59 protein-coding genes (2 of these 59 cut by a window edge) are annotated in these 55,036 nt (G+C 64.9%); 22 read left to right on the plus strand and 37 right to left on the minus strand.

The genetic code is table 11. The features are described 5' to 3' along the window. The 4 genes in view from trbE to trbB are tightly spaced (at most 4 nt apart) and all read right to left on the minus strand, a layout consistent with a single transcriptional unit that may run on beyond the window. On the minus strand, positions 1-71 hold the 5' portion of the coding sequence (gene trbE, locus ACT53M_RS04335) for a conjugal transfer protein TrbE (protein WP_476231719.1). Its footprint begins 2,395 nt before the window's first position; 71 of the gene's 2,466 nt are visible here — the first part of the coding sequence; it begins with the start codon at positions 69-71; its stop codon lies off the left edge, out of view. A 4-nt stretch (positions 72-75) separates the two neighbouring features. Further along, complete coding sequence (locus ACT53M_RS04340) at positions 76-339, minus strand: VirB3 family type IV secretion system protein (protein ID WP_476231720.1); 264 nt, start codon at positions 337-339, stop codon at positions 76-78. After that, entirely contained in the window at positions 339-653 is a 315-nt protein-coding gene (locus tag ACT53M_RS04345; protein WP_165322334.1) for a TrbC/VirB2 family type IV secretion system protein, read from the minus strand. Before ACT53M_RS04345 ends, ACT53M_RS04340 begins: the two co-directional genes overlap by 1 nt. After that, a complete protein-coding gene (gene trbB / locus ACT53M_RS04350; RefSeq protein WP_476232392.1) occupies positions 650-1,579 on the minus strand; it encodes a P-type conjugative transfer ATPase TrbB in 930 nt (309 codons plus the stop codon). The genes ACT53M_RS04345 and trbB overlap by 4 nt, the downstream gene beginning before the upstream one ends. 359 nt (positions 1,580-1,938) lie before the next feature. Between trbB and ACT53M_RS04355 the strand changes: the two genes are divergently transcribed. From ACT53M_RS04355 to xth, 3 genes are all read left to right on the plus strand, one after another. Continuing rightward, positions 1,939-2,121: a DUF3606 domain-containing protein gene (locus ACT53M_RS04355; protein WP_476231721.1), complete on the plus strand. Its 183-nt coding sequence runs from the start codon at positions 1,939-1,941 to the stop codon at positions 2,119-2,121. Between the two features lie 97 nt (positions 2,122-2,218). Next, complete coding sequence (gene ligD, locus ACT53M_RS04360; protein ID WP_476231722.1) at positions 2,219-4,111, plus strand: DNA ligase D; 1,893 nt, start codon at positions 2,219-2,221, stop codon at positions 4,109-4,111. Further along, a complete protein-coding gene (xth, locus tag ACT53M_RS04365; protein ID WP_476231723.1) occupies positions 4,108-4,926 on the plus strand; it encodes an exodeoxyribonuclease III in 819 nt (272 codons plus the stop codon). The genes ligD and xth overlap by 4 nt, the downstream gene beginning before the upstream one ends. Here the strand turns inward: xth and ACT53M_RS04370 are convergent. The 11 genes from ACT53M_RS04370 to ACT53M_RS04420 all read right to left on the minus strand — a co-directional run bounded on the left by ACT53M_RS04370 (position 4,896) and on the right by ACT53M_RS04420 (position 14,322). Beyond that, positions 4,896-5,249, minus strand: coding sequence for a hypothetical protein (locus ACT53M_RS04370; RefSeq protein WP_476231724.1), 354 nt, complete (start codon positions 5,247-5,249; stop codon positions 4,896-4,898). The two genes, xth and ACT53M_RS04370, sit on opposite strands and share 31 nt — an antisense overlap. Then, positions 5,246-5,710: an SRPBCC domain-containing protein gene (locus ACT53M_RS04375; protein ID WP_476231725.1), complete on the minus strand. Its 465-nt coding sequence runs from the start codon at positions 5,708-5,710 to the stop codon at positions 5,246-5,248. Before ACT53M_RS04375 ends, ACT53M_RS04370 begins: the two co-directional genes overlap by 4 nt. A gap of 234 nt (positions 5,711-5,944) precedes the next feature. Next, entirely contained in the window at positions 5,945-6,544 is a 600-nt protein-coding gene (locus tag ACT53M_RS04380; protein WP_476231727.1) for an alpha-ketoglutarate-dependent dioxygenase AlkB, read from the minus strand. Next, positions 6,541-6,957 (minus strand): thermonuclease family protein, encoded by a 417-nt coding sequence (locus ACT53M_RS04385; RefSeq protein ID WP_476231729.1) that lies wholly within the window; start codon positions 6,955-6,957, stop codon positions 6,541-6,543. Before ACT53M_RS04385 ends, ACT53M_RS04380 begins: the two co-directional genes overlap by 4 nt. 10 nt (positions 6,958-6,967) lie before the next feature. Further along, positions 6,968-7,231: a DksA/TraR family C4-type zinc finger protein gene (locus ACT53M_RS04390; protein WP_476231731.1), complete on the minus strand. Its 264-nt coding sequence runs from the start codon at positions 7,229-7,231 to the stop codon at positions 6,968-6,970. A 57-nt stretch (positions 7,232-7,288) separates the two neighbouring features. Further along, a complete protein-coding gene (locus tag ACT53M_RS04395; RefSeq protein ID WP_476231732.1) occupies positions 7,289-7,576 on the minus strand; it encodes a hypothetical protein in 288 nt (95 codons plus the stop codon). Next, complete coding sequence (locus tag ACT53M_RS04400; RefSeq protein WP_476231733.1) at positions 7,563-10,823, minus strand: error-prone DNA polymerase; 3,261 nt, start codon at positions 10,821-10,823, stop codon at positions 7,563-7,565. Before ACT53M_RS04400 ends, ACT53M_RS04395 begins: the two co-directional genes overlap by 14 nt. Continuing rightward, positions 10,823-12,370, minus strand: coding sequence for a DUF6504 family protein (locus tag ACT53M_RS04405; protein WP_476231734.1), 1,548 nt, complete (start codon positions 12,368-12,370; stop codon positions 10,823-10,825). Before ACT53M_RS04405 ends, ACT53M_RS04400 begins: the two co-directional genes overlap by 1 nt. Positions 12,371-12,545: 175 nt before the next feature. Beyond that, positions 12,546-13,322 (minus strand): ImuA family protein, encoded by a 777-nt coding sequence (locus ACT53M_RS04410; RefSeq protein WP_476231735.1) that lies wholly within the window; start codon positions 13,320-13,322, stop codon positions 12,546-12,548. Between the two features lie 88 nt (positions 13,323-13,410). Beyond that, positions 13,411-13,653 carry a DUF6582 domain-containing protein gene (locus ACT53M_RS04415; protein ID WP_171797977.1) on the minus strand — a complete coding sequence of 81 codons (243 nt, stop codon included), beginning with the start codon at positions 13,651-13,653 and terminating at the stop codon, positions 13,411-13,413. Between the two features lie 81 nt (positions 13,654-13,734). Next, complete coding sequence (locus ACT53M_RS04420; protein ID WP_476231736.1) at positions 13,735-14,322, minus strand: SOS response-associated peptidase; 588 nt, start codon at positions 14,320-14,322, stop codon at positions 13,735-13,737. Between the two features lie 59 nt (positions 14,323-14,381). Here ACT53M_RS04420 and ACT53M_RS04425 point away from each other — a divergent pair, with 59 nt between their 5' ends. Beyond that, positions 14,382-14,918, plus strand: a complete 537-nt coding sequence (locus ACT53M_RS04425) for an SOS response-associated peptidase family protein (protein ID WP_476231737.1) — start codon at positions 14,382-14,384, stop codon at positions 14,916-14,918. Positions 14,919-14,929: 11 nt separating this feature from the next. Here the strand turns inward: ACT53M_RS04425 and ACT53M_RS04430 are convergent, their stop codons facing one another. Next, on the minus strand, positions 14,930-15,865 hold the full coding sequence (locus ACT53M_RS04430) for a hypothetical protein (RefSeq protein ID WP_476231738.1): 936 nt from the start codon (positions 15,863-15,865) through the stop codon (positions 14,930-14,932). Between the two features lie 157 nt (positions 15,866-16,022). Here ACT53M_RS04430 and ACT53M_RS04435 point away from each other — a divergent pair, with 157 nt between their 5' ends. The 5 genes from ACT53M_RS04435 to ACT53M_RS04455 all read left to right on the plus strand — a co-directional run bounded on the left by ACT53M_RS04435 (position 16,023) and on the right by ACT53M_RS04455 (position 25,805). Further along, entirely contained in the window at positions 16,023-18,098 is a 2,076-nt protein-coding gene (locus tag ACT53M_RS04435) for an ATP-dependent nuclease (RefSeq protein WP_476231740.1), read from the plus strand. Continuing rightward, entirely contained in the window at positions 18,067-19,854 is a 1,788-nt protein-coding gene (locus tag ACT53M_RS04440) for a UvrD-helicase domain-containing protein (RefSeq protein WP_476231742.1), read from the plus strand. Before ACT53M_RS04435 ends, ACT53M_RS04440 begins: the two co-directional genes overlap by 32 nt. Positions 19,855-19,995: 141 nt before the next feature. Continuing rightward, positions 19,996-21,252 (plus strand): metallophosphoesterase family protein, encoded by a 1,257-nt coding sequence (locus tag ACT53M_RS04445; protein WP_476231744.1) that lies wholly within the window; start codon positions 19,996-19,998, stop codon positions 21,250-21,252. A gap of 2 nt (positions 21,253-21,254) precedes the next feature. Continuing rightward, a complete protein-coding gene (locus ACT53M_RS04450; RefSeq protein ID WP_476231745.1) occupies positions 21,255-24,695 on the plus strand; it encodes an ATP-binding protein in 3,441 nt (1,146 codons plus the stop codon). Between the two features lie 15 nt (positions 24,696-24,710). Then, entirely contained in the window at positions 24,711-25,805 is a 1,095-nt protein-coding gene (locus ACT53M_RS04455) for a hypothetical protein (protein WP_476231746.1), read from the plus strand. 67 nt (positions 25,806-25,872) lie between these two features. Here the strand turns inward: ACT53M_RS04455 and ACT53M_RS04460 are convergent, their stop codons facing one another. From ACT53M_RS04460 to ACT53M_RS04485, 6 genes are all read right to left on the minus strand, one after another. Then, positions 25,873-27,192, minus strand: a complete 1,320-nt coding sequence (locus ACT53M_RS04460; RefSeq protein ID WP_476231747.1) for a tyrosine-type recombinase/integrase — start codon at positions 27,190-27,192, stop codon at positions 25,873-25,875. A 305-nt stretch (positions 27,193-27,497) separates the two neighbouring features. Next, the gene (locus ACT53M_RS04465) at positions 27,498-27,707 is read right to left on the minus strand and encodes a hypothetical protein (protein ID WP_476231748.1); all 210 of its coding nucleotides are present in this window, start codon (positions 27,705-27,707) and stop codon (positions 27,498-27,500) included. 21 nt (positions 27,708-27,728) lie between these two features. Beyond that, entirely contained in the window at positions 27,729-28,382 is a 654-nt protein-coding gene (locus ACT53M_RS04470; RefSeq protein ID WP_476231750.1) for an NAD(P)H-dependent oxidoreductase, read from the minus strand. 76 nt (positions 28,383-28,458) lie between these two features. Beyond that, entirely contained in the window at positions 28,459-29,082 is a 624-nt protein-coding gene (locus tag ACT53M_RS04475; protein ID WP_476231751.1) for a response regulator transcription factor, read from the minus strand. After that, positions 29,079-30,704 carry a PAS domain-containing sensor histidine kinase gene (locus ACT53M_RS04480; protein ID WP_476231753.1) on the minus strand — a complete coding sequence of 542 codons (1,626 nt, stop codon included), beginning with the start codon at positions 30,702-30,704 and terminating at the stop codon, positions 29,079-29,081. Before ACT53M_RS04480 ends, ACT53M_RS04475 begins: the two co-directional genes overlap by 4 nt. Before the next feature lie 10 nt (positions 30,705-30,714). Then, positions 30,715-31,116, minus strand: a complete 402-nt coding sequence (locus ACT53M_RS04485) for a response regulator (RefSeq protein WP_476231755.1) — start codon at positions 31,114-31,116, stop codon at positions 30,715-30,717. A gap of 149 nt (positions 31,117-31,265) precedes the next feature. Between ACT53M_RS04485 and ACT53M_RS04490 the strand changes: the two genes are divergently transcribed. From ACT53M_RS04490 to ACT53M_RS04510, 5 genes are read left to right on the plus strand one after another with little or no spacing between them, the layout of a single operon-like run. Further along, the gene (locus ACT53M_RS04490) at positions 31,266-32,378 is read left to right on the plus strand and encodes an S-(hydroxymethyl)glutathione dehydrogenase/class III alcohol dehydrogenase (protein ID WP_476231757.1); all 1,113 of its coding nucleotides are present in this window, start codon (positions 31,266-31,268) and stop codon (positions 32,376-32,378) included. Between the two features lie 14 nt (positions 32,379-32,392). Then, the gene (locus ACT53M_RS04495; RefSeq protein ID WP_476226722.1) at positions 32,393-32,776 is read left to right on the plus strand and encodes a VOC family protein; all 384 of its coding nucleotides are present in this window, start codon (positions 32,393-32,395) and stop codon (positions 32,774-32,776) included. Then, positions 32,776-33,612, plus strand: coding sequence for an S-formylglutathione hydrolase (gene fghA, locus ACT53M_RS04500; RefSeq protein ID WP_476231759.1), 837 nt, complete (start codon positions 32,776-32,778; stop codon positions 33,610-33,612). The genes ACT53M_RS04495 and fghA overlap by 1 nt, the downstream gene beginning before the upstream one ends. 46 nt (positions 33,613-33,658) lie before the next feature. Continuing rightward, a complete protein-coding gene (locus ACT53M_RS04505) occupies positions 33,659-34,570 on the plus strand; it encodes a TraB/GumN family protein (protein WP_476231762.1) in 912 nt (303 codons plus the stop codon). Between the two features lie 29 nt (positions 34,571-34,599). Beyond that, entirely contained in the window at positions 34,600-35,082 is a 483-nt protein-coding gene (locus ACT53M_RS04510; RefSeq protein ID WP_476231764.1) for a DUF1440 domain-containing protein, read from the plus strand. A 9-nt stretch (positions 35,083-35,091) separates the two neighbouring features. Here ACT53M_RS04510 and ACT53M_RS04515 read toward each other — a convergent pair whose 3' ends face one another. The 4 genes from ACT53M_RS04515 to ACT53M_RS04530 all read right to left on the minus strand — a co-directional run bounded on the left by ACT53M_RS04515 (position 35,092) and on the right by ACT53M_RS04530 (position 38,467). Beyond that, positions 35,092-35,856 carry an exonuclease domain-containing protein gene (locus tag ACT53M_RS04515; RefSeq protein ID WP_476231765.1) on the minus strand — a complete coding sequence of 255 codons (765 nt, stop codon included), beginning with the start codon at positions 35,854-35,856 and terminating at the stop codon, positions 35,092-35,094. 98 nt (positions 35,857-35,954) lie between these two features. Further along, positions 35,955-37,343 (minus strand): phosphoglucomutase/phosphomannomutase PgmG, encoded by a 1,389-nt coding sequence (gene pgmG, locus ACT53M_RS04520; protein WP_476231766.1) that lies wholly within the window; start codon positions 37,341-37,343, stop codon positions 35,955-35,957. A 78-nt stretch (positions 37,344-37,421) separates the two neighbouring features. Next, positions 37,422-37,673: a J domain-containing protein gene (locus tag ACT53M_RS04525; RefSeq protein WP_476231767.1), complete on the minus strand. Its 252-nt coding sequence runs from the start codon at positions 37,671-37,673 to the stop codon at positions 37,422-37,424. Further along, positions 37,673-38,467, minus strand: coding sequence for a division plane positioning ATPase MipZ (locus ACT53M_RS04530; protein WP_476226714.1), 795 nt, complete (start codon positions 38,465-38,467; stop codon positions 37,673-37,675). The genes ACT53M_RS04525 and ACT53M_RS04530 overlap by 1 nt, the downstream gene beginning before the upstream one ends. Before the next feature lie 80 nt (positions 38,468-38,547). Here ACT53M_RS04530 and panC point away from each other — a divergent pair, with 80 nt between their 5' ends. Next, the gene (panC, locus tag ACT53M_RS04535) at positions 38,548-39,381 is read left to right on the plus strand and encodes a pantoate--beta-alanine ligase (protein WP_476231768.1); all 834 of its coding nucleotides are present in this window, start codon (positions 38,548-38,550) and stop codon (positions 39,379-39,381) included. A gap of 132 nt (positions 39,382-39,513) precedes the next feature. Then, entirely contained in the window at positions 39,514-39,810 is a 297-nt protein-coding gene (locus ACT53M_RS04540) for a hypothetical protein (protein WP_476231769.1), read from the plus strand. Positions 39,811-39,825: 15 nt separating this feature from the next. On the opposite strand, the gene topA is transcribed toward ACT53M_RS04540, so the two are convergent. After that, complete coding sequence (topA, locus tag ACT53M_RS04545) at positions 39,826-42,366, minus strand: type I DNA topoisomerase (RefSeq protein ID WP_476231770.1); 2,541 nt, start codon at positions 42,364-42,366, stop codon at positions 39,826-39,828. Between the two features lie 142 nt (positions 42,367-42,508). On the opposite strand from topA, the gene ACT53M_RS04550 reads away from it, so the two are divergent. Continuing rightward, positions 42,509-42,907, plus strand: coding sequence for a hypothetical protein (locus ACT53M_RS04550; protein WP_476231771.1), 399 nt, complete (start codon positions 42,509-42,511; stop codon positions 42,905-42,907). 44 nt (positions 42,908-42,951) lie between these two features. Here the strand turns inward: ACT53M_RS04550 and yghU are convergent, their stop codons facing one another. Further along, entirely contained in the window at positions 42,952-43,857 is a 906-nt protein-coding gene (gene yghU, locus ACT53M_RS04555) for a glutathione-dependent disulfide-bond oxidoreductase (RefSeq protein ID WP_476231772.1), read from the minus strand. A 100-nt stretch (positions 43,858-43,957) separates the two neighbouring features. Between yghU and ACT53M_RS04560 the strand changes: the two genes are divergently transcribed. Further along, positions 43,958-45,367, plus strand: a complete 1,410-nt coding sequence (locus ACT53M_RS04560; RefSeq protein ID WP_476231773.1) for a hypothetical protein — start codon at positions 43,958-43,960, stop codon at positions 45,365-45,367. Positions 45,368-45,426: 59 nt separating this feature from the next. Here ACT53M_RS04560 and ACT53M_RS04565 read toward each other — a convergent pair whose 3' ends face one another. The 3 genes from ACT53M_RS04565 to plsY form a co-directional block, all read right to left on the minus strand. Beyond that, entirely contained in the window at positions 45,427-46,041 is a 615-nt protein-coding gene (locus tag ACT53M_RS04565) for an outer membrane protein (protein ID WP_476231775.1), read from the minus strand. A 135-nt stretch (positions 46,042-46,176) separates the two neighbouring features. Then, positions 46,177-47,265, minus strand: coding sequence for a DNA-processing protein DprA (gene dprA / locus ACT53M_RS04570; RefSeq protein ID WP_476231776.1), 1,089 nt, complete (start codon positions 47,263-47,265; stop codon positions 46,177-46,179). Continuing rightward, complete coding sequence (gene plsY, locus ACT53M_RS04575) at positions 47,258-47,827, minus strand: glycerol-3-phosphate 1-O-acyltransferase PlsY (protein ID WP_476232393.1); 570 nt, start codon at positions 47,825-47,827, stop codon at positions 47,258-47,260. The genes dprA and plsY overlap by 8 nt, the downstream gene beginning before the upstream one ends. Positions 47,828-47,986: 159 nt before the next feature. Here plsY and murI point away from each other — a divergent pair, with 159 nt between their 5' ends. Further along, positions 47,987-48,784, plus strand: coding sequence for a glutamate racemase (gene murI, locus ACT53M_RS04580; protein WP_476231777.1), 798 nt, complete (start codon positions 47,987-47,989; stop codon positions 48,782-48,784). A 1-nt stretch (position 48,785) separates the two neighbouring features. Here the strand turns inward: murI and ACT53M_RS04585 are convergent, their stop codons facing one another. Continuing rightward, positions 48,786-48,950 carry a hypothetical protein gene (locus ACT53M_RS04585; RefSeq protein ID WP_476231778.1) on the minus strand — a complete coding sequence of 55 codons (165 nt, stop codon included), beginning with the start codon at positions 48,948-48,950 and terminating at the stop codon, positions 48,786-48,788. Between the two features lie 310 nt (positions 48,951-49,260). Here ACT53M_RS04585 and hemA point away from each other — a divergent pair, with 310 nt between their 5' ends. Continuing rightward, positions 49,261-50,505 (plus strand): 5-aminolevulinate synthase, encoded by a 1,245-nt coding sequence (gene hemA, locus ACT53M_RS04590; protein ID WP_476231779.1) that lies wholly within the window; start codon positions 49,261-49,263, stop codon positions 50,503-50,505. Here the strand turns inward: hemA and ACT53M_RS04595 are convergent, their stop codons facing one another. The 4 genes from ACT53M_RS04595 to ACT53M_RS04610 form a co-directional block, all read right to left on the minus strand. Beyond that, the gene (locus ACT53M_RS04595; protein ID WP_476231780.1) at positions 50,506-51,069 is read right to left on the minus strand and encodes a Uma2 family endonuclease; all 564 of its coding nucleotides are present in this window, start codon (positions 51,067-51,069) and stop codon (positions 50,506-50,508) included. It abuts the gene before it with no gap. A gap of 46 nt (positions 51,070-51,115) precedes the next feature. Beyond that, positions 51,116-51,790 carry a class I SAM-dependent methyltransferase gene (locus tag ACT53M_RS04600; RefSeq protein ID WP_476231782.1) on the minus strand — a complete coding sequence of 225 codons (675 nt, stop codon included), beginning with the start codon at positions 51,788-51,790 and terminating at the stop codon, positions 51,116-51,118. Beyond that, positions 51,787-53,031 (minus strand): BtaA family protein, encoded by a 1,245-nt coding sequence (locus ACT53M_RS04605; RefSeq protein WP_476231783.1) that lies wholly within the window; start codon positions 53,029-53,031, stop codon positions 51,787-51,789. Before ACT53M_RS04605 ends, ACT53M_RS04600 begins: the two co-directional genes overlap by 4 nt. Positions 53,032-53,135: 104 nt before the next feature. After that, positions 53,136-53,714, minus strand: coding sequence for a lipocalin/fatty acid-binding family protein (locus ACT53M_RS04610; RefSeq protein ID WP_476231785.1), 579 nt, complete (start codon positions 53,712-53,714; stop codon positions 53,136-53,138). A gap of 219 nt (positions 53,715-53,933) precedes the next feature. On the opposite strand from ACT53M_RS04610, the gene ACT53M_RS04615 reads away from it, so the two are divergent. Next, on the plus strand, positions 53,934-54,644 hold the full coding sequence (locus ACT53M_RS04615) for a LytTR family DNA-binding domain-containing protein (protein ID WP_476231786.1): 711 nt from the start codon (positions 53,934-53,936) through the stop codon (positions 54,642-54,644). Between the two features lie 6 nt (positions 54,645-54,650). On the opposite strand, the gene ACT53M_RS04620 is transcribed toward ACT53M_RS04615, so the two are convergent. Further along, on the minus strand, positions 54,651-54,914 hold the full coding sequence (locus ACT53M_RS04620) for a hypothetical protein (RefSeq protein WP_476231787.1): 264 nt from the start codon (positions 54,912-54,914) through the stop codon (positions 54,651-54,653). A gap of 54 nt (positions 54,915-54,968) precedes the next feature. Here ACT53M_RS04620 and rpiB point away from each other — a divergent pair, with 54 nt between their 5' ends. Next, positions 54,969-55,036: the beginning of a ribose 5-phosphate isomerase B gene (rpiB, locus tag ACT53M_RS04625; protein ID WP_476231788.1), read on the plus strand. It continues 385 nt past the right edge of the window; 68 of the gene's 453 nt are visible here — the first part of the coding sequence; the start codon lies at positions 54,969-54,971; the stop codon falls past the right edge of the window.

Raw genomic sequence — 55,036 nt, forward strand, 5'->3', positions numbered from 1 at the left:
ATCAGCGCCGCCCAGGGCAGGAAATCGGAGAGCCGCGACGCGCGGCGGGCATGTTCGCGCAGGAACATCATGGGGTCAGCTTTCGAAGAGAGTGGGAAGTGCCACGTGGCGGCGGGCGACGGGAAGGATCTGCGGGTCGCGCCGCGCGGCGAAAACGGCGAGACCGTGGCCCACTACCGCCATCACCAGGCCGGCGATCCAGAGCCTGAGCCCGATTCCGACGGCGGCCGCGAGCGTCCCGTTGACGATCGCGAGCGCGCGCGGGGCGCCGGCCAACAGGATCGGCTCGGCGAGTGCCCGGTGGACCGGCGCCGCGAACCCGGGCAGATCTTCCTGCATCAGACGAGTGCCCCGCCGCCAAAGCTGAAGAAGCTCAGGAAGAAGGATGAGGCGGCGAACGCCACGGACAGGCCGAAGACGATCTGGATCAGTTTGCGGAAGCCGCCGGACGTGTCGCCGAACGCGAGCGTCAGGCCGGTGATCACGATGATGATCACGCCAATTACCTTCGCGACCGGACCCTGCACCGAGTCGACGATCGACTGGAGTGGTGTCTCCCAGGGCATGCCGGAGCCTCCGGCCCAAGCCGGCGACGAGGTGAGTATTGCGGCCGCGACGAGGCTGGCGCGCTGAAGTTTCTGCAGGCGGGTCATAAAGCTGCTCCTGTGGCGAGGTGGATTGGGAGAAGGCGGTAGCTGCCATCGGGCTCGAGCCCTTCGACGCGGACGAGCTCGGACAGCCGGCGCTCCGGCCCGCGGCCGGTCAGCACGGCGATCACGTCGATCGTCTCGGCGATGAGCGGGCGGGGCACGTGCGCAATTGCTTCGAGGATCAGTTGCTCGAGTCGGTGCAGCGCAGTGCTGGCGGTGCCGGCATGGATCGTGCCGATCCCCCCGGGGTGGCCGGTGCCCCATGCCTTCAACAGGTCGAGCGCTTCGGGCCCGCGTACCTCGCCGACGGGGATGCGATCGGGCCGCAGCCGGAGGCTCGAGCGGACTAGATCCGTCATGGTGACGCCGGGCGCGGTGCGCAGAGCGACGACATTAGCAGCGTCGCAGCGCAGTTCCCGCGTGTCCTCGATCAGGACGATCCGGTCGCTTCCCCCCGAGGCCACCGCGAGGAGCGCGTTGGTGAGCGTCGTCTTGCCGGTCGACGTGCCGCCGGCAACGAGGATGTTGGCGCGCGTCTGGACGGCCTGGGCAAGATAGGCGGCGGCCGTCGCCGTCATCGTCCCGGCTGCCACATAGTCGGCAAGGGCCAGCGGCAGGCTTGCGGGCCGACGGATCGAGAAGACCGGTTCGGCCACGACGGGTGGCAACAGCCCTTCGAATCGCTCGCCGCCTTCCGGCAGTTCGGCGGAAACGCGCGGGGCGTCACGGTGGACCTCGGCGCCAACATGGTGCGCGACGAGCCGGATGATCCGTTCGGCTTGAAGCGGGCTCAGGCGCTCGGCCGTTTCCGCGATGCCGCTGTCGAGATGATCGACCCACAGTCGGCCATCGGCGTTGAGCATGATCTCGGAGACGTTAGCGTCATCCAGCCATGCCGCGATGGCCGGACCGAGCGCGCTCCGCAACATGGCGGTGCCGCGTGCGTGAACGATGGCCGATGGCTGGGTCACTTGAGGTCTGTCTCCGTTGGTCGAGGCCGCACCGGCGGCGTCGGAGACAGGTAAAGAATGCGATTTTCGACGCCGGACAACAGCTATCATCGGCCGTCGTAGCCACGGCTATGTCTGGCTATATTAGGGCAAATCGAACGACGCCCGTTCGTCGGCTGATCGCCCCGAAAGCAGCTCCCAGACCTTAGGAGCCTAGGCAGCCTCGCTGCTTATTCGGGGTCGATTCGCTTGGGATGGCTCGGGTCGAGCACTAGGTTACTCCGTCCGGGGAACCGTAAGATTCCTCAACGATTCTACGGAGGAGGAGGAGAGTTGAAATGGCAGACAACAAATCGAAGCGCGGCGCGGCGGACAGGCGTCAGGTCGCTGGCGGCGAGGGCTATGAAGTCAACTATTTCGCCCGCAAGCACGGCATCACGAAGGATCAAGCCGAAGGTCTTATCAAAAAGATCGGAAACGATCGGGAAAAGCTGAACGCTGCGGCCGCCAAGCTGAAATAGACTGACGAATCCGCCCCGCTCGACAATTCAATAGCTGCCTGGGAACGACTCTCCGCCAGCGGGAGTCTAACGGGGATGAGACAGGGCGTTTGATCCTGTGGCGCGCGCCGCCACCGTCACCACCGCGTCGCGCGCCGGCAAGAAACCAGCGCGCCGCGCCGCTACGCCCGCAATGAAGCCACCACCGTTTCGCGCCGTACAGCTGGCCACGCTTGTCGATACGGTTCCGACAGGATCGCGCTGGCTGCACGAAATGAAATATGACGGCTACCGCCTGCTGGTCGCAGTCGGCGGCGGCGAGGCACGAGCCTATACCCGTTCAGGCCTCGACTGGTCCGAGAAATTCGACGCGATCGTACAGGCGGCCGCGAAGCTCGATGTGGGTTCGGCACTGCTCGATGGCGAAGCGGTGGTGCTCGACGCCGACGGGCGATCCAGCTTCCAGGCGCTGCAGGGCGCGCTCAAGGGCGCGCCTGCCACGATCGACTATTATGCGTTCGATCTGCTCGAACTGAACGGCGAGGATCTCACCGGCCTGCCTCTGACCGGCCGCAAGGCCAAGCTGCGCGAGATTTTGCCCGATGGCGATCCCCGCATCCGCTACTCGGAGCACATCGTTGGCAATGGCGAGAAGCTGCTGCACAACTTTTGCGATGCAGGGCTTGAAGGGGTCATCTCCAAGCTTGCCAACGCCAAGTATGTCGGGTCGCGGGCGGGCAGCTGGGTCAAGACCAAGTGCATCAAGCGCCAGGAGTTCATTATCGTGGGGTGGACGCCCTCGGAAAAGTCGCGCTCATTTCGATCGCTCATCCTCGGCGTCCATGACAAAGGCGAGCTCCGGTACGCGGGGAAAGTCGGTACCGGCTTCAACACGGATGAGCTGTTCCGCCTGATGGAGATCATGCAGCCGATCGAACAGGCAGCGCCGACGGTGAAAGCGCCGCGCGCCGAGGTTCGCGGCGCGCATTGGCTGAAGCCCAGGCTTGTCGCTGAGATCGCCTATACCGAGATGACCAATGAGGGGACGCTCCGCCACCCCAGCTATCTCGGGTTGCGCGAGGACAAGAAACCTGAAGCGGTAGTGCTTGAGACCGAGGCGCCCATCGCCGAGATCGCAGCGCCCGCCACCAGCTCCATCAAGATCAGTAACCGTGAGCGCGTCATCGATCCGGACACCGGCATCACCAAAGGGCAACTCGCCGATCATTACGCCGCGGTGGCCGCGGTGATGCTGCCGTGGGTCGGCAGCCGTCCGATCAGCCTGGTCCGCTGTCCGCAAGGCCGCGCCAAGAAATGCTTCTTCCAGAAGCATGACGCCGGCAGCTTCGGCGACGCCGTCAAGCATGTCGGGATCACGGAGAAGGACGGTCACGAGGAACCCTACCTCTATATCGACACCGCCGACGGTCTGCTTACCTGCGTGCAGATGGGGACGATCGAGTTCCATGGTTGGGGCGCGCGGATCGAAGATGTCGAGAAAGCGGACCGGCTCGTGTTCGACCTCGATCCTGACGAGGGGTTGGACTTCGAGGCAGTGCGCAAGGCGGCTTTCCACTTCCGCGAGATCCTGCAGCAGATCGGGCTGGAGACGTTCCCGATGGTGACGGGCGGAAAGGGCATCCATGTCATCGCGCCCCTCGTGCCGAAAGCCGAGTGGCCAGAGGTGAAGGACTTCGCCCATCGCCTGGCGCAGGCCGTGGCGCAGAGCGACCCGGATAATTTCACCGCGGCCCTGCCCAAGGCACAGCGCAAGGGCCGTATCTTCGTCGATTATCTGCGCAATCAGCGCGGGGCCACGGCCGTGATGCCATATAGCGTGCGGGCTCGCTCGGGCGCGCCGGTCGCGGCGCCGATCACCTGGAAAGAGATGGAGACGATCGACACGCCGGCACATTGGCATGTCGGTGATGCCGCCGAACTGGTGAAGCGCGCAGCCTCCAAGGCGCTGGCCGGCTGGGGCCGCGCCGATCAGGTCCTCCCCGATCTATGAAGGTCGCCACTTATAACGTGAACGGCGTCAACGGACGCCTCCCCGTGTTGCTGCGCTGGCTGCAGGAAGACCAGCCGGACATCGTCTGCCTGCAGGAATTGAAGGCCCCCCAGGAGAAGTTCCCGGAAAAGTCGATCCGCGACCTGGGATATGATGCAATCTGGCACGGCCAGAAGAGCTGGAACGGCGTAGCGATATTGAGCCGCGTCGGCGAAATCCACGAGACGCGCCGAGGTCTGCCCGGTGATCCGGACGACAGTCACAGCCGCTATATCGAGGCGGCCGTCAACGGCATCCTCATCGGTGGTCTCTACCTGCCCAACGGGAATCCGCGCCCCGGCCCCAAGTTCGATTACAAATTGAAATGGTTCGAGCGGCTGATCGAACATGCGGCCGGCCTGCTCGCGTCAGGGGCCCCGGTCATGCTCGCCGGCGACTTCAACGTCATGCCGACCGACCTGGACGTCTATAAGCCCGAGCGCTGGCTCGACGATGCTCTGTTCGCGCCCGAGGTCAGGGCTGCCTACTTCCGGCTGCTCGATCAGGGTTGGACCGACGCCCTGCGGACCATTCATCCCGGCGAGGTCATCTACACCTTCTTCGATTATTTCCGGAACGCCTATGCGCGCAACGCCGGCCTGCGGATCGATCATCTGTTGCTGAGCCCCGCGCTCGCCGACCGACTGGTCGACGCTCAGGTGGACCGGCATGTTCGCGGTTGGGAAAAGACCAGCGACCATGCTCCGGTGTGGGTCGAGCTGGCCGACAAACCCAAGCGGCGCCGTCAGGTTAAGGTCGCGAACCAGTCCGCGTAAGGCGTGTTGCGCGCCATGTGCCGATTATAGTCGGGGGCACCGTCTTCCCACCAGACCGGTCCGCGCTCGCCGAGCGCCCGCTTTGTTCGGTCAACGGCAGCGTGAGCATCGACCTCCGCTCCGTCATCCTGCATTCGCTTCGCTGTCGCCACCGCGCGTCGCGCTGCCATCAACTCCTTCACCAGTTTCTGGCGCTCGATCGGGCCGAGCGCCGGGTTCGACATGCGCCACAGCCGTCCTCGGACAACGAAATAGCGCCCATCCGGCGTCACGGGGTGGCGCGGTCCCCGCGACCGATCGCCGTGCTGGCTATCAGCCGTCATTCGAGCAGGTTTGCGAGGTTCTTGAGCGTCGATTCCATTCCGGTCTTGTGATCAGCCGCGCTGATCCCGGCCGGCACATTCTCGGCAGTGAAGGTCACCTTGGTCCCATCACGGACTGGCGTCAGCGTCGTCGTGATTGTCATCGTGCCGGCGAACGCGGGGTCGGCACTTTCGAAATCGATGGCCTCGACGATCTTCTCGTCGGGAATAAGTTCGATGAAACGCCCTTCGAAGATGTCCGCATTGTCGGCCGTCTTCCCGCGTCCGACCAAAGCGTCGTCATAGGTGAAAGCCATGCGATATCCGCCGCCGACACGCGGATCGAAGCGGTAGATCGTCGCCGTCATGCCCCTCGGCGGCCGCCAGGAAGCGACCGTCTCCGGATCGAGGAAGGCACGGTAGATCGCGCGCGGTGCCGCCAATATTGTTCGTGCCGCGCTATGGATAACGGAGTCGCTCATCCGGTCCAGAGTTGAAGGAGGCGCGCTGCTCAAGCAAACCAAAATGAGAAGGGCCGCCCCTTCCGGGGCGGCCCTTCCATTGTCTTCGCCTTCGCGGACAGCTTAGAGCCGAACCCCCGCGGTGGAGGCCATGCTCACTTCGGCCGCTGCGAGCGGCGTGGGACAATGAGACATTCGACCACCTCCTTTCCGTTGTTGAACGATAGTCAGGATGTGGGATCGCTGCCGCGAAATTCAATCCGCCAAGTGGCTGCGACGCAATGGTTTTGGAGGCTCGTCGGCGCGCAGGCTGCGGAACGTGATCGACCAGCGTGGCACCTCCATCGGCGCGATGCTGTGCTCCCATTGATGGCGAACCTCGCCGGCCAGATGGTAGACGGACCGCGGCGCAATCTCGGCCTTGGCGCGAATGAAGCTTCCGCCATCCCGCCGGCGCAGGCGCAGCGTGGCCGGGTGGCCGAGCGAGATGCCGACGACATGCTCGAACACCGGCCGATCTTTATGCCAGCCAATACCAGCGCCAGGATCGTAGCGAATCAGGAGCGCCTGGACGAGCTCATCGGGCGCGAGGCCGGCAAAGGCGGCCGCCCGGTCTCTTACCGGCAGCAGCCAGTCCGATAGCGGGTCGGTGGGCGCGAAGCGGCCGCTTTCGAAATCATAGCTCCAGCCGAACGATCGGGTCAGGCGCTTGCCGGTCCATTGCTGGAACCGGAAGGGGCTGAGGCCTTCGCCGTCGATTCTCGCGATAAGCACGGCTTCTTCTTCGGCAGAGATGATGTCGGGCCGCGTCGCTAGCCCCGGAACGACCGGCACGTCGAACAGGTCGGCCATCATGGTCGTGGCCGCCACGCCCGTCCGCCTTCCACGCCTCCAGCCGCACGGAGCAGCGTGCCGAGCGGGCGCCCGTTAAGCGTGCAGGAAGCGACCACGCGGTCATAGCTGCGCCGCCCGGCGCGGCAGACCAGTGGTTTCCGCATGACGAGACGTTCGAGGCGGAGCTTGGCGTCGCGGCCGCCGGCATCGTGCAACTCCGGGGCATAGAAATCGGCAAGGCGGACCTCGATCCAGCGATCGGGGCGACCCGCGGGGCCGACGCACAGGCCGTCGCCGTCGCCAACATAGCGAACAATCCCGGTGAAGGTCGTGCCCTTTGCCGGCAGCGCGCCCTCGCAGGGATCTGCAAGCGCGGGGGCAGACCAGGCGCAGGCGAAGAGACCAACCACAGCGGAGAGGAAAAGATGGTTCATCGACGTGCGATCAACGCAGCTGGCTGTCCTTGCTGCCGCGACGGTTGATGCCCGAATAGCTCGGACGCCTGTCGCGGAGAGACTGACAGGCGACGCATGTGCGCGCGCCCGGCAGGGCGCGGCGGCGCGCTTCCGGGATCGCCTCGCCGCATTCTTCGCACTCGGCCAGGCCAGCGCCCGAGGGCATGCGCGCGAGGGCGCTGGCCAGCGCGTCCTTCACGCTGTCTTCGATCTGCTCCTGAACGGCACCATCGGGCGCCCAGCCGTTGGCCATGCGTACTCATTCCTGCGGAAGTGTCTGTTAAGGCTCCAATATAGGTAGGCGGGAGCATCATTTCATCCTCGTGGGGTCGGCCAGCGCGCCGCTGCAACGGAGTTGGCGCACGATGCCGTTATAGGCAGCGTGCAAGCCCTGACTTCGGCCGATCTCGTGGTCCGACCCGGCCGCCTCCCAGAACGCGACCAGCCATTCGTCGGGACAGCGTCCCCGCAGCACCCAGAGCGCGAGCCCGACGCCGCGTGTTTGGACTTTACCCTTGATGGCCGTGGCCTCGCGCAGGACGTTGACGGCGCGTTCGATCGTCCCGGTCGCACGGGCGCTCGCCTCAATGGAAGTCATGGCTACGGATGCGAAGGATCTCTTCTTGCTCCTGAACGGTACCGAACGGAGGCGACGCCAGCGTGCGTCCGCGTGGGAAGCTCGGATCGCGTGGGTCGGGTCCGCCACCATTGTGGGCGCCATCGCCGCGACCCGGCGCGACCGCGAAGTTTGTGCGGCCGATCGAGCGCAGCATGTCGTCATGATCTGTGATGCGATCGCAGATGATGTGGATGACCTCGCCTTCCTTCTGCAGCCGCCCGCGCATGGCGATCATCGAGGCGGACATCACCTGGCGCCGGTAGATCTCGAACCTGTCGGGCCAGAGGATGCCGTTGGCGATGCCGGTCTCATCCTCGATCGTGATGAAAAGGACGCCCTTCGCCGAGCCGGGGCGCTGGCGAACAAGGATGACGCCTGCGACCTCGACATTGCGCCCGTCGCGGATGGTGGCGAGGTCGGCGCACCTGACAATACGCATCGTGTCGAGCTCGCCGCGCAGGAAGCTCATCGGATGGCCGCGCAGCGACAGCTGCAGCGAGCGATAGTCCTCGACGACCTCACGTCCGGCGGTCAGCCGCGCCAGCGTCACCTCAGGTTCCAGCCCCTCCGGTGAGAAGCTCGCCTCACGCGCGTCGGCAGCTGCGAACAGCGGCAGCGGCGCCTCGCCCAAACCCTTCACCTTCCACAGGCCCTGCCGCCGGTCTTCCGCGATTGAGTGAAACGCGTCAGCTTCGGCAAGGCGTTCGATCGCGGCGCGGGGCACGTCCGCGCGCCGCCACACTTCCTCGACACTGGCATATGGGGTGTCACCCCGCGCCACCGCGATCTGGGCACCATGGATATTGGCGAGACCGCGCACCTGCCGGAACCCGAGACGGACGGCCATCAACCGGTCCTTGGTTCGCTCCAGCGTGCAATCCCAATGGCTGTGGTTGATCGAGACCGGCCGCACCTCGACGCAGTGCTTGCGGGCGTCCTGCACGATTTGCGCGGGAGCGTAGAAGCCCATCGGCTGGGCGTTGAGGAGCGCCGCGCAGAACACGTCCGGGTGATGATGCTTCACCCAGCAGCTCGCATAAGCGATCTTGGCGAAGCTCGCGGCGTGGCTCTCCGGGAAGCCATAGCTCCCAAAGCCCTCGATCTGCTTGAAGGTCCGCTCGGCGAAATCCTTCGGGTAGCCGCGGTCAATCATGCCGTTGACCAGCTTGTCGTAGAAATGGCTGACACCGCCGGTGAGCTTGAACGTCGCCATGGCCCGGCGCAGCTGATCCGCCTCGACGGCCGTGAAGCCGGCGCCGACGATCGCGACCTTCATCGCCTGCTCCTGGAAGAGCGGGACGCCCAGTGTCTTCTCCAGCACAGCGCGCAGTTCGGGCTTGGGGTATTCGGGCTTTTCCTTGCCCTCCCGCCGCCGGAGGTAAGGGTGGACCATGTCGCCCTGGATCGGGCCGGGACGGACGATCGCCACCTCGATCACCAGATCGTAGAATTCCTTCGGCTTCATGCGCGGGAGCATAGACATCTGCGCCCGGCTCTCGATCTGGAAGACGCCGAGCGTGTCGGCACGCTGGATCATCTTGTAGACCTCGGGATCATCGTCCTGCAGGTCCGCCATGCTGATCTTGATACCCTTGTCCTGCTCCAGCAGGTTGAAGGCGCGGTTCATGCAGCCGAGCATGCCCAGGCCCAGCACGTCGACCTTCATGAACTTGAGCGCGTCGATATCGTCCTTATCCCACTCGATGATCTGCCGATCCTCCATCCGCGCCGGCTCGATCGGCACGAGATCGTCGAGCCGATCCTGGGTCAGCACGAACCCGCCCGGGTGCTGGGACAGATGTCGGGGGGTGCCGATCAGTTGCCGCGCAAGCCGGAGCGTCAGCTTGAGCCGATGATCCTGGGCATTAAGGTTGAGGCTCTCGATCTGCTCATCGCTGATCCCGTCCATCGACCAGCCCCAGACGAGACCCGTCAGCATCTTGGTGAGATCGCGCGGCAGCCCCAGCGCCTTGCCGACTTCCGCCACGGCGCCACGCGTGCGGTAGCGCGTGACGACGGCGGTCAGCGCCGACCGGTCACGACCATAGGTCTCGTAGATCCACTGGATGATCTCCTCGCGCCGCTCATGCTCGAAATCGACGTCGATATCGGGCGGCTCCTTGCGCTCGCCCGAGACGAAGCGCTCGAACAGCAGCTCATGCTTGATCGGATCGATCGACGTGATGCCCAGCAAATAGCAGACGCAGCTATTGGCGGCCGAGCCGCGGCCCTGGCAAAGGATGCCGCGCCGGCGGCTCTCCGCGACGATCGAATTGACCGTCAGAAAATAGGGGGCGTAACCGAGCTGCTCGATCAGCTGCAGTTCGTGGCTGATCTGGTGGCGATAGCGCCGTGGCACCCCATCCGGGAACATCGCCGCGGCGGCGCGCTCCGTCATCTCCGCCAGTGCTTCCTGCGCCGTGCGGCCGGCGATCACCTGCTCATAGGGATATTGGTACTGGATCTCCCCCAGGTCGAAGGCGCAGGTGCGGGCAATGTCGGCGCTGGCCCGGATGGCGTCAGGAAAGGCCCTGAATCGGCGCTCCATTTCCTCGGGCGTCTTCAAATGGCGATCCATGAAGCGTTCGCGTCGGTAGCCGAGCGCGTCGACCGTCGTCCTCTCCCGGATCGCCGTCACCACGTCCTGCAGCGGCCGCACCTCCGGGCTATGGTAGAGCACATCACCGGTCGCGACGGGCCGGACGCGATGCCGGCCCGCCAAGGCGGCCAGTTCGTGCAGTCGGATCGCGTCGTCCGGCCGGCGGCGGAACGACAGCGCGCAATAGCCGCGGTGCCCGAACGTCGCTGCTACATCGCTGAGCTGGCGCGCGGTCGTTACGTCCGGGAGATCGGGCAGCAGGATGGCCACCAGCCCTTTGGCGTGATGGACGATGTCAGCCCAATCGAGGATGCAAAACCCCTTGCCGCCGCGTGCCTTGCCGATCGACAGCAGGCGGGTCAGCCGGCTCCAGGCGGCACGATCCTCCGGGTAGAGCAGAAGGTCGTGACCCTCGGTCGCATGGACGCGAGCGCCGGGAATCATGCGCACGCCGGTGGTTTTCTGGCCGTCCCATCCGCGCACCACGCCGGCAACACTGCCCCAGTCGGCGAGCCCGAGCGCCGTATGGCCCTGGAGCGCCGCCGCCGCGAACAGCTCTTCCGGCGAACTCGCTCCGCGCAGGAACGAGAAGTGGCTCATGACCTGAAGTTCGACATAGGCCGTCATCAGCCGAACAGCCCATGGATGTACCAGCTGAGATCGCCGGTCTCCGGCTCGACGCCATCGCCGCGCCGGAACAGCCAGAAGCGCTCGCCGCTTTCGACCTCGACGCGGAAATAGTCCCGCACCGCCCACAGCTCGGTGTCGGTCCGCCACCATTCGCCATGGATGCGCTCGGGACCGTCACCAGCGGTAACGCGGTAGGCTTGCCCGCGCCAGGTGAAGCGCCGCGGTGGATGGTCGGGGAGCAGCGCCACCACATGCGTCAGATGCTCGGGTCGGCGCAGCATGCGAACCGGGCGCTTCCATCTCGGCCAGCAACCCGGTTCGTCCAACGGACTTACGCGGCGGATGGCACGCTCGGGAACGTCGCTTTCGTTCGGAGCCACGCGAAACACGGCTTCCTCGCCGGCACGGCCGACAAGCTGATCGATCGCGGGCGCCAGGTCCGTCACGGCTGCATCGGAGTTGATGAGCGAGCCTGCCGCGCTCGCGCCGAGCGGCTCGCTGTGAGGCACGAGCAGGCGCATGGCCTCGATCCCGAGGCCGGGCTCTATCCGATCGAGTTTCAGCCCGAACATGCGCTTGAGATGCTTGGCATCCCGCGTCGCGCGAGATGCGCCGATCCCGATTCGCTGTGCCTCGCCATCGACTCTGTCCGCCACCAGCATCGCAGTGCGGACGCCGAGGCCGCGCTGCCGAAGCACACCGATTAGGTAGTCGACGAGATCGCCGATGACCTGCGTGATGCTCTCGGGCGTTCCGATCGGCTCCAGCAGGCGAAGCGACACCTCCGGTGCCTCGAATGGGACCACGGGGGTTATTGGCTCGGCAACATGTCCGAGCGCCTGATCGAGGCGCGTGACCGCCGCGAGGCCAAGCCGCTTCGCCATCGGACCACGCGGGAGCCGGATGAGATCCGCCACCCGTTCCAACCCGAAGCGCACTGCGGCCGCCAGCGCCGCTGCCTCGAGCCGGAGCGCAGCAACCGGCAACTCGGCAAGCGCCGCTGCCTCGGTTCCGGCCTCGAGAATGAGGATGTCTCTGCCGCTGTAACGGGCAAGCGCATGCGCCGCGCCGGGTGTGCCGGCGATCGCGATGCGTGCCGTGAAGCCCAGCCGCCGCAGGAAGCGGAGCAGCCGGCGGCAAAAGCGCTCCTCGCCGCCGAACAGGTGGGTCGTTCCGGACAGATCGAGCCATAGACCATCGCCCTCCGACACGCTCGCGGTCGGCGTCCAATGCGTCACGCCATGCAGCGCCAACCGATCGAGCCAGGCCTTGTCACCATCCGGATCGGCATCCCGAACGTCGAGATCAGCGACAAGTGCCCGAGCGTGCGCCGCCACCATCCCCGGGGTCAGGCCGAGCGACAGCGCGACGGGGCACGCCGAGCGGATCAGGTCACGCTGCCCGACACGCTCGATCAGAATCGTTGGCGGATCATACGGCAAGCCAACAATGGGCTTCGGCGCCGCGCCGCGTGCGCCTTCGTCAGGCGGCATAGCCTTGAACGGATGCTCGACGGGCTCCGAACGCCGTCCGAGCAAACGCATCGGCGGACGCTGATGGGCCGGCAGCTGCGCCATTTGGCCAATGACCTGCGCCTTGGTCAGCCCACCGTCGCTTGCCCACCGCGCGCCGGGTCGCCAGCCGCCGCCACGCGGAACCGAGCAAGCGCCGGGGTCATCGTTGACAGGCGATGGGAGCGGCGCCGCAGGAGCGCTAGGTTCAAGCGGCCTGGCTGGCCGCTCCGACCGCCGCAGCCGCTCGATGGCGAGTTGGGGCAGGTAGAGCGAGGCGACCCGTGTCATCGCAAGCCTCGACCACAAGAGAGAATGGATTGCCGTTGCGTTGCCGCACCAGCTCGACCGACCAACAGGCGCGTCCGACGCCGGGTGCAGGCACCGGGACGGAAGGCGCGCAGCCGATCCGCCAGCGGGTCATCGCCGCCGACGGGCGTTCGAGTGGATCGCGGCTGGACCTCGCCCAACGCCGGAGCAGCAGCATCGGCGTCCGGCCGTCGGCCGCCGCCAGCTGCAGCCGCCTGGTGGCGGTCTGGTCCGCGACCTTCACCTCGGCGACCACGGCGGCGAAACTCCCGTCGCGAAGCGAGTCCTCGGCCAGCGCGAGCGCCATCGTCTCGTTCTTGCCCTGAAGGTAGAGCAGCCTGGCCGCCGGCAGCCCGGCCTGTTCGAGACCCGGTGCATATAGATCGAAGCGGGTGAGCGCCCAGGCAACATTGGCGCCGGGCACTGTAGCGAACCGGGCGGCAAGGCCCGCAACGAACAAGGTCGCGGCGGCATCGTCGCCGAGTGTCGGCGACGCGGCGGTGATGTCGTGGAGGCCAGCGCCGTCTATGCCGCCCGCCCCGAGCCGACTATCGAGCGCCTCAATCCCGAACGCCAGCACCGGCCCGCGCTGGCTTTGGGCCTGCGCGAGCTGCGCACGGAGCGCGGCTAGCTGATCGGCGCAGGGCCGATCGAAGGACGACGGTTGGGCGGACATCGGGCAACATCGACTCACTTGTTCGCCTTATGTTCCGGTGAGTCAGAGGATTCGTCAAGGCGTATGAATCCTTAGGTATGCTGCTGACCTAGCGTTTGCCGATCTCGCGCCAGGATTTCTCGCTGATTTCCACCCCGTGCTTCTTCGCCGCCGCCTTGATCCGCTTCCAGGCTTCGTCGCGCTCGTCGTCGCTCACGTCCTTCACCTGGTTGAAGCGGGCGACCGCGTTGCGGACGTGGCTCGCGTTCTCGAGCGGCTCCTTCCGCTGCTTGGGAAATGCGAAGGAGCCTTTGGAAAGGTCGTCGCGGTCTTCGGTGCTGAGCTTTGCCATCATGACCTCCTGATCTCCGCGCTCAACGGATGAGGGAGGCTGAGGGTTCTGCTCAGGCGACGGCCGGGTCTGCCCCTGCGCTTATCCGACTTGCTCGACGGCAAGGCTGCCCGCCGGAAGCGTCTTGAGGATGTCCTTCGCCGACACCGATGGGTCCAGCCAATCGGCCCAGTCCGCACGATCAAGGATCGCGATCTGGCGGTCGTGATAGGGCGCGATGTCCGGGCCAGGGTCCATCGTCAACATCGTGAAAGCCTCACCGACATCCGGGTTGCTGCGCCAGATGCCGGCAATGCAGAACCAGGGCTCTCCCTTCTTCGTGAACAGCCATTTGTCCTTGCGCTTCTTCTTCGGATCCTCGGGGGTCGTAAATTCGTAGAAGCCATCCGCGATGATCAGACAGCGGCCGCTCGCGAACTCGCGGCCCTCGGATCGGAAATTGTAGACCGGTTTCTTGTTCGGCGCCGGCCAACTCCAGCGGCTCTGCACGAGTTCGCCTTTCAGGCGGCTCGCACCGGTGCGCACGATCGGAGCGGTGTCGGTGATCTTGATATCCGCTCGCGGAGCAAGGTTGGGGATTCCCTCGGGCGTCTCGATCGCGATCTCCAGATCATTGAAATCCTCCATGATCGAGGCGATCTCAACTTCGAGGCGGTAATCGTTACACATAGCCGACACTAAACTCCTCAGCCTTGCGACTCACCGTAGTTCTCATTATGTTCCTCGCCATGGAAGCAACCGCTACCCCATTTGAAGCGGACGCACCCGAGGACAACCTCCGGCCGATCGTGCGGTACAAACCTGATGAACCCGGACGACCCCAACTGATCAAAGCGCGCTGGGGATCCAATCCTCGGTTCAGCGACGGCGTTGAGTTTAGGTTCGTGCGCTCCGAGGGCAAGGCGTTCCCGAGCTATCGTTGCTTGATCCCCGCATCCGAATTTCAGATGAAGGTCGGCGACAAGCGCTATCGCGTGAAGCTCGAAGACGGAAATTTCTTCTATCTTGCCGGAATATGGGAGCCAGCGATCGGGGACTGGCCGCTCTCTTTCCGGATCATCACCGTCCCGGCCAATGCTGAGGTATCACAATATCAGGAGCGGCACGGTGCCATCATTCTTCGGCGCCAAGTCAAGGATTGGCTCGACGGCACCGTGCCTGATAACGACCTTCTAGCGACGCCGCCGGCGCGGACATTTGAGATTGAGCAGATTGGTGGCAAGCGCGGCAAGACTAAGCCCTTCCAGACACTGCTTCGTCTTTAGGAAGTGCTCACTCACAAGAACTTCTCCGCCAGCTCGCGCTTGCCGCGCGGATCGACGTGCGTGATCCTACGATCCGCGGGATAGTAGAAACCGGTCACGTAGAGGTCGAACCTCCCGATCTCCACGCGCACCGAGATTTCATGATTGTCGTTCCAGGTGTCCCTAAGCGATGCCTTGCACGTCTCGCCCCGCATCTCGAACTCGAACGAGGCGCTCTCTCCGTCCCAGTTCGCGATGGCGGTTCGGATGAGCGTCTCGCTGATCGCATCGCGCTTCTTCTGCGAAAGCATCTCAAGCGAGGATTCTTTGATCGGGCCGAACATGCCGCTAGCGTTCATGGCCTCCAAGATCTTGCGCATGTGCACGCCGGTGTGCTGGTTCACGAAAAGAGACGATCGCGATCCGTGCGGACTGCCAAGTATGAGCGAGCGGACGTTCCACCAGGTCTCGGCCACCTGCGCGCCGGTGGCTTCGGCGGCAGAGAGCTGCACGAACCAAGCCAGGGCGTCCCTGCTCTTGATGGTGCCGTCGGCCTCGAGCTCGACGTTGACCGCGGTCACGACGACCGGATGGGCGCTGTCCGCATAGAGTGGCTGCTCTAGGCGATAGGCGTCTAGGCCCGGCACCCGCCGTACCGCCTCCACGAGCCTGTCGGCTCCTTCGCCGGAATAGGGGCAAGTCACAAAGCCCCTCACGAATTCCGTTGTATGATCTGCTTCCTCATATGTCGGCACCTGGGAAAGGCTGCCGATGTGCTCCGATCCGTGCCGAGGGGGGGCGGTAAGGATCGGATGCCAATCCGGGTAGACGTCAATCGCGTTGCCTAGTTCCGCGATCAGACTCTCGACCGCACGCCGACCGGCCTCAGGATTTTTCAGATTTTTTGTGAGGTAATTGAGTGCCTTGGCGTTCTGCTGCGCGGCAACGGTCGGTGCGCGAAATTCCATGATTGCTCAACCTTACGTAAAAGGTATATGTTACGTAATTAGTGTGATACACGTGGCATTGCAAGTCGTTGTCGGCCACGGAGCATTCAATCCGGCGCCTTCGTCCGGCGACATGCGGGCGTTCATCCGGTAAAGCACTGCGTCTGGGGGGATAATAATGCAGATAGTGCGGGCCAGAATTCAGAACTTCCGTCTTCTACGTGATGTCGAAGTTGGGTTCGAGCAACGTACGACCCTCATCGTCGGGCGGAACAACAGCGGGAAGACGTCGACCGCGGAGCTCTTCCGGCGACTCCTCTCCGGCGGAAGTCTGGCGTTCCGGCTCGAGGACTTCTCCCTGGGCTGTCACGAGAGCTTCTGGCAGGCGCTCCAGGCCTACCGCGCCGATCCGCAGCCCATTGATGTCCTCGGGCAGTTGCCGTCCATCCGATTGATTCTCGACATCGCATACGACACGGATGCGCCGGATCTCGGACCATTGGGCAACTGCATCATCGACCTAAACGACGACTGCCACGAGGCTCGCCTTGAGTTTCGGTTCGGCCCGAAGGCGACGGCGCCCGAGGCATTTTTCGCCGATCATCTGATACCGCTCGTCGAGGCCGCAGACGACCGCTCTCGCTTCTTCCGGAACCTAAGCCAACGGCTACCGACCGCCTATGCGGGGACGCTTGAGGCCGTCGACCCCAACGATGATACCAACCGCAAGTCGCTCGAGACCAAGTTGCTTACGACGTTGATCGGGGGCGGCTTCATCAACGCACAGCGCGGGCTCGACGACGACACCATCCGCGAGCGTGACGTCCTAGGGAAGGTGGTCGAGGTACTGTTCCAGTCGGCCCTAAGCGATAACATCGACCCTGAAAGGCGGTCGACGGCAGAACAGCTCAAGAATGTAGTGGAGGCCATCCAAGGTGACGTCCACAACAGCTTCAACTCGGGCCTGACGTCGCTGCTGCCCGCATTCGACCTGTTCGGATACCCCGGCCTTTCAGATCCTGGGCTAGTGACCGAAACGAGCTTTGACGTAAACAAGCTCCTTAAGGACCACACGAGGGTCAGGTACCGGGGCGTCAACGGCATGACGCTGCCTGAGACCTATAACGGACTGGGGACGAGGAACCTCGTCTATATGCTCCTTCAGCTGCTGCGCTTCTTCCGGGAATATCAGGCGACACCGACGTCGGCTGGCGTCCACCTCATCTTCATCGAGGAACCTGAGGCGCACCTCCATCCGCAAATGCAAGAGGTCTTCATTCGGCAGCTAGAGCGAGTCGCGGCTGCGTTCGTGGCGCAACTCAACGCAGATCGGCCGTGGCCGGTGCAGTTCGTTGTGACGACGCATTCGCCGCACATGGCGAACGAGGCGCGGTTCGAGAGTCTCCGCTACTTTCTCTCTATTCCCGACGGCGAAGGCATGCGCCGCTCGCTCGTCAAGGATCTGCGCGTGGGCATGGCAGGCGCCGAGCCCGAGGTACGCGAGTTCCTCCACCAGTATCTCACGCTGTCGCGCTGTGACCTGTTTTTCGCTGACAAAGCGATCTTGATCGAGGGCACGTCAGAGCGGCTCCTGCTGCCCTCCATGATCCGCAAGACCGACGAAGCGGCGGCCGGGCAGCCACAACTCAGCAGCCAATATCTCACTGTGATGGAAGTGGGCGGCGCGTACGCGCACCGCTTCTATGATCTTCTCAGTTTCCTAGAGTTACGCACGCTCATAATCACCGACATCGACTCGGTGGCTCCAAACGCCAACAACAAGAGAGTGGCAGTCCCGGTGGCGCAGGGGGCCTTCACTAGTAACGCGTGCATCAAGGAGTGGTTCGCGCCCGACGTGTCTCCGGCGCAGCTTCTGGAAAAGACAGAGGACGATAAGATCAGCGCTGGCAGGCGCCTGGCCTATCAGATCCCCGAGGAGAATGGCGGACCCTCCGCGCGCAGTTTCGAGGACGCGTTCATCCTGGCCAACCCGGAGCTGTTCGAACTCGGCGAGGGTGACCAGGCCGTGCTCGCCTATGAGCACGCGGCCGAACAGAAGAAATCTAGCTTCGCCTTGGAGCACGCGATCGAGAGCACGGCTTGGAGAACCCCAAGATACATCGCCGAAGGTCTGCGGTGGCTCTCCGAAGGAAATCCCGCTCCTGTCCTGCCGCCCGAAGCGGTGGCGGAGGAGCTGGTCGCCGAGCTGATCGGAGTGGACGTTGGCGACGCCGGACAGCCGGCGCATGGCTGATGGGGAAAGCCCGGCCGACGCCGCCGGCCGCGTCGCCTTAGAGCGCGTCTTCACTTGCTTCGACGATGGCCGCAGCTTCCGTCTCGAGGCAGGTGCCGGTGCGGGCAAGACCTATTCGCTGGAGAAGGCCCTCCGCAGGCTTCTTGCCTTGCGCGGCAGCGAGCTGCTGCGCAACCGGCAGCAGATCGGCTGCATCACCTTTACCAACGTGGCGAAGGACGAGATCACGTCCCGCGTCCAGGCGCATCCCGCGGTAAGACCGGAAACGATCCACGGCTTCTGCTGGTCGCTTCTGCAGGACTTCCAGCCGGAGCTCCGTGCGTTGGTGCCGACGCTTGAAGGCTGGGCCGACCGGCTCGCTGAGGCGGATGTCGCCCATATTGGCGTCCGGACCATCCAGTATGAACTCGGCTACCCCAGGGTGACCGAAGCAGAAGTGTCGTTGCGGCATGACGACGTGCTCGCGCTGATGACGGCACTCCTTGCCCGGCCCAAGTTTCGGGCCGTGATGACCGCGCGTTATCCGATTCTGCTGATCGACGAGTATCAGGACACTGACGCCGGTTTCGTGAACGCTCTGAAGCAGTACTTTCTCGATACAGGCACCGGCCCCGTGGTCGGCCTCTTCGGCGATCACTGGCAGAAGATCTACGGCGAGGGATGCGGGGCCATCGAGCACGCCGCGCTTGAGGTCATAGACAAGAACGCCAACTTCCGGTCAGCCGGGCCGATCGTCTCGATGCTCAACCGCATGAGGCCTGCGCTACCGCAGATCCCGAGCGACGCGGACGTGCCAGGCGAGGCGCGGCTCTTCCATACCAACGCTTGGCCGGGGCAGCGTCGCACGGGCCAGGGGGGCGGGCACTGGACCGGAGACACGAGCGCCGAGGCGGCGCGCGCCTATTTCGACAATCTCAAGGCCAAGCTCATCGGAGAAGGTTGGGATTTCTCAGTTGAACGGACGAAGATACTGATGCTCAGCCACAGCGTCCTCGCTCGAGAGCAAGGCTATCCGACGATCCAGCAAATCTACGGTCAGTTTAACGACGCGTGGCTGAAGAAGGAGGATCCGCACATCAAGTTCCTCGCCGATCAGGTAGAGCCCGCATGCGCCGCCTTCCAGGCGCAACGCTACGGCGAGATGTTTGGATGTCTCGACGCCGGTCGGCCCAGCATCCGCCGTCATCAGGACAAGGCGGCTTGGTCCCAGTCCTTCCAGGACCTCATCGCGCTTAGGCAGACGGGGACGATCGGGCAGGTGATCGACTTCATGAGGGCGCAGGCGCACATGCACGTGCCCGAGGCGGTTCTCGACCGCGAGGATCGGCTTGCCGCGGTGGGAGCGGAGCCGGTGGAAGGCGAACCGCGCCGCGTGACTCAGTTGCGGAAGCTCCGCGCGGTGCCCTACGCCGAGCTCATTGCAGTAGACTCCTTCATCGACGGCCACACGCCGTTCGCGACCAAGCATGGCGTCAAGGGTGCCGAGTTCGAGAACGTTCTCGTTATCGTTGGCCGCGGCTGGAACAAATATAACTTTGCCCAGATGCTCGAATGGATCGATTCCGGGCCTCCTGCGGACAAGGCTGCCTTCTTTGAGAACAATCGGAACCTTTTTTACGTGGCCTGTTCGCGTCCGAAGAGGAGGCTGGCTCTCCTGTTCACGCAGGTACTCAGTGCAGCAGCGCTAGCGAAGGTCAGTGAGTTGTTCGGGGAGGATAACGTAATCGCGTTGCCGGCCGACCCGAGCGCCGCGTGACCGCCTTCATTCGGCAGCAGGCCGGTTCAATTCAGCCCGATCCGTCCCGCAGCCTTGTAAGTGGTGATGAATTGCCCTCACATTCATCCCATTGGCTCGGCGGGGATTCAAAAGAGAGGCGCCTATTCGGTCAAAGGGGGAATGAGCTTGAGTAGCTTTAAGTTTCTGCACGCCGCTGACATCCATCTCGACAGCCCCTTGCACGGTTTGTCGAGATACGAGGGCCTGCCGGTCGACGAGATCCGCTCAGCGACCCGCGCGGCGTTCGACAACTTGGTGCAGTGCGCAATCGACGAGAACGTTGATTTCGTAGTAATCGCCGGGGACCTGTTCGATGGCGACTGGCGCGACATGGGGACCGGCCTCTACTTCGCGAAAGCGATGGGCCGCCTGGACCAAGCCGGCATCCCAGCGTTCCTGCTGGCGGGAAACCATGACGCGGCTTCCGTCATTTCGCGCACGGTCCCCTGGCCGCCAAACGTCCGGTTGTTCGGATCACGGCGGCCCGAGACGCATCGCCTTCCCGAGCTTTCCGTTTCTGTCCATGGCCAGAGCTTTTCGACGCCGGCGGTCACCGAAAACCTAGTCTTGGCCTATCCCCCGGCCGAGCCGCACGCGTTCAACATCGGTATGCTCCATACCGCGTTGGCCGGTCGCAAGGGACATGCCGACTATGCGCCATGCAGCGTCGAGGACTTGAAGTCTCGGGGCTATGACTATTGGGCGCTCGGCCACGTCCACGAATTCGAGGTCGTCAGCACCGAGCCACACGTGATTTTTCCCGGAAACCTGCAGGGGCGAACCATCAGAGAGACCGGAGCCAAGGGCGCCGTCCTGGTTGTGGTTGACGACGGCGAGGTCACCTCCATCGAGCGGATCGACCTCGACGTTATCCGGTGGGCGCGTCTCGACGTGAACTGCACCGGTGTACGAATGGATGACGTCGAGGACTTGCTGCGCTCCGCACTCGTGGGGCTTCGCGACGCGAACGCCTCAGGTCGATCATTGATCGCCCGCGTGACGTTGCGTGGCGAAACGGCCGACGCGGGCGCACTACATGATCGTGCCGCGACGTTGCGCGACGACGTCCGCGCGATCGCGTCGTCGATATCCCCAGACCTGTTTGTCGAGAAGGTCCGGGTCGAAGTTATCGAGCCGGCGCGCACGGGCCTCGTCGTCGGCGACGACCTCGGTGCCATGATTGACCAGGCAACGAACGACCCGGGCCTTATCGATGCGCTGAGCCGCGACCTCGAGCGCTTTATGCTCGCGGCCAGCACGTCCCTCGGCGATCCTGATGAGGGTGAGCTTCGGCTAGCCGCCGCCCGCGGCGACTGGTCGGACGTCCTCCGCACCGTGTCGACTGCGTTGCGGTCGCGCCTCACGGCGGAGGGCTAACCATGCGCTTTTCCCGCCTGTCGCTCGAGCGCTACGGGCGCTTTGAGGATTGCGAGCTGCACTTCCGCCCAGGCATTCCCGATCTTCATGTCATCTACGGCGAGAACGAGGCAGGCAAGACGACATCCTTGGCAGCCGTCTCCGACCTACTGTTTGGTTTCCCCGTCCGCTCGCCCTACAACTTCCTCTTCGACTATTCCCTGCTCCGCGTCGGCGCGGTGCTGGAAGACGGCGGGACGACGCTTGCGTGCCGCCGAAAGAAGGGGACTAGCGGAACACTCCTCGGTGTCGACGACGTCCCGATCGACGAGGCTCCGCTCGCCGGGATGCTGCGTGGCCAAACCCGGGATACGTTCGGCCTATCCTTCAGTCTCGATCAGGAGGCACTCCGCTCCGGCGGAAAGGCGATGGTAGAGGCGAAAAATGATGTTGGGCGGACGCTCTTCGCCGCCGGTTCCGGTCTTACCGGCGTTTCCGACGAGTTGCGGCGCCTGGAGGCGGAATCCGACGCCATCTGGGGGCCGACCAACCGCGGGAGCCGCACGTTCACGGCGGCCCAACGCCAGCTCGCAGAGTCGACGCGGTCGGTCCGCGACGACGCATTGAAGCCGAAGGCATGGTCGGACGCGCGAACCGCCACCGAGCGAACCCGTGAGGCGCTTGAGGCCGCTCGCCGCGACCGTGACGCGGTACAGGCGGAATCCCGGGCCGCCGAGCGCGTTCGACGCCTCGCGCCGCTCGTTCGGCGGCGCGAGGAGCAGACCAGCACGCTCGCTGGATATGACAATGTCGTAGACCTGGGCCGGCAGCGCGAGGCGGCTGCGGAGGAATTGGTGCGGGAGGCTGAGGAGGCTTTGCGAGCGATATCGGCGGCCGAGGGGCTTCGGGCCGACATCGCCGACCGCCGCGCTACGGTCTCGACTGACCCGCAGGTGCTGAGCGTTGCCGATGAGATCGATCGCTTGGTTGCAGACGCGGGCGCTGAGGTGAAGGCGAAACGCGACCTCGTTGGCTTGGAGGGCGAGCATGCCGATGCCGCGGCGACGGTCCGCCGGCTTCGCGCCGAGGCCGGTCGGAACGCCGATGCGACGCCTCAACGCGAGCTGGCGGCTCGGCTGCGGGAACTTGCCCGCGTGGACAGTGAGCAACGCCTGGCTATGCGTCAGGTCGAAGACGACCGGGAGCGCGTCGAGGAACGGCGTGGCCGTGCGGCGGCGGCGCTCGCCGCGACAGTGGTCAGCGACGCGGTTGACGAGTTGACCTCCGCCATTGACCACGCGCGGGCGCTTGGAGCCGATGCCGACACACGCTGTGATGCATCGCGGGCCAAGCTGGGCGGCGCCGTGCGCCGGGCCGAGGACACCCTCGCGCGGCTCGCACCCTGGACGGGCGACGGCGACGCGCTGGCCCGCCTTCCAAAGGTTGACGGCAGCGAGGTTCACGAAGCCCGGGACGCGCTGGCGGCGCTGATGGCTGAGGTCCGTCGGGAGGACGAGGCCGCGCAGCGAGCCTTGGACCAGTCGGCCGCCGCGGCATTGGAGATCTCCCAATTGGCGACCGGCGCCGCAGTGTCGCCGGAGGACTTGGCGGAGGTACGGACCGAACGTAACCGCCTCTGGCGGCCGCTGCGCGACCAGCTGTTGAATGGCGTGGCCTTGCCCGCGCCCGCTGAAGCCGTTGCGGGATACGAGACCGGCGTAGCGGCGGCGGACGACCGCGCTGATGCGCGGTTCGCCAGCGCAGATGCCTCGGGCAGGCTCTCACTTCTCGAACAGACGCGAGCCTCGCACGATCTTGCCAATCGGCAGGCGGAAACTCGCGCGCAGTCGGCGAGGGACCGTCACGAGGAGGCGCTCGCCAGCTGGAAGCGACGGCTCGCCGATGTAGGCCTACCGGAGCTCGAGCCAGGCAGGTTCCACTCCTGGCAGGCGGACCGCGAGCTCGCTGAGGGGGCAGCGGCCGAGTTGCGCAACCTCATAGCGGACGTCGAGCTGTCCGAAACCAGACGCGACGCCGCCCGGGCGGCAATGAGTGCGGCGCTCGGCATCGCGGACGCAGGCGGTCCAATCGCGCCGGTGCTCGCTAGGGCGGAGAGTCGCCGCGTGGAGTTCGAGGATGTCGCCCGCAAGCGGCTCCTCGCACAAGCGGAACTCGACCAGCTCGACCTCGAGACGGCAGCGCTCGATCGCAGACAGAGTGCGGCCGAGGTCGCGCTGGACGCGAACGGCGATGCGTGGCGCGCGGCGTTGACCAAGGCCGGTCTGGAGATCGACGTGTCGGCCTGTGCCGCGGTCCTCGACCTGCTCGACGAGTTGCGGGAGGCGACCGCCTCGGAGGCGTCGCTGCGCCGGCGCATCGAGGGCATTGGCCGGGACACGCGCGAGCATGCGGCGGCCGTGGGGCGCCTTGCCGATGCGATCGGGGTCCCATCGGGCGAAGTTCAGGAACGCCTGCGCTCACTGCGCGACCGGCTCGCGGCCGCGCGGAGTGCCGCGACGCTGAACGGATCCTTGGACGACGAGGACAGACGGCGCCATGGCGAGCTTCAGGAGGCACAGGCCAAGCTCAAGGCGACCGAGGAGGCCCTGGCGCCGCTGCTCGCTGAGACGGGTTCGGCGGACAGGGTTGCGCTCGGCGCGGCGATCGAGCGCTCGCGGGCCAAGCGCGGATTGGTCGATGAGCTCGCCGCGACAGAGCGCGCGATCTTGGAGGCCGGCGACGGCCTCAGACTCGATGAGCTGCTGACGGCGGTCGGGGCAGCCGATCCCGACCAGGTCGCCGCCCAAATCGAGTCACTCAGCGCCCGGCTCGAAGAACTGAATTCCGCTGTCGACGAGGCCGCTACGGCGCATGGCGATGCGCGCGCGACGTTTGCCGCACTCAATACGGATGGGACCTCCGCCGTCGATGCGGCGGCCGACGCCGAGCAGGCGCGTTCGGAGCTCGAAGTTCTCGCCGAGGACTACATCCTCAAGCGGGCTCAGGCCGTGACGCTTAAGTGGGCGATCGAAAAATATCGGGAGCAGCATCAGGATCCGTTGCTCCTGCGGGCCGGCGAGCTTTTCTCGACGCTCACCACCGGGCGTTACGCGACGCTTAAGGTAGACACCGACGCTCCCACCCCGCGACTTCTTGGTATGCGCGACGACATGAGGACCATGGTCGAGGTCGACGCGATGAGCGAGGGCACCACCGACCAGCTTTTCCTCGCACTGCGGCTAGCCGCGCTAGAGCAGTCTGTCGCGGCAGGAGTCGGCCTACCGTTCCTCGCAGACGATCTCTTCGTAAACTTCGACGACCGGCGGGCCGAGGCAGGCTTCCGCGTCCTCGCCGAGGTCGCCCGGACCACCCAGGTGCTGTTCTTCACACACCATCCGCACTTGGTTCAGATTGCTAAGTCTGTCGTCGGCGCGGAGCTTCATTCGGAATGCGCGCTGTCGTGATCGAGGGGCCGTATGATGCTGGAGGATGACGCCACCGTCCTCTTCCGCCTCGACCCCCGATTCCCGTTCAACGACGTGGAGGCGATTGGCGCGCGTTTGATGGCTTCCGGGGCGCTGACGCCTGGGTTCGTGCCGCCCACCGCCGGCCTGCTCACCGTGCGGGCAATGCTCTACGCCGACCGGATCGAGCGCCTGCCGACGGTGCTGCTCCCGGATCGCAACGTCGTCACACGGATGGCGAGGATAGCGCGAGATAGCTCGGTCGGCCGGGAAGATAAGCCGACCCGACTGGCGCTTGACCTAATGGCGTTTTGCCAAGCGATGAACATCAATATCGAACCCGGCCTCGCGTTTCATGAACTTGCCCAGGTCATGGGCGACGAAGTCGCCAACGAGGAGTTGCGCTGGTTCCGCGTTGCGGACACCGGCGAGCGCGCGACCTACTGGATCGACCTCGCCGTCGGCCGTTCCGACCGGCTACCCTCCTTAGCGCCCGACCCCCCGGAGGATTTGCCGTTGTCTCACCCGCCGCACCGCTGGCGCTGCAACTACGCGGCCATGCTTATGGCGACCGCGTTGGAACTCGATGGCAGCCTGTCGCCGGTCGAGCGCTTCGGCAGGCTCCTCGACTGGATGATGAACGAATTCATCTTAGCGGGGCCGGCCGCGATGTTTTGCACGAAGTTCCTGTCGCCTAGGGCGCCTCGGGCCGGACTGGTCAAAGGGTTCCGTTCCCCGGACCGCAACCGCGCCTTGGCGGGGGTACGCAATGCGGCTTGGGACGTGACCTACTTGAGCGAGCTAACCAAGCGCGCGCAGCCTGGGCGCTACGCGACCGCACGCTGCATATTCGCGTCGGCCGACCGCGCGTTGGCGGAACTCGCGCCGCTGCTGCTGATCGACGTAGAGGACGCGTCAGACTATCATCGTGAGCTGTCCGAGCGGCTAAAGCCTTGGTGGGACGGTGACGCCGACCGGATCGCGGGGATGCTCGTGGACGCGATCACGGCGGTCGAAGGCCGCGATGCGCCCATGGCCCCGCCGGGCGTGGATGACTACGTCGGTCTCAAGATCGCCGAGGGTGAGCGGTGCGTCGCGACTACGGTGTGAAGTCTGAATGACCGTTCGATCCTCGGGCAGAATCGCGAGGCTCTTAAAGGTCTACTCGCCATGGAGCTTAGGCGTTGGCGCTGCGGCGAGCGGTCACCGTGCCCGTAAAGCCGAATCCGGCTCCCGTCAGTAGCGTCGGTGAGCCTATTGAGAAGACGTTGATATTGGGCTGTGCTGGCCGACCGACAGCGCCATCGAGTAGGGAAGCGATAGCCGCCGAAACACGCTCGACCGCGGACTGAACCGCCTCATCGAGGTGAACGTAACGGCTCGTAACCGTCCCCGCAGCATGCCCCAGCATCGCCGCGATCGTCAGTTCGGAATACCCCATTTCGCCTGCGATGCTCCCGAACGTATGGCGTAAAGTATGCGCCGTCACGTCCGTCCAACCGAGTTGCTTGCAGATGCGACCGAGAACCCCATCCGCTGCAATAAAATGGGTCTGGCCGCCATCTGACGGAAAAATATACGGATTGCCTTCAAGCGCCGGTTGATCACGCAGCAACTTCAAAGCAGCTTTCCCGATAATTCTGACCTGCGCTCCGCTTTTGGTGTCACCGAAGGCGATGTAGCCGTCATCGCACACCCAATCCCGGCGGACACCCTGTGCCTCGTTCAGACGAAGACCGCTAAGCGTCAGCAGACGAATGATCGCAAGACCCACGGGATGCTCAACGTCGCTGAATTCACGCAACGCCGATCCGAGTTCACCGATTTCGGCGCGGCTCAGCCGCCGCGTCCGCTTCTGGTCCGGGAATTTGCGGACGCCCGCGGCCGGGTTGCCTTCGATTAAGCCATGCCGTTTGGCGTGCGCAAAGATGCTGTGCAACGTTGTGACGGACCGCGCGGCGGCTCCCTTGCCGCCGACTGTGGCGCGTCCACGGCCGTCGCCCCGCGGCTTTGCAGTCTTGCCATCGGCGATGTCGGTCTGCATCCGCTCGATGTCCGCCAAAATGAGGGCTGCAACGGGCCGCTTGCCAACGAGTGGCCGAATATGAGTCTCGACTCGACTGCGATCCATATAGAGCGTCGACGCCTTTATCGGCTGGCGCTTGCGGCCCAGCAGTCGACCCGCGGCCGCCTCGGTCAGATACCAGTCACACAATACCCCGACCGTTAGGCCAGTGCGCGCAGCCCGCTTATCATCGGCAGGATCTCCGCCCTTTGCGATCTCTCCAAGCTTGATACGGGCTTCGTCCCGAGCCTGCTCCAAGGTAATTACGCCATAACGCCCCAGGACAATTCGTCGCTTGCGCGCCTCGGAATTGCGATACTGAAGAACGAAAGATTTCGTCCCGGCGCCCTCGATCTTACATCCGAAACCGCGCAGTTCGCCGTCCCACAGAAACTGCACGCGTCCTTTCACCGGCTGGCAGGCATCGATCATGCGCTTCGTTAATCGTCTCGGCTCTGACATCGCAACCTCCGCAGCCCGGATAATCGATCGCCAAATTCGTAGGCAATCAATCTCTTCCGTCTCCGCTTCGTATCCAGGTGAAATCAAACGAACGGCGGACTATGGATATATACGGGATGGACGCGATAGCCTCAAGAGCCTGATTATACTAATGTTTTCGTATAAACGGCTATGAAAGCGCGGTAACGAAAATGATGCCAATTGAAATTGGTAAGGCTGAGGTCGCGAGTTCAATCCTCGCCGGCAGCACCATTTTCCCCGACGGGGCCCGCGGTTCAGGCGAACAGAGAGCGCTCGTCCTCTTCCAGCTCCTGCGGCACGGCGAGTTGTTCGCCTTCGCTTTTGCTGACGTGATGCGGTGGCGGCACCAGCAACCAGGGCGCTGTCATTATTTCGCACCACAGGCCCATGCAGGTCGCCGGCCAGTCCCATAACGGATTGCCCGCGGTTTCGGGGTGGAGATGGTTCGAACCTTGCCGTTCCATGCCGCTCTCTCCTTTGCTCGCTCAGCCTTGCTGATCCGCCGCGGCGAGGATGCGTCGCATCCGGCCGGCGTGCCGCGCCCGCAGCAGTTCCGCACACAAGGCCCGCGCATGTTCGCGCACGCGCGCCAGATGCTCCTCGGCGAATCGCGGCTGCATTCCTTCTACCACAGCATCAAGGTGGAGGTGGCCGGCATCTTCCATCCCGAATATCGTGCGAAGATAGGTATCGAACGCATGACGCAGCGCCACCCACTGCCCCTGCGTGTCAAGCCAGGGCCGGGTGGCGCCTGAACTGCTTACAAGTGCGAGATGCTTGCCCGCCAGCATGGCCGGCACCATCCCGTCGGCGATCGCGTCCGCCGTGAAGCCGGCGCCGAGCACTCGGTCGATATATCCCTTGATCATCGCCGGCGGCATACCGAACCAGAGCGGATAGACGAGCACCACCGCGTCGCTCGCCTGGAGCAGCGCCTTTTCCTCCGCCAGCGCAGCGTCGGGCGCGGCCCCCGGGCGCAGCACGGGATCGAAACCGAGCGCATAGAGGTCGCGCAACTCGGCCACTTGCCCCGACGCGCGCACGCCGTCGCACCAGGCAGCGGCGACGGAATGGTTGAAGCTGTCCGGCCCCGGATGGGCCAGGATGGCCAGATGGCGAAGCGGCGTTTCCGGCGGCATGGCGGACTTCCTCCCGATACGGGGGTACGCAACACCCGCCGAGACTAAAGGACTGCGCTGCCGCCGAAATCCGGTTCTATACGGAGCGGCGCCCCATGCCCGCCGCAAAGGCGATGCGCAGCGCCTCGGACAGGCTGCGCGCGCCCAGCTTCGCCATGACATTGGCACGGTGCACCTCCACCGTCCGCGCCGAGATGCCAAGATCATAGGCAATCGTCTTGTTGGGATAACCCTGCGCCAGGCCTTCCAGCACCTCGCGCTCCCGCACTGTCAGCGCGGCAATAAGCGTCGTCGCATCGGCAGCGCGCGCCTGCACGTCCTCGCTGGACTCTAGCCGGGCAAAGCCGCGGGCAAGCGCATCGAGCAGCGTCGCGCTTTCGAGCGGTTTTTCAAGAAAGTCGAGCGCCCCTTGCTTCATCGCCTTCACGGCAATCGACACGTCGCCATGGCCGGTCAGCACGATGACCGGCATATTCACGCCGCGCTCCGCCAGCGCCGCCTGAACCTCCAGCCCGTCCATTTCGGGCATGCGCACATCGAGCAAAATGCACCCCGGCTCCAGATGGCGCACTTCCTTCAGAAACGCCGCGCCCGAGGCCCAAGTCTGCACCGTAAAGCCCGATGTCTTGAGCAGGAAGCTGGCCGATCGGCGCACGCTATCCTCGTCATCGACCACATGCACCAGTCGCTTGTCGCTCACGGCGCTTCCCCTTCCTGAACCTGAACCAATGAAAAATGAAACAGCGTGCCGCCGCCAGGGCGCGGCTCCATCCAGATTCGGCCGCCATTCGCCTCGACGATGGTGCGGCAGATCGACAGGCCCAGCCCCATGCCGTCGCACTTGGTGCTGTTGAAGGCGCGGAACAGATCCTCCGCGATCTGCGGCGCCACACCCGTTCCGGTATCCGCCACCGTCATGCGCACCAGCCCCGGCGCGTCGAGCCGGCTGGACAAGGCCAGCCGGCGTTCGTCCGAGCGCTGCATCGCCTCGATCGCATTGCGGATCAGGTTGATCAGCACCTGCTGGATCTGGATCCGGTCGACCAGCACCGGACTTGCCTGCGGGTCGAGCGCGAACTCGACGGTAACGCCCTTTTCGCGCGCGCCGATCAGCGCGAGCTTGCAGGCTTCGTCGACAAGGTCGGGCAAATGTTCGACGCTTTTTTCCAGCTCGCCGCGGGCGACGAACTCGCGCAGGCGACGCACGATCGTACCGGCCCGCAGCGCCTCCCCGGCGGCATCGGCAAGCGCCTCCTGCACCATCGGCAGGTCATCGGGGTTGCCCGCTTCGAGCAGGTTGGTGACGCCGCGGATATAGTTGACTACCGCCGTGATCGGCTGGTTCAGCTCGTGCGCCAGGGTGGAGGCCATGGTGCCCATGGCGCTCACCCGCGCAGCATGGATCAGCCCGGAGCGCAGTTCCTCGATCCGCTGCTCGGCGCGCTGCTTTTCGGTCAGGTCGCGAATGAAGCCGGTAAAGACGCGCTCGCCCTCGGTGATCGCCTCGCCGACGGACAATTCCATCGGAAAGGTGCTGCCGTCGCGCCTGAGACCGAACACCGTGCGCCCTCGGCCGATGATCCGCTGTTCGCCGGTCTCCAGATAGCGACGGATATAGCCGTCATGGTGCGCGCCGTCGGCCTTGGGCATCAGCATGCTGATGTTGCGACCGGCGACTTCGGCCTCGCGATAGCCGAACAGCCGCTCGGCCGCCGCGCTGAACGACAGCATGTTGCCGCGTTCGTCAACGATCACCATGGCATCGATGACGGTGGCGAGGATCGAGCGCAGATGGTTGGCGCTGGCGGTGGCCTGACGCTCGCTGGCGCGCTGTTCGGTAATGTCGCGGATGACCGTGCCGAAGCCGCGCAGCGCACCCTCCGGGCCCAGCAACGGCGTAATGAGGATCTGCGCGAGAAACTCCGATCCGTCGCGGCGGATACGCCAGTCTTCCTGCTCCACCTTGCCGTCGGCCAGCGCGCGATCGAGATCGGCGCGCGGCTTGCCCTCCGCTATCGCCGTGGCGGGGTAGAAACAGGTCATGTCCTGCCCGGCCAGTTCGGCCTCGCGCCAGCCGAGCAGCCGCCGCGCACCCTCGTTCCAGAACGAAATGCGGCCCTGCGGATCGACCGTGTAGATCGCATAGCCGACCGCACCGTCGATCAGCAGGTTCAGTTCCGCCGCCAAAGCATCGGCTTCCTGCGCGCGGCGCTGGGCGTCGGCCTGGTTGGCGAGCAGCCGCTGGCGGAGGGCATGGATATAGCGGCCGATCGTGATCGCAACGGCAATCAGCACGCCCAGCACGACGCTGATTTGTATCACGCCCCGCGCCTCATCGCGCCAGCGCCCCCAGCAGTTCCAGCCGGCCGACCGGCTTCTTCACCACCGCCGCGAAGCCCGCTTCGCGCGCAGCATCGTCCAGTTCGTCGCGGCTGTGCGAGGCGATCAGGACCGCGCGCCCATCCCAGCCCAGCTGGCGAAACCGGCGAAGCAGATCGGCGGCATCGCCGTCGCGCAGATGCCGCGCGACGAACAGCGTGCGGATCGCACGCAGGGCGGGATCGGAAAAGGCAGCCGCCGCCGCGGAAAAGGCGCGCACCTCGAAGCCGCAGCCATGCAGCAGCAATTGCACCGCCCGCCGCGATTCGTCTTCCGAATCGACAAGCAGCACCAGCTCACGCGCCTGGGAGGCGCCAAAGCCCGGCGTCGGCATCATGGAAGGCTCACGCTTCATGCCGCGCATTTTATGCATCCGGCAGGGCCGCACGATGCGGATAGCTACGTACGGACTTAGCCGGTATCTGGGCCGGTATCGGGAACCCGCTTGCAACCGTTCCGGCTTTGCGGGATCAGGCGCGCAACCACCGTCTTGGAGAAGAGGCCATGAAGACCCGCGCCGCCGTAGCCTTCGAAGCGAAGAAGCCGCTGGAGATCGTCGAACTCGATCTGGAAGGCCCCAAGGCGGGCGAAGTGCTGGTCGAGATCATGGCCACCGGCATCTGCCACACCGATGCCTACACGCTCGACGGCCTCGATTCGGAAGGCATCTTCCCCTCGGTGCTCGGGCATGAAGGCGCCGGCATCGTCCGCGAAGTGGGCGCCGGCGTCACCAGCGTTAAGCCCGGCGATCACGTGATCCCGCTCTACACGCCGGAATGCCGCCAGTGTAAGTCGTGCCTCTCGGGCAAGACCAACCTGTGCACCGCGATCCGCGCCACCCAGGGCAAGGGGCTGATGCCGGACGGCACCACCCGGTTCAGCTACAAGGGCCAGCCGATCTTCCATTACATGGGCTGCTCGACCTTCTCGAACTTCACCGTGCTGCCCGAGATTGCGGTTGCGAAAATCCGCGAGGACGCGCCGTTCCAGACGAGCTGCTATATCGGCTGCGGCGTCACCACCGGCGTCGGCGCGGTGGTCAACACCGCCAAGGTGCAGGTGGGCGAGACGGTCGTGGTGTTCGGCCTGGGCGGCATCGGCCTCAACGTGATCCAGGGCGCCCGGCTGGCGGGTGCGGCGCAGATCATCGGCATCGACGTCAATCCGGACCGCGAGGAATGGGGCCGCAAGTTCGGCATGACCCACTTCCTCAACACCAAGGGCATGTCGCGCGAGCAGATCGTCGCCAAGGTGGTCGAGCTGACCGACGGCGGCGCCGACTACAGCTTCGACGCGACCGGCAATACCGAGGTGATGCGCACCGCGCTCGAATGCTGCCATCGCGGCTGGGGCGAATCGATCATCATCGGCGTGGCAGAGGCGGGCAAGGAAATCAGCACCCGTCCCTTCCAGCTGGTCACCGGCCGCGTCTGGAAGGGCACCGCATTCGGCGGCGCCAAAGGCCGGACCGACGTGCCGAAGATCGTCGACTGGTACATGAACGGCAAGATCGCGATCGACCCGATGATCACGCACGTCCTGACGCTGGAAGAGATCAACAAGGGCTTCGACCTGATGCATGCGGGCGAAAGCATCCGCAGCGTCGTCGTGTACTGAGGGGAGGAAAGACCATGTTCAGTCATGTGATGCTGGGCGCCAACGATCTGGAGGCATCCAAGGTTTTTTACGATGCGGCGCTCGGCGCGCTGGGGATCGCACCCGGCCGGCTCGATCCCAAGGGCCGCCTGATCTACATGCAGCCGGACGGGCTGTTCATGCTGACGAAGCCGATCAACGGCGAACCCGCCTGCTACGCCAATGGCGGCACGCTCGGTTTCCGCGCGGCGAGCACCGAGGCGGCCGATGCCTGGCACGCCGCCGGCCTCGCCCATGGCGGTACCGCGTCCGAGGACCCGCCGGGCTGGCGCGAAAACGCGTTCGGGCCGCTCTACCTCGCCTATCTGCGCGACCCGACCGGCAACAAAATCTGCGCGCTGTTCCGCGAGCGGACCTGATGGAGACGCTGTCGACCAACCGGGCGTTCGGCGGTGTGCAGGGCGTGTATCGCCATGCCTCCGCCGCCACCGGCACGCCAATGACCTTTTCGGTCTATGTGCCCCCGCACGACGAGGACGCAAAGCTGCCGGTGCTCTGGTATCTGTCGGGGCTTACCTGCACCCATGCAAATGTGACGGAGAAGGGCGAATATCGCCACGCCTGCGCCGAAGCGGGAGTGATCTTCATCGCGCCCGACACTTCGCCGCGCGGCGAAGACGTGCCCGACGACAGCGCCTATGACTTCGGGCAGGGCGCCGGTTTCTATGTCGACGCGACCGAGGCGCCCTGGGCGCAGCATTTCCGCATGCGGCGCTATATCGAGCAAGAACTGCCGGCGCTGATCGCCGAGCAGTTCCCGATGGCGGACCTCGGCCGGGAAGGCATTACCGGTCATTCGATGGGCGGCCACGGCGCGCTGACCATCGGCCTGCGCAACCCCGGCCGGTTTCGCAGCGTATCGGCCTTCGCGCCGATCGTGGCACCGTCGCAGGTGCCGTGGGGGCAGAAGGCCCTGGCCGGCTATCTGGGCGAGAACCGCGCCACGTGGCGCGCCCATGACGCCGTCGCGCTGATCGAGGATGGCGCGCGGCTTCCTGAACTGCTGGTCGATACCGGTACGGCCGATCCGTTCCTGAACGAGCAGCTCCGCCCCGAACTGCTCGAAAAAGCCTGTGCCGATGCAGGTGTTTCGCTGACCCAGCGGCTTCAGCCGGGCTATGATCATAGCTATTACTTCGTCTCAACCTTTCTGGCTGAACATGTCGCCTGGCATGCCGCCCGCCTGAAGGGCTGAGCACCCGCCCTGCGCGTTGCCGGGCCAATCGACGGGGGAATGGACGATGCTGAAGTTTCTGCTGACTGCCGCGGCGCCGCTGGCGCTGCTCTTTGCCCCCGCCGCCGGCGCCCAGACCGCCGCCCCGGCTGCACCTGCCGTCCAGATCGGCGCGGCGCATCCGGCGCTGTGGGTGGTGAAGGATGCGGACACGACCATCTATCTGTTCGGCACCGTGCATGTGCTGAAGCCCGGCATCGGCTGGTTCGACCACGCCGTGAAGACCGCGTTCGACAAGAGCGACGAACTGGTGCTGGAGCTGGTCGAGCCGGATCCGACGACGATGCAGCAGCTCATTACCCAGACCTCACTGGCGCCTGGCGCCAAGCCGATCGTCGAGCAACTGCCAGAGGCCAAGCGCAATGCCTATGTGAAGGCAATGGCCGATATCGGCGTGCCGCCAGCAGCCTTTGACAGCTTCAAACCTTGGCTGGCGGGAATCACGCTCAGCGTCGCGGGGCTGCCCAAGCTCGGCTATGATCCGAACAGCGGCGTCGAACGTACGCTCACCCATGCCGCGAAATCAGCGAACAAGCCAATCCTCGGCCTCGAAACCGCAGAACAGCAAGTTGGCTATTTCGCCGGCATGTCGAACGAGCTGCAGCTGCGCTACCTCGTTTCCGCGATCGACGACTATCCCACGCTGGGCACCGAACTGGCCAAGATGATCGACCAATGGGCCGCCGGCGACCCCGAAGCGCTGGCCGCCACGATCAATGAAGGCATGAAGGACACGCCCGAAATTGCCAAGATTTTGCTCAGCGATCGCAATGGCCGCTGGGCAAAATGGATCGAGACGCGGCTCCAAAAGCCGGGAACGGTGTTTGTGGCAGTGGGCGCCGGTCATCTCGCCGGCGCGGAGAGCGTCCAGGCATTCCTGGCGAAGGATAAGGTCAAGGTGACGCGCATCGCCTATTGATGCGCCTCACGCCGAAGATGGAGCAGTTGATGGCAGGCAATCCGCGTCCCTTTGTCGGCCTGATCGCCGGTGTCGCCGCCGGTCTGGTGGCGTCAGCGGCGATGGCCGCGTTTCAGGCGCGCGCCGGTATGCTGCTGCCGCAGCCCGAGGGTGACGCCGACCCCGCGACGGTAAAGGCCGCTGATGCGGTAAGCGAAATCGTGACTGGTGCCCCGGTGCCGGAAGACCATCGTGCCGAGGCGGGCAGCGCCGTCCATTACATCGTCGGCGGCGTGCTGGGCGGCATATATGGCGTGCTGACCGAATATCGCCCCGAAGCAAGCTCGGGCTTTGGCAGCGCCTATGGCGTCGTCACCTCCGCGCTGCTCGATGAGGCGGCATCCCCGGCCCTGGGGCTTGCCCCCGCCCCCACCGAAACGCCGATCGCCACCCATGTATATGGCGCCGCTTCGCATCTGGTGTTCGGATGGGTTCTGGAGGGGACGCGGCGCCTGCTCGCGGGCAAGCGCTGAGCGCCACGTTCAGAACAACAGCCGTTGCGTCCCCGAATCGCGGCCCACGGGGCCGCCGCCGCGGCGGCGCGCAAGTTCGGTTTCGGCAGTGAAGCGGATGTCCTCGTCGCGGTCGGTCAGGAACCCTTCGAGCGAATCGTCGTCGATTTCGCTCCATTCCTTGCCGCGATCGGGGCCGTAGCGGACGCGCGGCAACAGCCCAGGCTGCTTCGACCATTCGACCAGCTGCGCGACGCTCGATTCGTTGAGCATATCACGCAGGTGGTGGGCGGTCACATAGGCGTCAGGAAAGGCGCGATGCGCCGGAAGACCGCGTTCGTGCTCCAGCCCATGGGGGCGGCGCCAGTAGCGCAGCATCTGGTTGGAGAATCCCGGGCTGTCCGGCCATAGCCGCAGCGCGCATTTCCATGTGCAGATCCAATCGATGCCACGCGTCATCGCGGGCGTGCAGAACTGCTCCTCAAAGCTCGCCCGGTGGGCAGCGAGCGCCAGCCGGCGCGGCCACGGATCGAGGATCTGACGGGCGACGTCATGCCACCAGGGCGCGTCGGCGACATCCTCGTCGCGGATATGGTGCACGGCCATCGTCAGCGGCGGGATGGGTCGCCCGGGATTAACGAGGCGGCTGCCACCCTCGCCATGAAGTTCCCAGCGGCCATCGGCACCCAGCACGACATCCTGCCAGCCAATCTCGCAGACGGCATGGGCAGGCGGCTTGTCGCCAGTGGTTTCCAGGTCGATGACGCGAATGATCGAAGGGGGTGGCGAAGCCATGCCGGCGATGTGGGCGCTTTCGCCGCGAATTGCCAGTCGAAAGGTGGCAATCGCCCCCTCCCGCGCGGCGGGCGGGGGCGAGGACAGACGCTAGAGCCTCAATGGCCTGCCTGCGGCCCGCGAACGATGCCGCTGGCGGCGAGCTGGGCGTCGATCTGCGCCATCAGCCGGTCCAGTCCCTCGGCGCTCTTCGCCTCAGCGCGGGCGACGAGCACGTCCTGGGTGTTGGACGCACGGAGCAGCCACCAGCCATCGGCCGTATTCACGCGCGCGCCGTCGGTGCGGTTGACCTCGGCACCCTCAGCCTCCAGCCGGTCGAGCACTTCGTCGATCACCGCGAACTTGCGGCTCTCATCGACCTGGAAACGCATTTCCGGCGTGTTGACCATCGCCGGCATTTCGTCCTTCAGCTGGTTCAGCGACTTGCCGATCACGTGCAGCGCCTGGATCAGCCGGACTGCCGCATATTGCGCGTCGTCGAAGCCATAATAATCCTGGGCGAAGAAGATGTGGCCGCTCATCTCGCCGGCGAGCGGCGCATGGGTTTCCTTCATCTTGGTCTTGATGAGGCTGTGGCCGGTCTTCCACATCACCGGATTGCCGCCTAGTTCGGCGATCCGGTCATAGAGCGCCTGGCTGGCCTTCACATCGGCGATGATAGTGGCCCCCGGCTCCACCCGCAGCACAGGTTCAGCCAGAATGGAGAGAAGCTGGTCGCCCCAAACCACCCGCCCCTGTCCGTCGATCGCGCCCAGCCGGTCGCCATCACCGTCGAACGCCAGTCCGAAATCGAGATTCTTCTCGGCGACAAGTCGCTTCAGATCGGCGAGGTTCTTTTCCTCGGTAGGGTCGGGATGATGGTTGGGGAAATTACCGTCCACGTCGGTGAACAGCGTATGGTGCTCACCCGGCAGCAGCTTCACCAGCTTTTCGATGACGGGACCGGCGGCGCCGTTTCCCGCGTCCCAGCCGATCCGATAGGTGCCGCCCGCATAGCCGGCGACGAGGCGGCCGACATACAGGTCCAGAAGGTCGGCATCGGTGACGGTTTCGCTGCCATCGCCTTCGTCCCAATCGCCTTCCGCCGCCATCTTGCCCAGGGTCTGAATGTCCTGGCCAAAGAACGAGCGGTGCTGGAACACCATTTTGAAGCCATTGTAATTGCCGGGGTTATGGCTGCCGGTAATCTGGATGCCGCCATCCACCTCCAGCGTTGCCTCGGCATAATATAGCATCGGCGTCGGCCCCATGCCGACGCGCATCACGTCGCAGCCCGAGGCGGTCAGCCCTTCGACCAGCGCGGCTTCGAGCATCGGCGACGAAACCCGGCCGTCCCGGCCCACCGCAACCCGACGTCCGCCTGCGCGGCGGAGCAGCGTCGCGAAGCCGCGACCGATTGCGCGGGCGTCATCCGGCCCCAGCGTCTGCCCCACAATTCCGCGAATGTCATACTCGCGCAGCGAAGTGGGGTCGAAACGATGCGTCATCATGCCCTCCCGGAATGGAATGCGCGCCTAATCCGCGAGTGCGCCAGAAGTTGCAAGCCCAAGGATCAAAGGGGCGTTTCAGCCGAGCAGCGTGTCGCGCGCCTGGTTGATGCGGCGAGTCAGTTCCGCTGAACCGCCCTTGTCCGGGTGCACCGCCGCGACCAACCGCCGATGGGCGGCGCGAATCTCTTCCGGGCCAGCATCGGGCCCCACGCCCAGCAACGCGCGGGCTTCTTCCTCAGCCAGCGGGCGAAGCGGGCGAGGCCGGGGTTTCAGCCAATATTGCCAGACCAGCCACGCCAGCAGCGCCGCGACAAGCAGCTTGCCCATCAGGCGAAGAGCGGTGCGGGCACGTCGGGCAGGGCGAGCCCCGCCATCATCTCGCGCAGTTCCTGCCGCGCAGCGACATGGCTGAGGCCCATTTCACCGAATTCGCGCGAATCGAGCATCGTCAGCCCCTGCGGGAACAGCTCGCGATAGATCACGCGCTCGGACAGGCCGGAAATGACGCGGAAGCCGACGCGCTTGGAAAGCTGGTCGATCGCCTCCGAAACGCGCTTCATGTTGCGCGCCTCGATATGCTGCATGCGGTTACGCAGCACCACCCAGTCGATCGTCTCGCCATCCGCCTTGGCGCGGCGCTTGCGCGATTCCCATATCAGCTCCGAATAGAAGCTGGGCCGCGTGACCCGGAAGGTATCGGGATCGACCTGGCCGATCAGATCGAAATCGACGAAGCTGTCGTTCATCGGCGTGACCAGCGTATCTGCATTGGTCACCGAGATGCGCGCGAACTTGTCGTCACGGCCCGGCGTATCGATGACGAGGAAATCCGTTCCCTCGCCGAGCCGGTCGAGCGTTTCGGTGAAGAAGTCCATGCTTTCGCCGTCATGCGTCTCATAGACCGGCATCGGCAGATCGCGACCGGTGCGGCGAATCGTCGCAAGCCGATTGTCGAGATAACGGCCCATGGTCCGCTGGCGATGGTCGAGGTCGAAACAGGCGACTCGTGCCCCCTTGGCGGCCAGCGCGATTGCCGCGTGCACCGCCGTCGTCGACTTGCCGGTGCCGCCCTTTTCGTTGGCGAACACCAACACGTGCAGGCGTTTCGCGGGCTGATTCAACGCACTAATTCCTTTACTTGATCACGCCGCCTCCCCCCCATAGAAGGCCGCACTTCCGTTCATATCGAAAGTGCCCAAGCGTGCAAACCGTCCGCCAACTCGATGCCCTTCGCGAAGCGCTGACTGCGTTCCGCAGTGAAGGCGCGCGCGTGGCGCTGGTGCCCACCATGGGGGCGCTCCATGACGGGCATATGGCGCTGGTGGAGGCGGCAAAGCGCGCTGCCAACCGGGTCGTCGTGTCGATCTTCGTGAACCCCATGCAGTTCGGGCCGAATGAGGATCTCGCCAAATATCCCCGCCGCGAACAGGCCGATTCGCGCCTGCTGGCCGCCGCGGGCGTTGACCTGCTTTGGATGCCGCCGGTCGAGGTGATGTACCCGGTTGGGTTTGCCACCACCGTTTCAGTGTCGGGCGTAAGCGAAGTGCTCGATGGCGCCCACCGGCCTGGCCATTTCGACGGGGTGGCGACGGTCGTCTCGAAGCTGTTCAACCAAGTCCGGCCCGACATCGCGCTGTTCGGCGAAAAGGACTGGCAGCAGCTGCAGGTCATTCGCCGAATGGCGACCGATCTCGACATGGGGATCGAAATCGCCAGCGTGCTTACCCAGCGCGAGGATGACGGCCTCGCCCTGTCGTCGCGCAATGCCTATCTGATGCCGGAAGATCGCGCCCGCGCCGTGGCGCTTCCGCGCGCATTGGGTGCCGCAGCCAAGACCATCGGCGATGGCGGCGATGTCGAGGCCGCCCTCGCCCATGCGCGCGACACGCTGACGGCCGCCGGGTTCGACGTCGATTATGTCGTGCTCGCCGATGCGGAGACATTGGGCGCGCCACAGCCGGACCGCCCTGCCCGGCTGCTCGCCGCTGCTCGAATCGGTGCCACCCGGCTGATCGACAATATTCCGCTGGGATGAAATCCACGCGGCAAGAACGGCCGCGCCAGCCGCATCAGACACCCTGAACAATTACGGTTAACGGCGTTAACCATTTATTTGCAGCTTCCCTGCATTTTCTCCGTCATGGGAGATTAACTAGGGGTAAGCGACGTGGCCAACAGCCTGAAGAGTGCGCGATTCCTGATTGAGAGTCGGCTGCGCGATGCGGCCCGCGGCAATGCAGATGCCTGTTTCGACCTTGGCGTCGTCTATTCCAGCGGCGCCGAAGGCGTGCCCATCAATCTTGTCGAAGCGCACAAGTGGTTCAACATCGCGGCGATGACCGGCAGCGAGCCGGCGCAGGCATGCCGCGCCGAAATCGCCGAAGACATGACCGCCCGCGAAATCATCGACGCGCAAAAGGCCGCCCGCGCCTGGCTGCGCGGCCTGGACAGCCGCGCCGCCTGACGCCGGGCATTGCCGCTATTTCGCGGCAGCCTTTTTCTTCGCCGGCGCCTTTTTGGGCGCAGCCGCCTTCTTTGCCAGCGCCTTCTTCTTGGCCTTGCCCTTGGCCGGGCCTGCCGCTGCCTTGGCGTCGATCAGCTGGGCCGCTTCCTCCAGCGTGAGCTGGTCCTTGTCGATCGTCTTGGACAGCGTGGCGTTGGTCTCGCCGTCGGTGACATAGGCACCATAGCGCCCATCCATCAGCTTGATCTCGGCCTCGGTGCGCGGATGCTTGCCCAGCACCTTCAGCGGATCGCGGCTCGCCCCGCGCTGCGCGCGGCCGCCGCCTGATGCGGCCTCGGCGAGCTTCACCACCGCCGCATTCATGCCGGTTTCGAACACCTCGGCGGTCGACTGGAGCCGCGCGTACTTGCCGTCATGCGCCAGATAGGGGCCATAGCGGCCAATCGACGCGGTAATCGGCTTGCCGGTTTCCGGATGGTCGCCAATCGTACGCGGCAGCTTCAGCAGCTTCAGCGCCCAATCGAGATCGAGGTCGATGTCCTTGGGAATCGACGCACGCGGCGCTTCCTTGCCGTCACCCAGCTGGATGTAGGGCCCGAACCGGCCGACCTTGCGCTCCACCTGCAGGCCGGTGTCGGGGTCGGTCCCGAGCACCTCCGGCCCGCTATCCTCCCCGGCCTCGCCGCCGGGCTGGGCGAAGCGACGGGTATATTTGCACTCGGGATAGTTGGAGCACGCGACAAAGGCGCCGAACCGGCCGCCGCGCAAGGCGAGCTTGCCGACGCCGCAATTGGGGCACAGCCGCGGATCACTGCCGTCCGCCTTGGCGGGGAACAGGTAGGATTCGAGAAACTGGTCCAGCGCCGCGGTAATGTCCGACGGCTTCTGTTCCATCACCTCGGCCGTGCGCGGCTTGAAGTCGCGCCAGAATGCCTCCAGCACCGCCTGCCATGCGGCACGGCCGCCGGATACGTCGTCCAGTTCCTCTTCGAGGCCCGCCGTATAGTCGAACGAGACATAGCGCTCGAAAAAGCGTTCGAGGAACGCGGTCAACAGGCGACCGCTCTCCTCGGCGAAGAAGCGGTTCTTCTCGACACGCACATAGGCGCGGTCCTTGAGCACCTGAATGATCGAGGCATAGGTGGAGGGGCGACCGATGCCCAGCTCCTCCAGCCGCTTGACCAGCGATGCTTCGGAGAAGCGGGGCGGCGGCTGGGTGAAATGCTGTTCGGCGTGGACCGCCTTCTTCGCGGGCGACGCGCCTTCGGACATGCGCGGCAGGCGGCGGCTGTCCTCGTCGCCCTCGTCGTCCTTGCCCTCTTCATAGAGCGCGAGATAGCCGGGGAAGAGCACCACCTGGCCAGTGGCGCGCAGCCCATACTGGCCGGTGCCGTCCGCGAGGTCGACGGTGGTGCGTTCCATCCGCGCCGAGGCCATCTGGCTGGCCAGTGCGCGCTTCCAGATCAGATCGTACAGCCGGGCATGATCGCCCGAACCGGCGCGATCCTTGCTGAAATCGGTCGGGCGGATCGCCTCGTGCGCTTCCTGGGCGTTCTTCGCCTTGGTCTGGTACTGGCGCGGCTTGTCCGGCACGTAGCTGCCGTCATAGCGCTCCGCCACCGCCTTGCGCGCGGCCTGGATGGCCGAGGAGTCCATCTGGACGCCGTCGGTACGCATATAGGTGATCGCGCCGTCCTCGTAGAGCGCCTGCGCAATCCGCATCGTATGGCTGGCCGAGAAGCCGAGCTTGCGTGCCGCTTCCTGCTGCAGGGTCGAGGTGGTGAAGGGCGGCGGCGGGTTGCGCATCGCCGGCTTGGTCTCGACCGAGACGACCGTGAAACGGCCTTCCTCGACCGCCTTCTTCGCGGCCTCGGCGCTGCCCTGGTCGCCGATCGAGAGGCGATCGAGCTTCTCGCCCTTCCACTTGACCAGACGCGCCTGGAACAGCGTGCCGTCGGCCTCCATGTCGGCGATTACCGACCAATATTCCTGCGCGGTGAAGCCTTCGATCTCGCGCTCGCGGTCCACGATCAGCCGCAGTGCGACCGACTGGACGCGGCCGGCCGATTTGGCGCCGGGCAGCTTGCGCCACAGCACCGGCGACAGGGTGAAGCCCACGAGATAGTCGAGTGCGCGGCGGGCGCGATATGCGTCGATCAGGTCGGTATCCAGATCACGCGGATGCTCCATCGCGTGCAGGATCGCCGGCTTGGTGATCGCGTTGAACGTAACGCGCTCAACTTCCTTCGGCAGCGCCTTCTTGTTGCGCAGCACTTCCTGCACATGCCAGCTGATCGCTTCGCCTTCGCGATCCGGGTCGGTCGCGAGGATCAGGCGGTCCGCCTTCTTCGCCTCGTCGGCGATCGCCTTCAGCTGCTTCGACTTGTCAGCATAGGCCTCCCACTCCATCGAGAACCCTTCATCGGGGTTCACCGATCCGTCGCGCGCGGGCAGATCGCGGACATGGCCATAGCTGGCCAGAACCCGGTAATCCTTGCCGAGATATTTCTCGATGGTTTTCGCTTTGGCGGGCGATTCGACGATGACAAGCTGCATGAGAGTCGTGCGGTTCCTTACGCGTACGCGTGTAAGGTGGGGACTGGGGCGGAGGCCCGTCAAGCGGCGCGCTTCTACACCGTCATGGCGGAGACACAATGGGCATTAAGGTTACGCTGGCTTAACAACACGGGAGTAAGCGATGCGACATATGTTCAAGACCGCGCTCGGCGTTGCTGCGCTGCTGGTTTCCACCCAGGCTTTCGCGCAGGACAACCCCTGCGGCAGCGGCGAAATGACCCGCATGCGCCTGTCCAAGCTCAAGGCCGGCGCGACCATGGCGGACTTCCGTGCTGCCGTTGCCGCGCATATCAACTGGTACCAGACCCATGGCTTCAAGATCGACCAGCGCGTGGCGCCGGTGCTGGTCGCAGGTCCGGACGGCAAGCTGGTCGAATCGGCCCAAGAAGTGATGACCTTCGCAACCGGCGACTATGTTCCGCGGGACAAGCAGGATGCCGCATGGGCAGCCTATGTCGCCAAATATCGCGCGGTTTCCGATCTGGAGCTCGAAAAGGGCGTCTGCATGCCCGCCAAGTGAGGTAGCGCCGCTCCCCCGGCAGAGGACCGGGGGAGCGGCGTGAATCAAGCCGGCTCGGCGGCGCGGATGCGCTCCAGCACCACGTCGATGTCCTTTGCGTCATGCCGCTCGGGAACGCGCCGGTCCTCCGGGCCCATGCCGCGATTGACCAGCCGGCCGCGCCGCACCGGCTCGCGATCAGCGATCTCAGCGGCCCAGCGCTGGACGTTCGGATATTCTGCTGCGTTCAGGAACACATCAGCGCCGGCATAGGTCTCCCCCCGCACTACTGCGCCATACCAGGGGAAGATCGCCATGTCGGCAATCGTATAATCCTCGCCTACCATGTGGCGGTTGCTGGCCAGATGCGTGTCCAGCACATGAAGCTGGCGCTTCGCCTCCATTGCATAGCGGTCGATCGCATACTGAATCTTGATCGGCGCGTAGGCGAAGAAATGGCCGAAGCCGCCGCCCAGAAACGGTGCCGAGCCCATCTGCCACATCAGCCAGCTGAGCGTCTGCGCGCGCTTCGCCGTGTCCGTCGGCAGGAAGGCGCCGAACTTTTCGGCAAGGTAGAGCATCATCGCGCCGCTTTCGAAGATGGGCAGCGCGGGTGTGACCGAGTGGTCGACCATCGCCGGGATTTTCGAATTGGGATTGATCGCGACGAAGCCGCTGCCGAACTGGTCACCCTGGCCGATATTGATCAGCCACGCATCATATTCGGCGGCCGTATGGCCGGCGGCGAGCAGTTCCTCCAGCAGGATCGTCACCTTCTGCCCATTGGGCGTGCCCAGCGAGTAGAGCTGGATCGGGTGGCTACCGACCGGCAGTTCCTTCTCATGCGTAGCGCCCGAGACCGGCCGGTTGATATTGGCGAACTGGCCGCCATTGCCGGGTGCCCATTCCCAGACCGTGGGGGGCACATAACCGGCAGGCAAGTTGTTCGCGGGATCGGGTGCGTCGGCCATCTTCAAGATCCTTACGGTTGGGTGCGGCAGCGATGTAGGATGTCAGGCGGCGCTTGCCAGTGCCTTGCCGTTCCAAGGCGCAGACGGCAAACCGATACCGATGATGCCCGCAGACCATAGCCCGGCCGCCTCGTCGTTCCACTATCGCCGCCCGCTGCTATTGGGTGCCGGCGCGCTCGGCGTGCTGTTGTTTTGTGCAGCGATGGCATTGCTGGTGACACCGGCGGCACAACCGCTCAATTTCACCTTCAACGACATGCTGGCACACCTGCTGGTTGGCCGGTTCGACATCGACCCGGCGGTAGTCGAGCGCGAAGGCTTTACGATCGGCGGCAGGACCTATGCCTATTGGGGCGTGCTGCCGGCACTGCTTCGCTTGCCGATGCTGGTATTTCCCGGCTGGCAGAGGCTGGATTTCACGCTGCCCTATTCGATCGTTGCGATCCTGATGATGGTCCGAACCAAGCTTTGGACGCTGCAGCGAATACTTGACGCCTTTCCGGCGATCCCCGCATGGCTGGGACGCGCCTGCAGGATCGTACTGCTATTGTCCGGTGCACAGGTGTGCTTCCTGCGATTCAGCCTGTATCAGGAGGTATGTCTGTGGGCGGCCTTGTGCGGTGCCCTGTTCGTGGCAGCAGCCATTTCCGCTGCTCTGCGCGGACTGGGACGGATCGAGCTGCTGGTGATGGCGGCCGCGGCCGGAGCAGCGTTGCTGACCCGCGTGTCCACCGGAATCGGGCTGATCGCAGCGCTGGTTGCATTGCTCGCCGTCGAACTTTTCCGCCAGCGCCGCAATCTGCGCGCATTCGCGGCGCTGACGGCGGCACCGCTGCTGCTGCTAGCCCTGCTCGGACTTGCGACCGCGGGCGTAAATTATGCCCGCTGGGGCAACCCTCTGACATTCGCCGACTATCAGCATTACAACTACAATATCGACTATCCCGACCGGTTGGCACGGACCGCGCAGTACGGGCTGTTCAACCTTCAACGGATCCCGTTCGGCCTCGTCTATTATCTGTTTCCGGTCTGGGTGCTGCACGCTGCCGACGGCACGCTGCTGCTCGCTTCCACGCGCGAGCGGCTGATCGATTCGGCCGAACTGCCGCCCAGCAGCTTCCTGCTGACCGATCCGCTGCTGTTGCTGCTGGGGGCAGTCGCGCTGCTCGCATGGTGGCGAAACGCCGGGCGAGGTCGTGCGCAGTCGATCGCACTTGCTGTAGGCTTGTCGATCCCTGCGCTGCTGATGCTGACGGCGATCAGCATGTGCTTCCGTTACCGGCTAGACTTCTACCCGTTGATCGAATTTCTCGCCTTTTCGGGCCTGATCGCAATCGGACAAGGCAGCCCTTCACCCGGGCCCCGCACGGTATGGGGATTCGCGGCGCTTTCGATCCTCGGGTCGCTTGCTGTGGGCACCCTATACGCGCTTTCCAAGCTGGGACCGGGACAGCTGCTGATTCAGGACGGAATCCTCGCCTATTTCAGCGACACGCTGAGGCTTCGCTGACCCCATGGCAAAGGGGCGGGCGCAGCATCGCCGCGCCCGCTCCTCTGTCCCGCAACAGCTTATTTGAAGCGGATGCCCACGCCCGCCATCACACGCTGACGCGAGGTGTGATCGTTATACTGCGAATAGACATACTGGATGTTCGTGTAGATCGGCATCCGGGTCTGTTCGCCGGTCAGCGAATATTCGACGCCGCCACCGACCTGATAGCCATCGGTATTGAAATGGTCATAGTAGCCGCCGGTCGGCACGCTGAGACGCTTGCGCTGCTCGTTGGTGACATAGCCACCCTTGGCGAAGACGAGCAGTTGCGGGCTTACCAGCACGCCGGCGCGCACGGCCGCGCCCCATTCCTCGAACGACTTGTGACAAACGCTGCCGCCGCTGACGGCCGAGCAATTTTCGGTCCAGTCATTGGCACGCCAGAAGCTGCCTTCGGCGCCCACGACCACGCGGCTGCCGATCTGCCCGTCGAAACCAACGGTGCCGCCATAGCCGAACTTGTCGTTGTGAACGCCCTGCGACTGGAACCGGTCCCCGCCTGCATTGGCTTCGAGCCGAATACCGCGGAAGCTGGTGCCGTTCGACGAAGTGGCGGAGGCATCGTCCTGCGCATAGGCGGCCTGGGCCGACATGCCGAGCGCGGCGATTGCAACGAAAAACACTTTACGCATACTCAAATCCCTTGGTTGGAGCGTCGTGGCCCGTCCCCAACCCCGCCAGCACGCGAAGGTTTCGCCCACCGCTACAAAGTGTCGCAGTGCAGCATTTATGCAACAGCATGCAGATGCCTGCAGATAGGGCGCCGTTCAGCCGGCGTATCGGAGGGAAACCCGCGCCCCCGCATGACGCTCGAGCTGACCGGCAAGTTCCAGTTCGAGCAACACGGTCTGCACCACTGCGGGAGAAAGCTGGGCCTGGCGGATCAGTTCGTCGACGGCGACCGGCACCGGCCCCAGCAGCGCACGAACCCGCTCGCGTTCCGGATCGGTGGCGTCTTCGGGGGGCGGGCCGTGGAAGGGTCGGGACGGCGAACGCACCGCGCGCGGATCGAGCGGCGAAATCGCCTCCCATATATCATCCGCCGATTGCACCAGGGTCGCCCCTTCGCGGATCAGCAGATTGCATCCCTGCGCACGGGGATCGAGCGGAGAACCAGGAACCGCCATCACCTCACGCCCCGCCTCAGCTGCGATCCGCGCAGTGATGAGGCTGCCCGATCGAGGCGCAGCTTCAACGACTACGGTCCCCAGCGCGAGCCCGGCGATGATGCGGTTGCGGGCCGGGAAGAAGCGCGCGAGCGGCTCGGTGCCCGGGGGCTGCTCAGCCAGCAGCAGGCCGCGCTCCGCCACCTGTTCCTGCAGCGCCGCGTTCTCCGGCGGGAAGGCGATGTCGATGCCGCTGGCGATAACCCCCACCGTTCCGCCCGCCAGCGACCCCATATGCGCAGCCGTGTCGATACCGCGGGCCAGACCGGAGACGACGGTCACCTCCCGGTCGGACAATTGCTGCGCCAGCTGGCGTGCAAAACGGCAGGCTGCGGCGGATGCGTTGCGCGCACCCACCATCGCTACGCAAGGGCGCCGCAGTAGCGAATCGTCGCCGCGCAGGATGAGCGCAGGCGGTGCATTTTCGAGAGCCGCCAGCAGCGGCGGATAGCCTGCATCGTCGAGAAACAGGTAGCGCGCGCCCAACCGCTCGACGAGGGCGATCTCCCGCCGCACGAGGCCGGAATCGGCAATCACCGGCGCACGTCCGCCCCCGCGGGCCGCCAGCATCGGCAGAGCCTCCAGCGCCGCCTCCGCCGAGCCGAAGCGTGCTATCAGCTGAACATAGGTGACAGGGCCGACATTGGCGGAACGCAGCAGTCGCAGCCGCGCTTCGCGCAGGTCAGGCACCTTTCTTGCTACCGATCCGCGGCTCGCTGCCGCTCAACAGTCTATCGATATTGTCGCGGTGCTTCCAGAGCACGATGAGCGCCAAGGCCAGTAGCACGAGCACCAGATCAATCCTGCCAAAGAATGCGGCGCTTACCGGCGCGCTGATCGCCGCCGACATGCCCGCCAGCGAGGAAATGCGAAGGATCGCCAGCAGACCCAGCCAAACCGCAGCATAGACCAGGCCACATGGCCAGTGGAGCGCCACGACCACGCCCATCAGCGTCGCCACGCCCTTGCCGCCACGGAACTTCAGCCACAGCGGATAACAATGGCCGAAAAACGCGGCCGTCCCCGCCAGAACGCCGCCATCGGGGAGTAACGTCGCACCCAGCAACACCGCCGCTGCGCCCTTGCCCAGATCCAGCAGCAGCGTCGCCGCCGCCAGCCCCTTGCGGCCGGTACGCAGCACATTCGTTGCGCCGATATTGCCCGAACCGATCTGGCGCAGGTCGCCCGCGCCGGCGATGCGCGTCAGCAGCACCCCGAACGGAACCGACCCCAGAAAATAACCGAGAAGCAGGACCCCGAGGGGCGCAAGCCATGGAACGTCGCTAGGCAAAACACCCCCCTTGCACGAAGCTGCATAGCCCCGCCCCCCCGTTCTTGCAATGATCTGGATCAGCCGTTGCAGGCGGGTAATGGTTGACCCCGCATTACCACACCGCCATTGCCATCCGCGATGGCCGATAACCGCCCGATCCTGTTCTTCGATTCCGGCGTCGGCGGCCTGTCCGTCCTCGCCCCAACGGCTGCACTGCTACCGCGCGCACCACTGGTCTATGTCGCCGATTCCGCAGGCTTTCCCTACGGCATCAAGAGCGAAGGGGAAATCGCGGCACGGGTGCCGGCGCTGCTCGGTCGACTGGCCGAACGCTATGACCCGCGCCTGATCGTGATCGCGTGCAACACCGCCTCCACCATCGCGCTCCAGCATGTCCGCGCCGCACTCGACGTGCCGATCGTCGGCACCGTACCCGCAATCAAGCTGGCCGCCGCGGCGAGCCGTACCCGAGTCATCGGCGTACTTGGTACAGCTGCTACGGTTCGCCAGCCCTATGTCGACTATCTCGCTGCTCGGTTCGCCGCGGATTGTACCGTGCTGCGCTATGGATCGGCAGCGCTGGTGGAACTGGCGGAAGAAAAGCTCGCCGGTCGCGACGTAGCGCCCGAGGCAGTCGCCACGGAGTTGCAAGGCCTGCTTGCGCAGCCGGGCGGCAATGCCGTCGACGTGATCGTCAATGCCTGCACGCACTTTCCGCTGCTGGAAGACGAGCTTCGCGCAGTGGCGCCGTCAGGCATCCAATTCGTGGACGGCGGCCCGGGGATAGCGCGGCGCGTCGTCCACCTCACCGAGGGGCAGGACTGGCCCGATAACCCCAAGCCGGGCCGGGCAGTCTTTACCGCCCGTTCGGCCAAAACCGACGCCCTCGCGCCCGCGCTGACCCGTTTCGGTCTTGGCCTTATCGAGCAGCTCTAGATCAGAACGCGGCCACGCTCTGCACCGGCATCTGACGGGCAAGCGCTGAATAACGGTCTGCCATTTCCAGATGGACCAGTCGCGCCGACGAATCGCCGCAACGCGCTGCAGTCTCGCGTTCCTGCCGCTCGCGCCGCCGATAATATTCGATATCGCTCGTCTTCATACGCCGCCCTCCGTCTGCAAGCGGGAGCACGCAACGTCTCTCAGTCGCGAACTCGCTTGAGTTTACCGAGTCGCTCGCGATGGGACCGTCTATACCATAAGTCCCCCATAAATCGGGGTTCTTTGTACACCGGCGCAATCACAGTCTTCGGAATTTTCAAATTCACGCGCGTGGGCAAGCGGTGCCATTGGGGAATCTACGGCTATGTTGGATGCAACGGTCCGCCTATTCCCCCGCAGCGGAGATGCCGTCAAATTACGGGGGTTCACGTGCTGGAATTGCCATGTTTTTGGGCGTAGAGGAGTTTCCCATGCAGCGCGAAGACGCCCCCGTGCCCGTGGTCGACTATACCCGGGTCTTCACCCAGGCCATCGACCGCCTCCATGCCGAGGGGCGCTACCGGGTCTTCATCGACATTCTGCGCAACAAGGGGATGTTCCCCAATGCGCGCTGCTTCGCCGGCCATAACGGTCCGAAGCCGATCACGGTGTGGTGCTCGAACGACTATCTGGCGATGGGGCAGCACCCAAAGGTGATCGCCGCGATGGAAGAGGCACTGCACGATGTCGGCGCCGGCTCCGGCGGTACCCGCAATATCGGCGGCAACACGCATTACCATATCGACCTCGAGCGCGAGCTGGCCGATCTGCACGGCAAGGAGAACGCGCTGCTCTTCACGTCGGGCTATGTCTCGAACGAAGCAACGCTGTCGACACTCGCCAAGGTGATGCCGGGCTGCATCGTCTATTCCGACGAACTCAACCACGCCTCGATGATCGCCGGCATCCGCAATTCGGGCTGCGAGAAGCGCGTGTGGCGCCACAACGACCTCGCCCACCTGGAGGAACTGCTGGCCGCCGACGATCCCTCGCTGCCGAAGCTGATCGCGTTCGAGAGCGTCTATTCGATGGACGCCGACATCGCGCCGATCGCTGAAATCTGCGACCTGGCGGACAAGTACAACGCGCTGACCTATCTCGACGAGGTCCATGCGGTCGGCATGTACGGTGCCCGCGGCGGCGGCATTTCGGAGCGCGACGAAGTCGCGCACCGGCTGACGATCATCGAAGGCACGCTGGGCAAGGCGTTCGGCGTGATGGGCGGCTATATCGCCGCCGACCAGGTAATCATCGACGTGATCCGCAGCTATGCGCCGGGCTTCATTTTCACCACCTCGCTGTCGCCGGTGCTGGTGGCAGGCGCGCTCGCAAGCGTGCGCCACCTGAAGGGATCGAGCGCCGAACGTGACGGCCAGCAGGCCGCCGCTGCCACGCTCAAGCGGCTGATGACGGATGCCGGGCTACCAGTGCTGCCGTCGACGACGCACATCGTGCCGCTGATGGTGGGCGACCCGGTAAAGGCCAAGAAGATCAGCGACATATTACTCGCCGAATATGGCGTGTATGTGCAGCCGATCAATTACCCGACCGTACCGCGCGGCACCGAGCGGCTGCGCTTCACACCCGGCCCTGCGCATGACGAAGCAATGATGCGCGAGCTGGTAGATGCGCTGGTGGAGATATGGGGCCGGCTGGAACTGCGCCGGGCGGCTTGATCAGTCGATAGTGATCGAACCGCCGAGTCCGGGTACGTCCATCGGCTGGCCGAATGGTACGACGACAGCGTCGTCGTAGGCGCTACCGCTAGCATTCAGGATGAAACAGTGAGTGACGCGCGCCACACTGTCCACAACCCAATAGGCTGGAATACCGGCCGCGCCATATTCTTCGCGCTTCTCACCCAGATCCCGCCGCTGCGTAGTCTCGGCGATTTCAATTCCGAACAGCACGTCCTTCGGATCGAGCGCTTTTTGCGGACGGATGCCGGGCCGCACCACAGCGATATCAAAAGCCCGAACCGTGTGGTCATCAATGCGCAGGACAACATCGGCCCCTGCCATCGTCCCTGCGGCTTGCAGGTGCGGAAATAGCAGTGCGCTCAGGCGAATTACGAGTTCGCCATGCGCCCAGTCGGCCGGCATCATTTTTTCGATTTCTCCCCCGACCAGCTCTGCCCGCATATCCTCGAACGCCCCCAGTTCGAGCATGTGCAGGAAGTCTTTCGCCGTGAACGGCGACGCCCATTCCCTGGAGGATGTGACACGGACCTGCTGGTTCATACCGCAGGGGTATAACACGGCATCTGCATGGCAGGCGATAGGGGGGTCAGGCAGGGCGCCGCAGGCCAGCGCTCCACACATAGCCACGCAGCGACGCGCGGAACTCGGCGATCAGCCCCTGCTCTGCCGCAACCGCTTCGACTACCTCGCGCAGATCGGCGCGGGGATAGACGTGAAAGTCGTTGAGCGACTTGAAGTGGAAACGCTTGGCGAAGCCCGGCAGGCGCTCATACTGGCCGAAATCAACGATGTGCAGGCTGCCGCCTGGCGCCAGTGCCTTTGCCCCCAGTGCGATCGCTTCCTTCCACGGCGGAATCATCGACAGCGTGTAGCTCATGAACACGCGGTCGACCTGATCCAGCCCGAACAGCGCCTTCACGTCGAACGCACCGGCATCCCCCTGCGCCAGCGTAATCTTGTCCGAGAGGCCGTGCTTCGCCACCGATTTGCGCGCGGTGCCCAGCATCGCCTCGCTGATGTCGAAGCCGTGGAAACGGGCGTTAGGCCAATGTTTTGCGGCAACGATCAGGTTGCGGGCCGTGCCGCAGCCGACTTCCAGGACAGTGCCGCCGGGCGGCGGCGCCAGATCGCGGATCAGCCGGTCGCGGCCGAGCAGATAGAATTTGCGCGTGAAGTCGTAGAAGTGGCGATGGAGCGCATAGGTTGCGTCCATCAACCCCTTCTGGTCGGCGCCCCCGGACGCCCCTGCACCGGCGGTCATGCGTGCGGCTTCAGCGTCCAGAGATGGACTGCGCCATAGACCGAGGAGCGGTCACGGCGGTTCCAGTCGTCGAGCTTGTCCTGCGGCGCATATTCCCACTGGTTCAGCAGCGCGTCGGGAATATGCCCGCGCACCACGTCCGGCACGGCGGCGGTGCGGTAGAGCACGCGCGCGCCCGGCTTGGCGGTGCGGGTGATCTCGGTCCAGATGCGCGTAAGCTGCTCGTCCGTCATCCAGTCCTGCGCATCGAGCAGGATGAAACGATCAAGCGACTGGGCCGGCATCGATTCGAGATAGTCGGCATAGTTGGTGTGGCGGATTTCCACCCGGTCGGCACGCTCGCGCACCGCCTCGTAATTCTTGCGCTCGAGATAGGGCGGCAGCGGCGCGCCTTCATGCTCGCCATAGCCGCGGCCGAACGCCTGCCAGGCGTAGAAATTGTCCTTCAGGTCGAAGTCGCAGGCCAGCTTGCGCAGCCGGCTCTTGAGCGCGCCGGTGATGCCCGCCTGATCGTCCACCTTGAGCAGGTCGTACTGCGCCGGCGGAATGCCGAATCCGAAAAGCGCGGCCGGCTGATCGACCAGCCAGCGCAGGAACTTCTTTTCGAAAAAGGGCGCGAAGTGCGTCTCGAAAATTTCGCGCTGTTCTTCGATCGAATGGGCCTTCAGCATCTCGTTGGGATCGATGCCATAGCGGTGCGCGAGCCAATGCACGAAGCCGATCAGCCGGCCGAGCAGGCCCTGCCGATAAAAGCCGGTCTTGAACCCGTTGATCCGGCGGACGCCGTTCGGCGCGCGGCCTTCCCAATAGGCGCGCGACGTGTCGTCGAGATGCGGGCGTATATAGGTCTTGTACGCCTCGATATTTTCGGGGCGGTTGGCCAGGCCGAAGAAGCGATGGAACGCCGCATAATCGGGCAGGTGCAGCGCTGCCTGCTGCTTGAGCCGATTGAGCGCGATGTGCGCGGGGTTCAGGTCCACCGCCGTGATCTTCGCCGGGTTGGCGGTCAGATAGGAATAGACGTTGCAGCCGCCCGACGCGATCGTGACGATATGGCTGTCGGGCTGGATCTCCAGCGCCTCCATGTCGATCAGCGGGTCTTCCCAGATCTGCGCATAGACGAGGCCGCGGAACGCGAAGGTGAAGGCGCGCTCGAGAAGGCCTTCCTTGGTAAGATGCTCGTGGCGGTGCACCGCACCCCGGACAGCACCATTTTTCGGCGCCTTGGCAACACTCGACATTCCAGACAACTCCCGGCGACAGGTCGCCGGACGCAACGTCCGGCGAGCCACACCTCTCCCCTGTGACAAAAGCTTTGCAGCCTTGTGACAGTGCGGCCGGGAAATCAATCCTTAGGCGGGACTCCGCCAGCCGCTGGCCAGTCCGTGTCCCCAATTCGGCGTAGTGACATAGTGAAAAACCGTCGCGGCGGCTGGCCCTCCATCCGGAAGTCCCCAACCTCCGTGTACACGCCGTTCACGAGCGTCGCAGTGTATCGGACGACGGCATTGGGACCGGCGGGGGTTTCCCACACATAGCCGGTGTCAGTCAGCGTGAAGGGGAAACTGCCCGAGCGTCCCTGAGCATAGCTGGTAAGCGTATATTTCTGCGTATGACTGTCATAGGAGAGCACGGCAAAGGCGTGGAACGGCGCGCTGCCGTCCTCCCGCCACGACTTGCCTTCGATAACCAGCAGCGTTCCGTCGAGCATCGCGCCGATCCGTTCGGTCTGAATCATCTTCAGCAGGCCAGCGGGCGTCATTGTCTCTGCGGTTCCGCGCCAACGCCCGCGCATCCAGTCGAGCTTGTGGAGCGCGGTCTGTTGCGCAGCGATCGCCGCCGTGTCTGCGGCCTGCGCCTGCGCAACGGCCGGCACCAGGCAACCAGCCAGAAACGACATAAGCCCATGAATAAAGCGGCGCATGCAGATACCTCCTTTCGCAACGATGTTGTCGACCGGCGCGGGCAGTGGCAGCGTGTCGCCATGCGCGCCGTTTCCCTTCCCTTGCTTCGCCGCGCCCCGGCTGTCGGCAAGCGCGATTTCGCGAAACGCGCTTCCGCTTTCGCGAAACGTGCAACGCGCTGGCCGCGGCCTCCCGGCTTCCCCTTGCTATGGATTGCCTGCGGCGCGCTGGCCGGGGTGATGATCGTAACCGGGGGATTCCGCACCGACAGCCTGCCGCCGGCACAACGCGCCGGGTTTTGGTTACTGCTGATGGGCTGGAACGCGCTCAAATGGCAGATTCTGTTTGCGCTGTTCGTGCGACGTCCCAGCGACTGGCTGCGGGTATCGCTATTCGGCACGGTTTTGCTGAACGCATCGCTACCGGCCGAGATCATCTGGTGCGCGACGATGGTGGGCGCGTCGGTTACGACCATGCCGGGCCTGGTCTGGGCCCGCGCCGCGGCCTTCGGCATGCTGGCCCTGGGCGTCTGCCTTATTACCGTGCGCGCAATGCGGCCGGCGCAGAAGCAGAAAGAGCCGCCCCATGCCCCGGAACCGCCGCTGGAAATACCCGCTGACGGTCTTCTCGCACGGGCACGGATCGCGCCGGAGGCGGTGACGGCAATCGAGGCTGAGGACCATTATTGCCGGGTGCATGGCGGCAATGCGAGCGTCCTCGTCCACTACCGGTTTGGCGACGCGCTCGTCGAGCTGGCAGCGGTAGATGGCGCGCAAGTCCATCGCAGCATCTGGGTGGCTGCCTCCGCCATCACAGGTGCGCATCGCGAAGGCAGGCGCTGGCTGCTGCGGCTGACCGACGGGCGCGAAGTCCCGGTCAGCGCGCGGCATCTGCCGCTGGTGCGGCAGCGCGGCTGGCTCGCCGGGGCAGGGAGCCGGCCGCGGCCCTAGACCGGCCTAGCGGGTCCGGTTGTCGATCGCCCGGCTGGCGTCGTCCGCGCCATTGGCGATCGCATTACCGGCATCGTCAGCGCCATTGCGTAGCGCGCGTGCGGCCCGATCGATCTTGTCGTCGATCTGCGTGCCAAGGCGATCGGCGGCATTGTCGAACGACTCGCCGCTATTATCGAGCGCGTTGTCGACGCGGTCCTGCGTGGCGGGCGAGCAGGCCGCCACCGCCCACACCAGCGCCGGAACCAGCAGAAACTTCCTCTTCGCCATCCTGTACTCCCAACCGTCTAGCCATCGGCGCCTTGCGCGCGTAGGGAGCGCGGCATGCAACACCGCATCGCCATCGCCTCGGACCACGCCGCCTTCGGCATGAAGGCAGAACTCGTCGATTG

It is taken from the genome of Sphingomonas sp. DMC6 (assembly GCF_056314225.1).

Excerpts from the sequence above, each read along its gene's own strand:
- ACT53M_RS04340 (WP_476231720.1), bottom strand. The coding sequence starts at position 339 with ATGCAGGAAGATCTGCCCGGGTTCGCGGCGCCGGTCCACCGGGCACTC.
- ACT53M_RS04345 (WP_165322334.1), bottom strand. The coding sequence starts at position 653 with ATGACCCGCCTGCAGAAACTTCAGCGCGCCAGCCTCGTCGCGGCCGCA.
- trbB (WP_476232392.1), bottom strand. The coding sequence starts at position 1,579 with ATGTTGCGGAGCGCGCTCGGTCCGGCCATCGCGGCATGGCTGGATGAC.
- ACT53M_RS04355 (WP_476231721.1), top strand. The coding sequence starts at position 1,939 with ATGGCAGACAACAAATCGAAGCGCGGCGCGGCGGACAGGCGTCAGGTC.
- xth (WP_476231723.1), top strand. The coding sequence starts at position 4,108 with ATGAAGGTCGCCACTTATAACGTGAACGGCGTCAACGGACGCCTCCCC.
- ACT53M_RS04370 (WP_476231724.1), bottom strand. The coding sequence starts at position 5,249 with ATGACGGCTGATAGCCAGCACGGCGATCGGTCGCGGGGACCGCGCCAC.
- ACT53M_RS04375 (WP_476231725.1), bottom strand. The coding sequence starts at position 5,710 with ATGAGCGACTCCGTTATCCATAGCGCGGCACGAACAATATTGGCGGCA.
- ACT53M_RS04380 (WP_476231727.1), bottom strand. The coding sequence starts at position 6,544 with ATGATGGCCGACCTGTTCGACGTGCCGGTCGTTCCGGGGCTAGCGACG.
- ACT53M_RS04385 (WP_476231729.1), bottom strand. The coding sequence starts at position 6,957 with ATGAACCATCTTTTCCTCTCCGCTGTGGTTGGTCTCTTCGCCTGCGCC.
- ACT53M_RS04390 (WP_476231731.1), bottom strand. The coding sequence starts at position 7,231 with ATGGCCAACGGCTGGGCGCCCGATGGTGCCGTTCAGGAGCAGATCGAA.
- ACT53M_RS04395 (WP_476231732.1), bottom strand. The coding sequence starts at position 7,576 with ATGACTTCCATTGAGGCGAGCGCCCGTGCGACCGGGACGATCGAACGC.
- ACT53M_RS04400 (WP_476231733.1), bottom strand. The coding sequence starts at position 10,823 with ATGACGGCCTATGTCGAACTTCAGGTCATGAGCCACTTCTCGTTCCTG.
- ACT53M_RS04405 (WP_476231734.1), bottom strand. The coding sequence starts at position 12,370 with ATGCGTTTGCTCGGACGGCGTTCGGAGCCCGTCGAGCATCCGTTCAAG.
- ACT53M_RS04410 (WP_476231735.1), bottom strand. The coding sequence starts at position 13,322 with ATGTCCGCCCAACCGTCGTCCTTCGATCGGCCCTGCGCCGATCAGCTA.
- ACT53M_RS04415 (WP_171797977.1), bottom strand. The coding sequence starts at position 13,653 with ATGGCAAAGCTCAGCACCGAAGACCGCGACGACCTTTCCAAAGGCTCC.
- ACT53M_RS04420 (WP_476231736.1), bottom strand. The coding sequence starts at position 14,322 with ATGTGTAACGATTACCGCCTCGAAGTTGAGATCGCCTCGATCATGGAG.
- ACT53M_RS04425 (WP_476231737.1), top strand. The coding sequence starts at position 14,382 with ATGGAAGCAACCGCTACCCCATTTGAAGCGGACGCACCCGAGGACAAC.
- ACT53M_RS04430 (WP_476231738.1), bottom strand. The coding sequence starts at position 15,865 with ATGGAATTTCGCGCACCGACCGTTGCCGCGCAGCAGAACGCCAAGGCA.
- ACT53M_RS04435 (WP_476231740.1), top strand. The coding sequence starts at position 16,023 with ATGCAGATAGTGCGGGCCAGAATTCAGAACTTCCGTCTTCTACGTGAT.
- ACT53M_RS04445 (WP_476231744.1), top strand. The coding sequence starts at position 19,996 with ATGAGCTTGAGTAGCTTTAAGTTTCTGCACGCCGCTGACATCCATCTC.
- ACT53M_RS04450 (WP_476231745.1), top strand. The coding sequence starts at position 21,255 with ATGCGCTTTTCCCGCCTGTCGCTCGAGCGCTACGGGCGCTTTGAGGAT.
- ACT53M_RS04455 (WP_476231746.1), top strand. The coding sequence starts at position 24,711 with ATGCTGGAGGATGACGCCACCGTCCTCTTCCGCCTCGACCCCCGATTC.
- ACT53M_RS04460 (WP_476231747.1), bottom strand. The coding sequence starts at position 27,192 with ATGATCGATGCCTGCCAGCCGGTGAAAGGACGCGTGCAGTTTCTGTGG.
- ACT53M_RS04465 (WP_476231748.1), bottom strand. The coding sequence starts at position 27,707 with ATGGAACGGCAAGGTTCGAACCATCTCCACCCCGAAACCGCGGGCAAT.
- ACT53M_RS04470 (WP_476231750.1), bottom strand. The coding sequence starts at position 28,382 with ATGCCGCCGGAAACGCCGCTTCGCCATCTGGCCATCCTGGCCCATCCG.
- ACT53M_RS04485 (WP_476231755.1), bottom strand. The coding sequence starts at position 31,116 with ATGAAGCGTGAGCCTTCCATGATGCCGACGCCGGGCTTTGGCGCCTCC.
- ACT53M_RS04490 (WP_476231757.1), top strand. The coding sequence starts at position 31,266 with ATGAAGACCCGCGCCGCCGTAGCCTTCGAAGCGAAGAAGCCGCTGGAG.
- ACT53M_RS04495 (WP_476226722.1), top strand. The coding sequence starts at position 32,393 with ATGTTCAGTCATGTGATGCTGGGCGCCAACGATCTGGAGGCATCCAAG.
- fghA (WP_476231759.1), top strand. The coding sequence starts at position 32,776 with ATGGAGACGCTGTCGACCAACCGGGCGTTCGGCGGTGTGCAGGGCGTG.
- ACT53M_RS04505 (WP_476231762.1), top strand. The coding sequence starts at position 33,659 with ATGCTGAAGTTTCTGCTGACTGCCGCGGCGCCGCTGGCGCTGCTCTTT.
- ACT53M_RS04510 (WP_476231764.1), top strand. The coding sequence starts at position 34,600 with ATGGCAGGCAATCCGCGTCCCTTTGTCGGCCTGATCGCCGGTGTCGCC.
- ACT53M_RS04515 (WP_476231765.1), bottom strand. The coding sequence starts at position 35,856 with ATGGCTTCGCCACCCCCTTCGATCATTCGCGTCATCGACCTGGAAACC.
- pgmG (WP_476231766.1), bottom strand. The coding sequence starts at position 37,343 with ATGACGCATCGTTTCGACCCCACTTCGCTGCGCGAGTATGACATTCGC.
- ACT53M_RS04525 (WP_476231767.1), bottom strand. The coding sequence starts at position 37,673 with ATGGGCAAGCTGCTTGTCGCGGCGCTGCTGGCGTGGCTGGTCTGGCAA.
- topA (WP_476231770.1), bottom strand. The coding sequence starts at position 42,366 with ATGCAGCTTGTCATCGTCGAATCGCCCGCCAAAGCGAAAACCATCGAG.
- ACT53M_RS04550 (WP_476231771.1), top strand. The coding sequence starts at position 42,509 with ATGCGACATATGTTCAAGACCGCGCTCGGCGTTGCTGCGCTGCTGGTT.
- yghU (WP_476231772.1), bottom strand. The coding sequence starts at position 43,857 with ATGGCCGACGCACCCGATCCCGCGAACAACTTGCCTGCCGGTTATGTG.
- ACT53M_RS04560 (WP_476231773.1), top strand. The coding sequence starts at position 43,958 with ATGATGCCCGCAGACCATAGCCCGGCCGCCTCGTCGTTCCACTATCGC.
- ACT53M_RS04565 (WP_476231775.1), bottom strand. The coding sequence starts at position 46,041 with ATGCGTAAAGTGTTTTTCGTTGCAATCGCCGCGCTCGGCATGTCGGCC.
- murI (WP_476231777.1), top strand. The coding sequence starts at position 47,987 with ATGGCCGATAACCGCCCGATCCTGTTCTTCGATTCCGGCGTCGGCGGC.
- ACT53M_RS04585 (WP_476231778.1), bottom strand. The coding sequence starts at position 48,950 with ATGAAGACGAGCGATATCGAATATTATCGGCGGCGCGAGCGGCAGGAA.
- hemA (WP_476231779.1), top strand. The coding sequence starts at position 49,261 with ATGCAGCGCGAAGACGCCCCCGTGCCCGTGGTCGACTATACCCGGGTC.
- ACT53M_RS04595 (WP_476231780.1), bottom strand. The coding sequence starts at position 51,069 with ATGAACCAGCAGGTCCGTGTCACATCCTCCAGGGAATGGGCGTCGCCG.
- ACT53M_RS04600 (WP_476231782.1), bottom strand. The coding sequence starts at position 51,790 with ATGACCGCCGGTGCAGGGGCGTCCGGGGGCGCCGACCAGAAGGGGTTG.
- ACT53M_RS04605 (WP_476231783.1), bottom strand. The coding sequence starts at position 53,031 with ATGTCGAGTGTTGCCAAGGCGCCGAAAAATGGTGCTGTCCGGGGTGCG.
- ACT53M_RS04610 (WP_476231785.1), bottom strand. The coding sequence starts at position 53,714 with ATGCGCCGCTTTATTCATGGGCTTATGTCGTTTCTGGCTGGTTGCCTG.
- ACT53M_RS04615 (WP_476231786.1), top strand. The coding sequence starts at position 53,934 with ATGATCGTAACCGGGGGATTCCGCACCGACAGCCTGCCGCCGGCACAA.
- ACT53M_RS04620 (WP_476231787.1), bottom strand. The coding sequence starts at position 54,914 with ATGGCGAAGAGGAAGTTTCTGCTGGTTCCGGCGCTGGTGTGGGCGGTG.